At 58.5% G+C, this 55,837-nt stretch carries 58 protein-coding genes and 3 pseudogenes (1 of these 61 running past the window's edge); 44 read left to right on the plus strand and 17 right to left on the minus strand.

Annotated features, from left to right (window positions below; translation table 11 throughout):
* The 8 genes from KGA81_RS13815 to rpoS form a co-directional block, all read left to right on the plus strand.
* Positions 1–841 carry the 3' portion of an S-(hydroxymethyl)glutathione dehydrogenase/class III alcohol dehydrogenase gene (locus KGA81_RS13815; RefSeq protein ID WP_223546708.1) on the plus strand. 272 nt of this gene lie to the left of the window's left edge, so only the last 841 of its 1,113 coding nucleotides appear in the window; its start codon lies beyond the left edge, outside the window; its stop codon occupies positions 839–841.
* A gap of 8 nt (positions 842–849) precedes the next feature.
* The gene (fghA, locus tag KGA81_RS13820; protein ID WP_223546709.1) at positions 850–1,695 is read left to right on the plus strand and encodes an S-formylglutathione hydrolase; all 846 of its coding nucleotides are present in this window, start codon (positions 850–852) and stop codon (positions 1,693–1,695) included.
* 43 nt (positions 1,696–1,738) lie between these two features.
* Positions 1,739–2,212 (plus strand): 2-C-methyl-D-erythritol 2,4-cyclodiphosphate synthase, encoded by a 474-nt coding sequence (gene ispF / locus KGA81_RS13825; RefSeq protein ID WP_007970721.1) that lies wholly within the window; start codon positions 1,739–1,741, stop codon positions 2,210–2,212.
* Positions 2,209–3,267, plus strand: a complete 1,059-nt coding sequence (gene truD, locus KGA81_RS13830; RefSeq protein WP_223546710.1) for a tRNA pseudouridine(13) synthase TruD — start codon at positions 2,209–2,211, stop codon at positions 3,265–3,267. The genes ispF and truD overlap by 4 nt, the downstream gene beginning before the upstream one ends.
* The gene (gene surE, locus KGA81_RS13835; protein ID WP_108216677.1) at positions 3,255–4,004 is read left to right on the plus strand and encodes a 5'/3'-nucleotidase SurE; all 750 of its coding nucleotides are present in this window, start codon (positions 3,255–3,257) and stop codon (positions 4,002–4,004) included. The genes truD and surE overlap by 13 nt, the downstream gene beginning before the upstream one ends.
* Positions 4,005–4,045: 41 nt before the next feature.
* Entirely contained in the window at positions 4,046–4,681 is a 636-nt protein-coding gene (locus KGA81_RS13840) for a protein-L-isoaspartate(D-aspartate) O-methyltransferase (RefSeq protein ID WP_223546805.1), read from the plus strand.
* 212 nt (positions 4,682–4,893) lie between these two features.
* Positions 4,894–5,751, plus strand: coding sequence for a peptidoglycan DD-metalloendopeptidase family protein (locus KGA81_RS13845; RefSeq protein ID WP_223546711.1), 858 nt, complete (start codon positions 4,894–4,896; stop codon positions 5,749–5,751).
* 106 nt (positions 5,752–5,857) lie between these two features.
* Positions 5,858–6,865: an RNA polymerase sigma factor RpoS gene (gene rpoS, locus KGA81_RS13850; protein WP_223546712.1), complete on the plus strand. Its 1,008-nt coding sequence runs from the start codon at positions 5,858–5,860 to the stop codon at positions 6,863–6,865.
* Between the two features lie 471 nt (positions 6,866–7,336).
* Here rpoS and fdxA read toward each other — a convergent pair whose 3' ends face one another.
* Together fdxA and mutS are read right to left on the minus strand one after the other, a co-directional pair.
* Entirely contained in the window at positions 7,337–7,660 is a 324-nt protein-coding gene (fdxA, locus tag KGA81_RS13855) for a ferredoxin FdxA (RefSeq protein ID WP_223546713.1), read from the minus strand.
* A 142-nt stretch (positions 7,661–7,802) separates the two neighbouring features.
* Positions 7,803–10,370, minus strand: coding sequence for a DNA mismatch repair protein MutS (mutS, locus tag KGA81_RS13860; RefSeq protein WP_223546807.1), 2,568 nt, complete (start codon positions 10,368–10,370; stop codon positions 7,803–7,805).
* 194 nt (positions 10,371–10,564) lie between these two features.
* Here mutS and KGA81_RS13865 point away from each other — a divergent pair, with 194 nt between their 5' ends.
* On the plus strand, positions 10,565–11,866 hold the full coding sequence (locus KGA81_RS13865) for a PIN-like domain-containing protein (RefSeq protein ID WP_223546714.1): 1,302 nt from the start codon (positions 10,565–10,567) through the stop codon (positions 11,864–11,866).
* Here the strand turns inward: KGA81_RS13865 and KGA81_RS13870 are convergent.
* The 11 genes from KGA81_RS13870 to KGA81_RS13920 all read right to left on the minus strand — a co-directional run bounded on the left by KGA81_RS13870 (position 11,859) and on the right by KGA81_RS13920 (position 17,744).
* On the minus strand, positions 11,859–13,106 hold the full coding sequence (locus KGA81_RS13870) for an Arm DNA-binding domain-containing protein (protein ID WP_223546715.1): 1,248 nt from the start codon (positions 13,104–13,106) through the stop codon (positions 11,859–11,861). The genes KGA81_RS13865 and KGA81_RS13870 overlap by 8 nt on opposite strands.
* Complete coding sequence (locus tag KGA81_RS13875) at positions 13,073–13,270, minus strand: hypothetical protein (RefSeq protein ID WP_056856218.1); 198 nt, start codon at positions 13,268–13,270, stop codon at positions 13,073–13,075. Before KGA81_RS13875 ends, KGA81_RS13870 begins: the two co-directional genes overlap by 34 nt.
* Positions 13,267–13,440, minus strand: a complete 174-nt coding sequence (locus KGA81_RS13880) for a hypothetical protein (protein ID WP_223546716.1) — start codon at positions 13,438–13,440, stop codon at positions 13,267–13,269. Before KGA81_RS13880 ends, KGA81_RS13875 begins: the two co-directional genes overlap by 4 nt.
* A complete protein-coding gene (locus tag KGA81_RS13885; protein WP_223546717.1) occupies positions 13,437–13,856 on the minus strand; it encodes a hypothetical protein in 420 nt (139 codons plus the stop codon). Before KGA81_RS13885 ends, KGA81_RS13880 begins: the two co-directional genes overlap by 4 nt.
* Positions 13,857–13,939: 83 nt before the next feature.
* On the minus strand, positions 13,940–14,749 hold the full coding sequence (locus KGA81_RS13890; RefSeq protein ID WP_223546718.1) for a DUF2303 family protein: 810 nt from the start codon (positions 14,747–14,749) through the stop codon (positions 13,940–13,942).
* Between the two features lie 52 nt (positions 14,750–14,801).
* On the minus strand, positions 14,802–15,143 hold the full coding sequence (locus tag KGA81_RS13895; RefSeq protein ID WP_008048880.1) for a hypothetical protein: 342 nt from the start codon (positions 15,141–15,143) through the stop codon (positions 14,802–14,804).
* Positions 15,144–15,201: 58 nt separating this feature from the next.
* The gene (locus tag KGA81_RS13900; protein ID WP_223546719.1) at positions 15,202–15,444 is read right to left on the minus strand and encodes a pyocin activator PrtN family protein; all 243 of its coding nucleotides are present in this window, start codon (positions 15,442–15,444) and stop codon (positions 15,202–15,204) included.
* Positions 15,441–15,815: a hypothetical protein gene (locus KGA81_RS13905; protein WP_154947123.1), complete on the minus strand. Its 375-nt coding sequence runs from the start codon at positions 15,813–15,815 to the stop codon at positions 15,441–15,443. The genes KGA81_RS13900 and KGA81_RS13905 overlap by 4 nt, the downstream gene beginning before the upstream one ends.
* Entirely contained in the window at positions 15,812–16,087 is a 276-nt protein-coding gene (locus tag KGA81_RS13910; protein ID WP_223546720.1) for a hypothetical protein, read from the minus strand. Before KGA81_RS13910 ends, KGA81_RS13905 begins: the two co-directional genes overlap by 4 nt.
* A 10-nt stretch (positions 16,088–16,097) precedes the next feature.
* The gene (locus KGA81_RS13915; RefSeq protein WP_223546721.1) at positions 16,098–16,670 is read right to left on the minus strand and encodes a deoxynucleotide monophosphate kinase; all 573 of its coding nucleotides are present in this window, start codon (positions 16,668–16,670) and stop codon (positions 16,098–16,100) included.
* Positions 16,671–16,997: 327 nt separating this feature from the next.
* Entirely contained in the window at positions 16,998–17,744 is a 747-nt protein-coding gene (locus KGA81_RS13920) for a helix-turn-helix transcriptional regulator (RefSeq protein WP_223546722.1), read from the minus strand.
* A gap of 99 nt (positions 17,745–17,843) precedes the next feature.
* Here KGA81_RS13920 and KGA81_RS13925 point away from each other — a divergent pair, with 99 nt between their 5' ends.
* The 34 genes and pseudogenes from KGA81_RS13925 to KGA81_RS14090 all read left to right on the plus strand — a co-directional run bounded on the left by KGA81_RS13925 (position 17,844) and on the right by KGA81_RS14090 (position 47,151).
* Entirely contained in the window at positions 17,844–18,071 is a 228-nt protein-coding gene (locus KGA81_RS13925) for a transcriptional regulator (RefSeq protein ID WP_223546723.1), read from the plus strand.
* Between the two features lie 138 nt (positions 18,072–18,209).
* Entirely contained in the window at positions 18,210–18,698 is a 489-nt protein-coding gene (locus KGA81_RS13930; protein WP_223546724.1) for a phage regulatory CII family protein, read from the plus strand.
* Complete coding sequence (locus tag KGA81_RS13935) at positions 18,691–18,897, plus strand: TraR/DksA family transcriptional regulator (RefSeq protein ID WP_223546725.1); 207 nt, start codon at positions 18,691–18,693, stop codon at positions 18,895–18,897. Before KGA81_RS13930 ends, KGA81_RS13935 begins: the two co-directional genes overlap by 8 nt.
* A complete protein-coding gene (locus KGA81_RS13940) occupies positions 18,894–21,590 on the plus strand; it encodes a DUF5906 domain-containing protein (RefSeq protein WP_223546726.1) in 2,697 nt (898 codons plus the stop codon). The genes KGA81_RS13935 and KGA81_RS13940 overlap by 4 nt, the downstream gene beginning before the upstream one ends.
* A 328-nt stretch (positions 21,591–21,918) precedes the next feature.
* Positions 21,919–22,401, plus strand: coding sequence for a hypothetical protein (locus KGA81_RS13945; protein WP_223546727.1), 483 nt, complete (start codon positions 21,919–21,921; stop codon positions 22,399–22,401).
* 234 nt (positions 22,402–22,635) lie between these two features.
* Positions 22,636–22,983: a phage holin family protein gene (locus KGA81_RS13950; protein ID WP_090453432.1), complete on the plus strand. Its 348-nt coding sequence runs from the start codon at positions 22,636–22,638 to the stop codon at positions 22,981–22,983.
* 148 nt (positions 22,984–23,131) lie between these two features.
* Positions 23,132–23,734, plus strand: a complete 603-nt coding sequence (locus KGA81_RS13955; protein ID WP_223546728.1) for a terminase small subunit — start codon at positions 23,132–23,134, stop codon at positions 23,732–23,734.
* Between the two features lie 3 nt (positions 23,735–23,737).
* Complete coding sequence (locus tag KGA81_RS13960) at positions 23,738–25,759, plus strand: phage terminase large subunit family protein (RefSeq protein ID WP_223546729.1); 2,022 nt, start codon at positions 23,738–23,740, stop codon at positions 25,757–25,759.
* 1 nt (position 25,760) lies between these two features.
* Positions 25,761–25,967, plus strand: coding sequence for a phage head-tail joining protein (locus tag KGA81_RS13965; RefSeq protein ID WP_008048905.1), 207 nt, complete (start codon positions 25,761–25,763; stop codon positions 25,965–25,967).
* The gene (locus KGA81_RS13970) at positions 25,967–27,445 is read left to right on the plus strand and encodes a phage portal protein (RefSeq protein ID WP_223546730.1); all 1,479 of its coding nucleotides are present in this window, start codon (positions 25,967–25,969) and stop codon (positions 27,443–27,445) included. Before KGA81_RS13965 ends, KGA81_RS13970 begins: the two co-directional genes overlap by 1 nt.
* Positions 27,442–28,596 (plus strand): head maturation protease, ClpP-related, encoded by a 1,155-nt coding sequence (locus KGA81_RS13975; protein ID WP_223546731.1) that lies wholly within the window; start codon positions 27,442–27,444, stop codon positions 28,594–28,596. The genes KGA81_RS13970 and KGA81_RS13975 overlap by 4 nt, the downstream gene beginning before the upstream one ends.
* On the plus strand, positions 28,593–28,937 hold the full coding sequence (locus KGA81_RS13980) for a head decoration protein (RefSeq protein ID WP_223546732.1): 345 nt from the start codon (positions 28,593–28,595) through the stop codon (positions 28,935–28,937). The genes KGA81_RS13975 and KGA81_RS13980 overlap by 4 nt, the downstream gene beginning before the upstream one ends.
* A 62-nt stretch (positions 28,938–28,999) precedes the next feature.
* A complete protein-coding gene (locus KGA81_RS13985) occupies positions 29,000–29,995 on the plus strand; it encodes a major capsid protein (protein WP_223546733.1) in 996 nt (331 codons plus the stop codon).
* Between the two features lie 2 nt (positions 29,996–29,997).
* Positions 29,998–30,318, plus strand: coding sequence for a hypothetical protein (locus KGA81_RS13990; protein ID WP_223546734.1), 321 nt, complete (start codon positions 29,998–30,000; stop codon positions 30,316–30,318).
* Positions 30,315–30,968, plus strand: a complete 654-nt coding sequence (locus tag KGA81_RS13995; protein ID WP_223546735.1) for a hypothetical protein — start codon at positions 30,315–30,317, stop codon at positions 30,966–30,968. Before KGA81_RS13990 ends, KGA81_RS13995 begins: the two co-directional genes overlap by 4 nt.
* 4 nt (positions 30,969–30,972) lie before the next feature.
* Positions 30,973–31,491: a hypothetical protein gene (locus KGA81_RS14000; protein WP_223546736.1), complete on the plus strand. Its 519-nt coding sequence runs from the start codon at positions 30,973–30,975 to the stop codon at positions 31,489–31,491.
* Entirely contained in the window at positions 31,488–32,045 is a 558-nt protein-coding gene (locus tag KGA81_RS14005; protein ID WP_223546737.1) for a phage baseplate assembly protein V, read from the plus strand. Before KGA81_RS14000 ends, KGA81_RS14005 begins: the two co-directional genes overlap by 4 nt.
* A 55-nt stretch (positions 32,046–32,100) precedes the next feature.
* Entirely contained in the window at positions 32,101–32,349 is a 249-nt protein-coding gene (locus KGA81_RS14010) for a hypothetical protein (RefSeq protein WP_115947633.1), read from the plus strand.
* A gap of 5 nt (positions 32,350–32,354) precedes the next feature.
* Positions 32,355–32,681: a GPW/gp25 family protein gene (locus KGA81_RS14015; RefSeq protein WP_223546739.1), complete on the plus strand. Its 327-nt coding sequence runs from the start codon at positions 32,355–32,357 to the stop codon at positions 32,679–32,681.
* Positions 32,678–33,559: a baseplate J/gp47 family protein gene (locus tag KGA81_RS14020; protein ID WP_223546741.1), complete on the plus strand. Its 882-nt coding sequence runs from the start codon at positions 32,678–32,680 to the stop codon at positions 33,557–33,559. Before KGA81_RS14015 ends, KGA81_RS14020 begins: the two co-directional genes overlap by 4 nt.
* 1 nt (position 33,560) lies before the next feature.
* Complete coding sequence (locus KGA81_RS14025) at positions 33,561–34,166, plus strand: phage tail protein I (protein ID WP_223546743.1); 606 nt, start codon at positions 33,561–33,563, stop codon at positions 34,164–34,166.
* Positions 34,163–35,029, plus strand: a pseudogene (locus tag KGA81_RS14030) (phage tail protein); the annotation flags it as partial. The gene KGA81_RS14025 and the pseudogene KGA81_RS14030, both read left to right, overlap by 4 nt.
* 1,980 nt (positions 35,030–37,009) lie before the next feature.
* Entirely contained in the window at positions 37,010–37,435 is a 426-nt protein-coding gene (locus tag KGA81_RS14035; protein ID WP_223546746.1) for a phage tail assembly chaperone, read from the plus strand.
* A 102-nt stretch (positions 37,436–37,537) separates the two neighbouring features.
* The gene (locus KGA81_RS14040) at positions 37,538–38,704 is read left to right on the plus strand and encodes a phage tail sheath family protein (RefSeq protein WP_223546748.1); all 1,167 of its coding nucleotides are present in this window, start codon (positions 37,538–37,540) and stop codon (positions 38,702–38,704) included.
* 10 nt (positions 38,705–38,714) lie between these two features.
* A complete protein-coding gene (locus KGA81_RS14045) occupies positions 38,715–39,218 on the plus strand; it encodes a phage major tail tube protein (RefSeq protein ID WP_115947639.1) in 504 nt (167 codons plus the stop codon).
* Positions 39,219–39,238: 20 nt separating this feature from the next.
* A pseudogene (locus KGA81_RS14050) lies at positions 39,239–39,523 on the plus strand (phage tail assembly protein); the annotation flags it as partial.
* Positions 39,524–39,559: 36 nt separating this feature from the next.
* A complete protein-coding gene (locus KGA81_RS14055; protein WP_411736555.1) occupies positions 39,560–39,832 on the plus strand; it encodes a phage tail assembly protein in 273 nt (90 codons plus the stop codon).
* Positions 39,833–39,982: 150 nt separating this feature from the next.
* Positions 39,983–42,916, plus strand: a complete 2,934-nt coding sequence (locus tag KGA81_RS14060; RefSeq protein ID WP_223546750.1) for a phage tail tape measure protein — start codon at positions 39,983–39,985, stop codon at positions 42,914–42,916.
* Positions 42,917–42,925: 9 nt separating this feature from the next.
* Positions 42,926–43,771 (plus strand): phage tail protein, encoded by an 846-nt coding sequence (locus KGA81_RS14065; RefSeq protein WP_223546752.1) that lies wholly within the window; start codon positions 42,926–42,928, stop codon positions 43,769–43,771.
* Complete coding sequence (locus KGA81_RS14070) at positions 43,746–43,952, plus strand: tail protein X (RefSeq protein WP_223546755.1); 207 nt, start codon at positions 43,746–43,748, stop codon at positions 43,950–43,952. Before KGA81_RS14065 ends, KGA81_RS14070 begins: the two co-directional genes overlap by 26 nt.
* An 82-nt stretch (positions 43,953–44,034) precedes the next feature.
* Entirely contained in the window at positions 44,035–45,084 is a 1,050-nt protein-coding gene (locus KGA81_RS14075) for a phage late control D family protein (protein ID WP_223546757.1), read from the plus strand.
* A gap of 34 nt (positions 45,085–45,118) precedes the next feature.
* A complete protein-coding gene (locus KGA81_RS14080) occupies positions 45,119–45,682 on the plus strand; it encodes a glycoside hydrolase family 19 protein (RefSeq protein ID WP_223546759.1) in 564 nt (187 codons plus the stop codon).
* Positions 45,664–46,206, plus strand: coding sequence for a lysis protein (locus KGA81_RS14085; protein ID WP_223546761.1), 543 nt, complete (start codon positions 45,664–45,666; stop codon positions 46,204–46,206). The genes KGA81_RS14080 and KGA81_RS14085 overlap by 19 nt, the downstream gene beginning before the upstream one ends.
* Positions 46,207–46,356: 150 nt before the next feature.
* Positions 46,357–47,151, plus strand: coding sequence for a DNA adenine methylase (locus tag KGA81_RS14090; RefSeq protein ID WP_223546763.1), 795 nt, complete (start codon positions 46,357–46,359; stop codon positions 47,149–47,151).
* An 886-nt stretch (positions 47,152–48,037) separates the two neighbouring features.
* Here KGA81_RS14090 and KGA81_RS14095 read toward each other — a convergent pair.
* Positions 48,038–48,189 (minus strand): annotated as a pseudogene (locus KGA81_RS14095) (SOS response-associated peptidase family protein); the annotation flags it as partial.
* A 156-nt stretch (positions 48,190–48,345) separates the two neighbouring features.
* Here KGA81_RS14095 and KGA81_RS14100 point away from each other — a divergent pair.
* Positions 48,346–52,413 carry a helix-turn-helix domain-containing protein gene (locus KGA81_RS14100; RefSeq protein WP_223546765.1) on the plus strand — a complete coding sequence of 1,356 codons (4,068 nt, stop codon included), beginning with the start codon at positions 48,346–48,348 and terminating at the stop codon, positions 52,411–52,413.
* Positions 52,414–52,767: 354 nt separating this feature from the next.
* On the opposite strand, the gene KGA81_RS14105 is transcribed toward KGA81_RS14100, so the two are convergent.
* From KGA81_RS14105 to KGA81_RS14115, 3 genes are all read right to left on the minus strand, one after another.
* Positions 52,768–54,888 carry a hypothetical protein gene (locus tag KGA81_RS14105; RefSeq protein WP_223546767.1) on the minus strand — a complete coding sequence of 707 codons (2,121 nt, stop codon included), beginning with the start codon at positions 54,886–54,888 and terminating at the stop codon, positions 52,768–52,770.
* A gap of 156 nt (positions 54,889–55,044) precedes the next feature.
* Positions 55,045–55,254 carry a hypothetical protein gene (locus KGA81_RS14110; protein WP_223546769.1) on the minus strand — a complete coding sequence of 70 codons (210 nt, stop codon included), beginning with the start codon at positions 55,252–55,254 and terminating at the stop codon, positions 55,045–55,047.
* Between the two features lie 257 nt (positions 55,255–55,511).
* Entirely contained in the window at positions 55,512–55,745 is a 234-nt protein-coding gene (locus KGA81_RS14115; RefSeq protein ID WP_223546771.1) for a hypothetical protein, read from the minus strand.
* Between the last annotated feature and the right edge of the window lie 92 nt (positions 55,746–55,837).

Below are 55,837 nucleotides of genomic sequence, written 5' to 3' on the forward strand. Positions count from 1 at the left end.
GGAATGCGGCAAGTGCAAATTCTGTCTGTCGGGCAAAACCAACCTCTGCCAGGCGATTCGTGCGACCCAGGGTAAAGGCCTGATGCCGGATGGCACTTCGCGTTTTTCCTACAAAGGCGAAACGATTTTCCACTACATGGGTACCTCGACTTTTTCCGAATACACCGTGCTGCCAGAAATCTCCGTCGCCAGGATTCCTAAAGAAGCACCACTGGAAAAAGTCTGCCTGCTGGGCTGCGGCGTCACCACCGGTATCGGCGCGGTACTCAACACGGCCAAGGTGAAACCGGGTGATACCGTGGCTATTTTCGGCCTTGGCGGCATCGGTCTGTCGGCTGTCATCGGCGCCGTAAAAGCCAAGGCAGCTCGCATCATCGCCATCGACATCAACCCGGCCAAGTTCGAGATCGCCAAGCAATTGGGCGCTACCGATTGTGTAAATCCGAAAGACTTCGATCGCCCGATCCAGGAAGTCATCGTCGACATGACCGATGGCGGCGTCGACTTTTCCTTCGAGTGCATCGGCAATGTGCAGCTGATGCGCGCGGCGCTGGAGTGCTGCCACAAGGGCTGGGGCGAATCGATCATCATCGGCGTCGCCGGTGCCGGGCAGGAAATCTCGACCCGTCCGTTCCAGCTGGTCACCGGCCGCGTCTGGCGCGGTTCGGCGTTCGGCGGCGTGCGCGGCCGTACCGAGTTGCCAAGCTATGTGGAAATGGCCGAGTCCGGGGAGATTCCGCTGGATACCTTCATTACCCACACCATGGGCCTGGAAGATATCAACAAGGCGTTTGACCTGATGCATGAAGGAAAAAGCATCCGCTCCGTCATCCATTTCTGAGGTCTGCCATGAGCCTGGAAAACATCTCTTGTCAGAAAAGCTTCGGCGGCTGGCACAAACGCTATCGCCATCGCTCGGAAGTGCTCGGCTGCGACATGGTGTTCGCCGTCTACCTGCCGCCGCAGGCGGAGCAGGGCGGCAAGCTGCCGGTGTTGTACTGGTTGTCCGGTCTGACCTGCACCGACGAGAATTTCATGCAAAAGGCCGGTGCCATGCGCATGGCCGCCGAGTTGGGGCTGATCATCGTCGCACCGGACACCAGCCCTCGCGGTCCTGATGTGCCGGGCGATCCGGATGGCGCCTGGGACTTCGGCATCGGCGCCGGGTTTTATGTCAATGCCACCCAGGAACCCTGGTCGCGCCACTATCGGATGCATGACTATGTCGTGCAGGAATTGCCGGCTTTGGTCGAAGCCCATTTCCCGGCGTCGGACAAGCGCGGTATCAGTGGTCACTCCATGGGTGGCCACGGCGCGCTGGTCTGCGCATTGCGCAATCCGGGGCGTTATCTGTCGGTGTCGGCGTTCTCGCCCATCAACAATCCGATGGATTGCCCGTGGGGGCACAAAGCCTTCTCTCGCTATCTGGGAGAGGACCGTTCGAAATGGCGCGAATGGGATGCCTGCGCGTTGATTGCCGAGGCCGATGAAAAGCTGCCACTGCTGGTCGACCAAGGCGATCGCGACGATTTCCTCGCCAATCAGCTCAAGCCGGATGCCTTGCAACAGGCGGCCAAACTGGCCGGTCATCCGCTGACGTTGCGTCTGCAGCCGGGCTATGACCACAGCTATTTCTTCATCGCCAGTTTTATCGACGACCACTTGCAGCATCACGGACGCGCTCTAGGCGTCTAATGCAGGTAGAATCACGCCCTGACAAAAATCGGGGCGTTTTTTTATGCGTATTGGCCACGGCTATGATGTGCACCGTTTCGCTGAAGGCGATTTCATCACTCTGGGCGGCGTGCGTATTGCACACAGCTTCGGACTGCTCGCTCACTCTGACGGTGACGTCCTCTTGCACGCCTTGAGCGATGCTTTGCTCGGCGCCGCGGCGCTGGGCGACATCGGCAAGCATTTCCCGGATACCGACCCGCAATTCAAGGGCGCCGACAGCCGTGCATTGTTGCGTCACGTCGTCGCGCTGGTCCATGCCAAAGGCTGGAAAGTCGGCAACGTCGATAACACCATCGTCGCCCAGGCGCCGAAAATGGCCCCGCATATCGAATCGATGCGCGCGCTGATTGCCGCGGATCTTCAAGTAGAGTTGGATCAAGTGAACGTGAAAGCTACCACCACCGAAAAGCTCGGCTTTGTCGGTCGCGAAGAAGGCATTGCCGTGCACTCCGTTGCCTTGTTGCTGCGCGCATGAACGAGTCGCAACTGCTCGGCCCGCGGGCCTATGGTGAGCCCCTCGGCACCGCGGTACTGAAAGCCATAGCCGAAGATTTCCAGGTCGACGAAGTCCTCGACATCCCCCTGAGTGGCGAAGGCGAACACCTGTGGATCTGGGTGGAAAAGCGCGGTCTGAATACAGAGGAAGCGGCACGGCGGATTGCCAAGGCAGCCGGTGTGCCATTGCGCACCGTCAGCTATGCCGGGCTCAAGGATCGTCAGGCGTTGACTCGCCAGTGGTTCAGCGTGCAACTGCCGGGCAAGGCCGACCCTGATCTGTCGGCTGCGCAAAACGATACGCTGAAAATCCTCAAGACTGCCCGCCACAAGCGCAAGTTGCAACGCGGTGCGCACTCGGCCAACGGCTTCACATTGCGCCTGACGCAATTTGCCGGTGACAAGACTGCGATTGAAGAGCGCCTGCAACTGATCGCCAAACAAGGCATCCCCAATTATTTCGGCGCCCAGCGGTTCGGCCATGACGGCGGCAACGTCGTCGACGCACGCGCCTGGGCCGCGCGCAAGGCCTTGCCGGAGCAGCGCAACGTACGCTCACGGCTGCTTTCCACGGCGCGCAGTTTTCTGTTCAATCAGGTGCTGGCTGCACGTGTCGCCGATGGCACCTGGCAGCGTGCCCAGGTGGGCGATCTGCTTGCGTTCACCGACAGCCGCAGCTTTTTCCCGGCAGGCGAAGCCGAGTGCAGCGACCCGCGCCTGGCGATTCTCGATCTGCACCCGACCGGTCCGCAGTGGGGCGAAGGTGACTCGCCGGCCTCGGGCGTTGTCCATGAACTGGAGCAGGCCATCGCTGCACGCGAAGCGGATTTGCGTGATTGGTTGATCAACGCCGGTATGAGCCACGAACGTCGCATCCTGCGGCTGCCCATTGGCGGGTTGACGTGGCATTATCCCGAGCCTGACATTCTGCAACTGGAATTCATCCTGCCGGCCGGATGCTTCGCCACCGTATTGGTGCGTGAGCTTGTTGATCTGGTGCCGGTGGGGCAGACGGACAGCCCATGCGTATTCTGATTTCTAACGACGATGGGGTAACCGCACCCGGTCTCGCCGCGCTTTATGCTGCGCTGGCGGATTACACCGAATGCGTGGTTATCGCCCCGGACCAGGACAAAAGCGGCGCCAGCAGTTCGCTGACGCTCGACCGTCCGTTGCACCCGCAAACCCTGGCCAACGGCTTTATCAGCCTCAACGGCACACCCACCGATTGCGTGCACCTGGGCCTCAACGGCCTGCTGGAACGCGAAGCGGACATGGTGGTATCCGGTATCAACCTGGGGGCGAACCTGGGGGACGATGTCCTGTATTCCGGTACGGTGGCGGCGGCCCTTGAGGGGCGTTTCCTGAAACACCCTTCGTTTGCCTTTTCGCTGGTCTCACGCCAGGTAGAGAACCTTCCCACAGCTGCCTATTTCGCGCGCAAACTGGTCGAAGCCCATGCTGACCTGGATCTGCCACCGCGTACGGTACTGAACGTGAACATTCCCAATTTGCCGCTGGACCATATCCGCGGTATCCAGCTTACCCGCTTGGGTCATCGCGCCCGTGCCGCGGCACCGATGAAAGTGGTGGATCCGCGGGGCAAGTCCGGTTACTGGATCGCGGCGGCCGGGGATGCCGAAGACGGTGGCCCGGGTACCGATTTCCATGCAGTGATGCAGGGTTATGTTTCGATCACGCCGTTGCAGCTGGATCGCACCTTCAATGATGCCTTCAGAAGTCTGGACGGCTGGCTGGAGGGGCTGCGCTGATGGGTCGCGAACAAGACGATATGCTGCGTCGCGGCATTGGCATGACATCCCAGCGAACCCGGGAGCGGCTCATCCAGCGCCTGTACGAAGAGGGCATCTGCAACGCCAGGGTGCTGGAGGTCATTCGCCGGACCCCTCGCCACCTGTTCGTCGACGAAGCGTTGGCGCATCGTGCTTATGAAGACACGGCGCTGCCGATCGGCAATAACCAGACTATCTCCCAGCCATATATGGTGGCACGCATGAGCGAGCTGCTGCTGGAGGCCGGTCCCCTCGACAAGGTGCTGGAGATCGGCACCGGCTCGGGTTATCAGACGGCGGTGCTGTCGCAACTCGTCGAGCGTGTGTTCTCGGTCGAGCGCATCAAGGTTTTGCAGGATCGTGCGAAGGAACGTCTGGTCGAGCTGAACCTGCGCAACGTGGTGTTCCGCTGGGGCGATGGCTGGGAGGGCTGGCCGGCACTGGCGCCGTACAACGGGATTATCGTCACCGCCGTGGCGACCGATGTGCCCCAGGCATTGCTTGACCAGTTGGCGCCGGGAGGCCGCATGGTGATCCCTGTCGGGTCCGGAGAAGTCCAGCAATTGATGCTGATCATTCGCGAGGAACAGGGGTTTTCCAGGCATGTTCTGGGGGCTGTACGCTTCGTGCCATTGCTCAATGGGCCACTGGCCTGAGCATTTGTTTCGGCACGCTGAATTCTCTGCGATTGCCTTTGTCTTACAGCGGCATCGTGTGGTTAAACGGGATTCATCGTCAGGCAGCAAACGTGTGCGCGACACCGACTCATCACATTAAAGGTAAAGCGTGCACGGCCCGTTATACTTGCGACAGTTTATCGCCGGACTCCGGCATTTCACATTTTCAGCCACCACAGAGGGAGCGGCGGGTGAGTCTCACAGTCATTGCGCAGCGAATGAGTAAAACGAGCTTTCAGCGCCTGGTGACTGGCCTTGTCTTGAGCACCTTGCTGGTCGGTTGTTCCAGCAACAAGTCCAGCGATGTTCGTGTCGTGGATCGCAACAATGCCGCGCCTCAGCGCCCGGTCGTGACCACCGGACAATACGTCGTTCGGCCCAAGGACACCCTGTTCTCCATTGCCTTCCGTTATGGTTGGGACTACAAGGCCCTGGCGGCGCGCAACAACATTCCTGCGCCTTACACCATTCGTCCGGGTCAGACGATTCGCTTTGATGGTCGTACCGATTCAACGTCGACGGCTGTGGTCAGTTCGTCCAGTTCAACACCTTCGTCGTCGAGTAAAACCACGGTCATCCGTCGTTCGGCAAACGGTACGACCACCAGCACGACGACGGCTGTACCGTCCGTCGCGAGCAAGCCTGCCCCCGCGCCATTGCCCCCTCCCGGGCCAGCCCCGACCGGCTGGGGATGGCCATCTAATGGCATTCTTATCGGGAAATTCTCTTCAAACGGTAGTTTGAATAAAGGAATTGATATCGCCGGAGATTTGGGACAGCCTGTTTTAGCTGCGTCTGATGGGACGGTGGTATATGCCGGGAGTGGCTTAAGGGGCTACGGCGAATTAGTGATCATCAAACACAGTGAAACCTACGTAAGCGCCTACGGACATAACCGCAGGCTGTTGGTTCGGGAGGGGCAGCAGGTCAAGGTCGGACAGACAATTGCCGAAATGGGGTCAACGGGTACAGACCGGGTGAAACTGCATTTTGAGATTCGCCGCCAGGGTAAACCTGTAGATCCGCTGCAATTCCTGCCACGTCGTTGATCGCTTACCAGCCTGTTCCGTCGCGTAGAGGGGAACAGGCTCCAGCGTTGCCAGGGAGAAAGGCGCCGCTTGAGCTTGAGGTCGAACTCACCAAAGGACTATAACAATGGCTCTCAGTAAAGAAGTGCCGGAGTTTGACATCGACGATGAGGTTCTCCTGATGGAGAGCAGCATCGATATGGATTCGATGTCGAATGATGAAGGGGCGACTCCACCTTCCGTTCGTGCCAAATCCAAACACTCCGCATCGTTGAAACAACACAAGTACATTGACTACACGCGGGCACTTGATGCCACGCAGCTGTATCTCAATGAAATTGGTTTCTCTCCCCTGCTGTCACCCGAAGAAGAAGTTCATTTTGCGCGCCTGTCGCAAAGTGGCGATCCGGCCGGGCGCAAGCGCATGATTGAAAGCAACCTGCGACTGGTGGTGAAAATCGCCCGACGCTACGTCAATCGTGGGCTGTCGCTGCTGGACCTGATCGAAGAGGGCAACCTCGGCTTGATCCGGGCGGTGGAGAAGTTCGATCCGGAACGCGGTTTCCGCTTCTCGACCTACGCGACCTGGTGGATTCGCCAGACCATCGAACGCGCAATCATGAATCAGACCCGGACCATCCGGTTGCCGATCCATGTGGTCAAAGAGCTGAACGTGTACCTGCGGGCGGCGCGGGAGCTGACACAAAAACTCGACCATGAACCCTCACCCGAAGAAATCGCCAACCTGCTGGAAAAGCCGGTGGGAGAGGTCAAGCGTATGCTCGGCCTGAACGAACGGGTTTCTTCGGTCGACGTCTCGCTGGGTCCGGACTCGGATAAAACCCTGCTCGATACCCTGACTGACGACCGTCCAACCGATCCATGCGAACTGTTGCAGGACGACGACCTGTCCCAGAGCATCGATCAATGGCTCTCGGAGCTGACCGACAAGCAACGCGAAGTGGTGGTACGCCGCTTCGGCCTGCGCGGTCATGAAAGCAGCACCCTTGAAGACGTAGGCCTGGAAATCGGCCTGACCCGTGAGCGGGTCAGACAGATTCAGGTGGAAGGCTTGAAGCGGCTGCGCGAGATCCTGGAAAAAAATGGTCTGTCGAGCGAGTCGCTGTTCCAATAAGACGCTCACTGCGATGGCATGAAAAACCCCGACTGGTTCGGGGTTTTTTATTGGTGCGCAGGAGATCGAGTCCACTCGGGATTTTGGTTTCGTGCTGTAAGTCCAGGCTTACACTTGCGTAAGTGTTCGTTATTTTTACACCCTGGCAATCGTCCATACTGAACTCTACCGTCATTTATCTTTATGATTTATATGGCTATTTTTTATTGTTGATGAAGTGTGACAGCTGGAATTCGCGCCAAGGGGCGGTTGATCTCCGGGGGAAAAACTCTAATATTCAGGTTGTGTCGACGGATAGACACGTCCTTCATGGATGAGGGAAATGGACATCGCAGGACGCGATTCATCAGGACGATGAAAAGGAACACAGGGAATAGGGAAAAAATGTGGGCGGGTCAAACCGCCCCTTTTTTTGCCTGCAGAAAAGCAAAAAGGCCCTTTTGGGGCCTTTTACAGGAACGCGGGGGGTAATCAGCGTTCGAGGTCTGCGATCTTGCCTGGCTTGCCGTCCCACTCTTCAGCGTCGGGCAGCGGATCTTTACGTTCGGTGATGTTCGGCCAGATTTCAGCCAACTCAGCGTTCAGCGCGATGAAATTCTCCATGCCGGCCGGAACTTCATCTTCGGAGAAGATAGCCGTGGCAGGGCATTCAGGTTCGCACAGTGCGCAATCGATGCACTCATCCGGGTGGATCACCAGGAAATTCGGGCCTTCGTAAAAGCAGTCCACCGGACAGACTTCTACGCAGTCGGTGTACTTGCACTTGATGCAGTTGTCGGTGACGACGAAGGTCATTTCTAATTTTCTCCTCAGGCGCGGCTTGCTGCGCCCCTTTTCGTAGGGGTCGCCAGGTTCGGGAGCGATAGTCTGCTGGCCAGGCTATTAGCCAGCAGCATCCCAAACCGCGCGAGATTCTAACAGCTTGCAGGCCGCTGTGTTAGATCCGTGTCTTTAGTGTATAGAGCATTTCGAGAGCACGACGTGGCGTCATGTCGTCCAGATCCAGTTTGGCCAGGTCATCCAGTACCGGGTGCGGCAAGCTGGCAAACAGATCGCTTTGCAGCGGCGCAGCCGGTTTGCCTTTGGCCGGTGCGGGTGTTTCATGGGGTAGGGCGGTGTCTTCCAGGCGGCTCAAATGCTCACGAGCACGGGTGATGACTTCACTCGGTACGCCCGCCAGCTGCGCAACGGCCAGGCCATAACTCTGGCTGGCAGGTCCAGGCAGCACGTGGTGCAGGAACACGATGCGTTCGTTGTGCTCGGTGGCATTGAGGTGCACGTTGGCCACCAGCGGCTGGGCTTCCGGCAGGACGGTCAGCTCAAAATAGTGGGTGGCGAACAGTGTGTAGGCACGCAGATGCGCGAGGCGCTCGGCTGCCGCCCATGCCAGGGACAGACCGTCGAAGGTGCTGGTGCCGCGCCCGACTTCGTCCATCAGCACCAGGCTGCGCTCGGTGGCATTGTGCAGAATGTTTGCGGTTTCGCTCATTTCAACCATGAAGGTCGAACGCCCACCGGCCAGGTCATCGCTGGAACCGATCCGGGTGAAGATGCGGTCGACCAGCGACAATTGGCAACTGGCCGCAGGCACGAAGCTGCCGATGTGCGCCAGCAGCACAATCAATGCGGTCTGACGCATGTAGGTGGATTTACCGCCCATGTTCGGACCGGTGATCACCAGCATGCGGGTGTTGTCGTCCAGGCTCAGGTCGTTGGCCACGAACGGCGTGGTCAGCACTTGTTCGACCACCGGGTGACGACCCTGGCTGATGCGCATGCACGGTTCGCTGACGAACTGCGGGCAGTTCAGGTCGAGGTTCAGCGCACGTTCGGCCAGGTTGCTCAAGACGTCCAGTTCGGCCAGGGCGCCGGCGGTGTCCTGCAAGGGTGGCAATTGGGCGATCAGATCTTCGAGCAGCGCTTCGTAAAGCATCTTCTCGCGGGCCAGGGCACGGCTCTTGGCCGACAATGCCTTGTCTTCGAACGCTTTGAGTTCCGGTGTAATGAAGCGCTCGGCACCTTTGAGCGTCTGGCGGCGAATGTAGTCGGCCGGTGCCGATTCCGCCTGCTTGCTTGGCAGTTCGATGAAGTAGCCGTGGATGCGGTTGTAACCAACCTTCAGGTGCGACAGGCCGGTGCGAGCCTTTTCCCGCGCCTCGAGGTCGATCAGGAACTGTCCGGCGTTTTCGCTCAGCGACTGCAGTTCGTCTAGTTCACTGTCGTAGCCGGTTTTCAGTACGCCGCCGTCACGAATGACCGCGGGCGGGTTGTCGATGATGGCTTTTTCCAGGAGTGCCGCCAGTTCCGGGTAGGTGCTGGTGATGGTGGCGAGTTGCTGGAGATGCGGGGCTTCGAGCTCCGTCATCGCCACTTGCAGTTCCGGCAGTGCGCCGAGGGCGTCACGCAAGCGGGCGAGGTCGCGCGGGCGGGCATTGCGCAGGCCGATCCGCGCAAGAATCCGCTCGATGTCGCCGATTTCCTTGAGCTGCGGTTGCAGTCTTTCGAAACGGTAACCGTCGAGCAGGCAAGTGATCGAGGTCTGACGCGCCAACAGCACCGTCAAATCGCGCAACGGGCGATTCAGCCAGCGGGTCAGCAGGCGGCTGCCCATGGCGGTCTGGCAACGGTCCACCACCGATTGCAGGGTGTTGTCGCGCCCCCCGGCCAGGTTGGTGTCGAGTTCCAGGTTGCGACGGCTGGCGCCATCGAGCACCACGGTGTCGTCCAGGCGTTCATGCCGCAGGCTGCGCAAATGGGGCAGGGCGGTGCGTTGGGTTTCCTTGGCATAGGCCAGCAGGCAACCGGCAGCGCCGATCGCCAGGGTCAGGTTCTCGCAGCCAAAGCCCTTGAGATCCTGGGTCGAGAATTGCTGGCACAGGCTTTTGAGCGCCGAGTCGCGCTCGAAATCCCACGGTGCACGGCGACGCACACCGCGACGTTTTTCCGCCGGCAAGTCCTTGGGCCAGTCATCCGGGATCAGCAGTTCCACCGGGTTGACCCGCTCCAGCTCCGCCAGCAGATTTTCCCAACCCTTGATTTCCAGCACGCTGAAGTTGCCGCTGGTGATGTCCAGCACCGCCAGGCCGAACAGGCGCTCATCGCCCAGGACGGCGGCGATCAGGTTGTCGCGGCGTTCGTCGAGCAGCGCCTCGTCACTCACCGTACCCGGCGTGATGATGCGCACCACTTGTCGCTCCACCGGCCCTTTGCTGGTGGCCGGGTCGCCGACCTGCTCGCAGATCACTACCGACTCGCCCAGCTTCACCAGTTTTGCCAGATAACCCTCGGCGGCATGGTAAGGAATCCCGCACATCGGAATCGCCTGTCCAGCCGACTGCCCGCGAGCGGTCAGGGTGATGTCCAGCAACTTGGCGGCCTTCTTCGCGTCTTCATAGAAGATCTCGTAGAAGTCGCCCATGCGGTAGAACATCAGCTGGTCCGGGTGCTGGTTTTTCAGGCGCCAGTACTGCTGCATCATCGGGGTGTGGGTGGATAAATCAGAAATTGCTTTATTCATCAGTGGCTTAGCGATATTCGATAAAAGGTGTGGGGCAAAAATGGGGCATTTCACAGCGGGATGGATTGGCTGTTAGAAAGCCGCACAGCTGCAACGCTATTCTGTGCGAGTGAGGGTAACATGGGAGACGATCCAGTGGCTCTGCGGGAGCGAGGGACGATCACTCATCGGAAGGGTAGAAAATGAAAAAAATGTTTCCGGGGTATTTTTCGAATGATCCCGATATTTTGAATGATATTTGGGGACGTTGCCTTTTTGTTTTAGATGCCAATGTGTTGCTAAGTCTATATCGGTATTCGAACGAAACTCGCTCCGAGCTTTTTGAAATATTCAAACTTCTAAATGATAGGCTGTGGGTTCCACATCAGGTTGCAAGTGAATACTTGGTGAATAGAGTAAGTGTTATTGGTCAGCAAGTTAAGGTTTATGATGATGCTGTTAAAAGTGTAGAGGATCTTAGGCGCTCATTTGAAAACCCTAAGCAGCATCCGTTTGTGCAGGACGAAACTTTAAAGGCGGCAATAGTTTCGTTTGAAAAAGTAGTAGAAGACTTGGGTTCAAACAAGAAAGTGTACTTGCAAAAGATAGAGGTTGATGATGTAAAAGCTGGGCTTGAGAAATTGCTTGATGGGCGTGTCGGTGAAAGTTTGACAGAGGAAGAAGTGGCTGACGTTCTGCTAACTGGGCCTTTGAGGTATTTGCAGAAAACTCCCCCTGGTTATAAGGATGCGAAGAAAGGCGGTGACTCTGATCTCGCTGCGGATAAGCTAAAGCCTTACGGGGATTATATCGTTTGGAGGCAAACTTTAGCGAAGGCTAAAGCAGATGGCTTGCCTGTTATTTTCGTAACCGGTGATAGTAAAGAGGATTGGTGGAGTATCTATAGCGGTAAGCCATTGGAGCCACACCCGCAGTTGGTGGATGAGTTTGTTAAGGAAGTAGGTCAGAATTTTTATATGTATCTTCCTGAGAAATTCATGGAGCGTGCTAACGAATATCTTGATAGGGCAACATCTCAAAGTGCTATTGATGAAATTGTAGATGTTCGTGCTGAGGACTTGGCAGCTATTCAGTGGCTGACAAATCAGGGGGGCAAGCAGAACTTTCTCATGGATTTCGCTTATTCAGAAGGCGACAGGCAGGACTTGTTAGCAAAGCTCGATATTTTAGAAAAGCAGATCAGTGCGCAGCAGGTACAAATAGAGCTGCTGGACTTTGCTGTTGAACGAAAGACGCACGAGCGTCAGGAAACGCTCGTGCGATACACGAATTCATTGGCTGCTAATAATGGTGTTGAATCGCCTCACACCATCAGGCTATCTTCTACGATAAATCAATTGGGTTCTGAGGTTGAAAGTTCATCTTCTGATCGTGAGTTGATGCATCGTGTTTTGCAGGATTTAACGCTTCAACATACGGCAGTCAGATATCAGTTGAGGGCGATCGAATTTCTTATTCCGGGCAGTTCATATAAGACTAACTAGTTTTTGTTCTGTTGATGCTCTCCCAGATATTTTGTAGTTCTCTGGGGGACTCATCATCCATCCACTTCGCATAGACTTCCACCAACATGGTGAAGTCTTTGTGACCCATCTGTTTTGCAATGAAAGCAAGGTTTCCCCTTGCTGTTAGACACCAGCAGGCGTAAGTGTGTCGGGTTTGGTATGGGCGGCGCGGGCGAATGCAGGACCGCTTCTGGATGGCTGCCCACTTCGTATTCCATGAAGTGGGAATAAACCAATGATTAATGATCTTCTTTCTGGCTTGTGTTGTCGGGGACAGCATTGGGGTGACCGTTTCGATACGGCTTTCATGACGGTTCATGTACACCTCGATCTTCCTCGGTTCGTGGCCAGCCACCAACTCCATTAACGTTTTGCAGGCTTCGACAGCGGGTGGCATCAGAAGCACTGCCCGAGGTTTTCCAGTCTTAGGTACTTTGAATGTGCCGTCTGCTGTGATTGCCCTGGTGATGTTGATCTGGCCTGCGATTAGGTCGATATCTTCGACAGCCAGCGCGCACAACTCGCCTGGGCGAAGGCCAGTGTAGACCGCGAGGGTTACCGCCGCGGAGTCCTGCACGTGAAGGCAGCCCTTGTTAATTAGCTGTTCGAACTCATCTTTGGTCAACGGGTCCGGCTCGCGGTCCGTCATCGCGAATCTTACGCAGGCAGCGGACAGTCCTTTGCGGCAGTAGTTGTTGTTTTCGCACCATGCCAAAAAGCCAGCGAACGTGGCCAGATAATGGTTCGCTGTTGATGGCGCCCGATTGGCTATCAATTGCGAGCGGAGTCGTTGAACGTCTTCAGGTAGGAGGATTCCAGCCAAACGTTCTGGTCCAAGCAGTTCGGTGCAGATGTCCAACGCATAGCCGTACTTTTCTTCGGTCATCGGGGTGAGATCGACAGCCTTCAGTGGTTTGTACCGGGTCATCAGCGCTACCAGGCGCTCGTCCTTTACATTGCTGTAGGTGGTCGCGTTCTTCGAATCGGGAAAGTGGCGACTGTAATCAAAACGACCCGTCTTGATTTCGTGAGTGATTGCCGCCCGGAGTAGGGCGGCGTGTTTGATATTGGCTTTGGTGACAGGGAGACCAAGGGATTCACGGCAGCGGATTCGCCGCCACATGAACACGATGCGTATGTAGCCGCCGTGTATTTCGATCCCTTTGTGTTTGGCCAACTCTGCTTCTAGGCCGCTTCCTGCGGTGCGCTCTCGGCCCACTTGTCATACTCCGTCATATTGATTGCAATGCGGCCGTCTGGCGTTTTGCGCCAGATGCGGCCTTGGGCCCAAGTGCCGTTCTTCACTTTGTGACGAATGGCGTCTTCGCTATAGCCGGTCAGTTCGGATGCGCGATTGATCATTACCCAGCGTGGAAGGCTCATGGCGCTTGCTCCCCCGCGCGCCGGGCGATGCCTTCGGCCTGGCGCTGTTTGCTGAATTTTTGGTGGTTGCCGTGTGCGCGCGACTTGTTGCATTTGTCGCAGATCGTGGCCAGGTCCAAGGGCGGCATTTGCCCGGCGCGTAGTCGAACTATCCGGCGCAGGGCTGTCATGCCACCTCCTCCTGCGCGGGTGGTTTCAAATTTACTGCAATGGCCGCCGCCTTATCTTTCAGACGAAGAGAGTCCCTTTCCAGTTTCTTACCTGTCTTAAACGCGCTGAAGGTTTCCGCTGCAATTCGAAGGATTTCGGCGATTTCAAGCAGCGTCTGGTGATGTTCTTCGCGGAGAGCTTCATTGCTCTGGAGCTTTTTGCAATGCTGGGCAAGGTTTTGGTGATCGGCGCGAATGAACCTAAGGGATGCTTCGAGCTCGCGGATGTTTTTTGCACTTTCAGCACGCTGAATGTTGGCGCCTTCGTCGATACCTTCGATGCGGCCATCGATCAGGCCGCCGCGATAGCCTGCCCAATAGGTAAGGCCAACAAGTACGATCAGAGCGATCAGTGCGCAAATCTGAATTGCGGTCATATGCTGTGTACCTCGGTATAGCCCGCCGTCGGGATCGTTTGGTGAGAGGCCGGCGACGGGGTGTTGCTACTTGGGTTGACTGATTACGCGCTGAAGGTGCCCAGGGTCAGCGTGGCGGCGCCGCCGACTTCTTTGGCGAGTGTCGTTTTGAACTCCTGTGCGATTTCTTCGACCTGCTGTTCTTCGCCTGCCCAGCGGAGTTTGAGGGTTGGTTTGTCATCGCCGGTTAGGATGCTGAGCTTCAGGTTGAATACTCGGGTGCCCAGGCCTTCGTACGGGACCAGCTCGAAGAACAGCGCTTCGATACGGCTCTCGGCGCTGGCGGCTTCGATGCTATCCATTGCGCTGCGGGAGGCACCGAAGTTGTGTTCGCTGCTGGTGGCCGAGCTGCGGGCTTCGATGGTGATGTTGCGCACGCTGGCGATGGCTGCACTGATGGGCATGGTGCCACCACCTTCCTTGCTTGCGACAAGGCTGAGGTGCCAGTCTTCGATCCACTCTGCCAGGTCGCGCTGGCTGAGTTTCTTACCGGCGATTTGCTGGAGTGCTTTGTAGGCTGCGGTCGGCTTAAGCTTCAGTGTTGCCACGTCATCTGCATGGCCCGGTGCAGTGTCATCGCCTAGGTTGAAAAAGATCTTGCAGCTCATGTCGTCCTGATCGACGAAACCTTTGGCGGTAGGGCCGGTGCGCGAGATCGTGTACTCAGCAAAGTCGCGCAAGCTATTGGTGTGCAGCGCACCGCGGAAACGAGAGCGCAGCGCCTGGTACTTTTCAAGGTTATGGATTTGAACATTGTCCGGCAGCGCGGTTACAGGAATGAGCGTTGCGGGAAGGGCGCTAGCGGCATGTGCTTGGGCGACGATCAGTTCGAGTGTGTCTTTAGCGAGTGGCATTGATGCTTCCTTTTTGGTGAGAGGACTTTGGTGCGGCGTCTTGGTGATGCTTTTAGCGAGGGACTACTGGGGTGTCTTCGCTCTTGAAGAGCTGCGAAGTCGGGTCGTTCTGGAATAGGGTCAACCCTTGAGGCGTGAGGTACAGCGGAGTGTCCAGTGTTGAGTCTTCACGCAACTTGCCGCGTTTGGTGGGCTGGGCGAAGTCCAGGGTATGGCTGATTGCGACCTGATTGCTCTGGCCGATCTGCTTCATCTTCAGCGTGATTTTCACTTCGCCCGCTTTGCCATAGTCGATGACCCCGGCGGCGACGTTTGAAAGGGCTTGGCCAATTTGCTGAGCGAAGACGCCTGCATTGAGCGAGTTAAAGAAGTCGTTCGTGTCCGTGGCTTTCATGTGCTGTGCCTTCTTGAGTACGAGTTGTTTGCCCCTGGACGGTAGGGACCACCGTGAATCAGGCTGCTTGCTTCGCTGCTTGCGCGTCGAGAAAGTCAGCCAGGTCGTGCAGGTACACCACCCGCTGCGCGCGAGCGGACCCGTGTAGCCGATTCACAACCAGCGCGATTCGGCCGGCTTTGATCTCGGCCAGCAGGTAGCGATCGGTGCGGATGTGCGAGAAGTAGTGCTCGCGAACGACTGCGAGTGTCGGGCAAGGTGTCGCGAACTGGCGCCGAAGTTGGTCGAGGGTGTTGCTCATGCCGCGTCCTCCCCGAACCCCTCCGATGGGGGCAGCAACTTGAGGCGGATCAGTTCGGCGAGGCCTTCTTTGCTTTTGCCCATTGCTGCCGCGCACACGTTGCCGCGTTGGTCGGCGACGACGGCGCCGTAGGGGTACTCCGGCGATTTAGTCGGCGTGACGTAAGCGATTTGCCCCTCGCCAATGACTGCGTCGACACAGCGGAATACCTCAGCCAGCTCAGCGCTGACCGGTGGCAGCGACTCCAAAAGCTGTACCGCTTCGGCTGACGCGCCTATTAGCGTGGCGCGGCTGATGACGGTCGGATGGTTGAGAAACATCGGAACCAGCTTCAGTGCGCCGATGGCTTGGGTAATGGCGTTCTGGCTCATGCTGCGGCGTCCTTGTGCGTAATGGTGATGTTCAGTTTCTTGGCGACCCACTCAACGCCTGCTTCTTTCACCATCACCACCGCGTAGTGGCGGTGCTGCTTGATGGCACGGACCCAGGTACTGCGTGGGTCGGAGAACAGGTAACCGCGATCGCGGTGTTTGCTAGCGAGCTCGCCGTTGTTGGTGAGGATTCCCAGCTCCCGCAACCTGGTGCGGAAGGCGCGGGGCTTGAGGCCGAGTACGGCTGCCGTCTCGTCCAGGGTGCGATTCATGGCGCGGTCCTCAGGCTGCGGCGTTGTCAGGGCGGGCCGTCAGAGCGCCGAAGAACTCGTCGAGCTGTCCGAAAAGGTCGTCGAGCGCGCCTTCGTTGTGCAGCACCAGGTCGTTGTCCTGAATGCCGATGCCCGTTTCGCTGACGTGCGGATTGACCTCTGTCGCGTCAGGTCGAAGGACGTGGATCACGATGCCGCCACGCTTGCGGACAAAGTCGGCTTCGTTCTCAAAACGCAGATCACTGATGACGAAACCGGTCGCAGTGTCGTGCGCTTGGCCTAGGAATTCGAGGTTCTGTTCGGCCAGTAGCAGCCACAGCTCTGGGTGGACCATGTTGCGGCCCCATTCGGTGCCCATGGACTGCATCAGCTCGCGAGCTGAGCGACCGAGCCAGCCGATGGGCTGCTCTTTGCGATCGTCGTCAAAGTCGCACGGACTCAGGTTGAAGATGTTCATCAGACCTTCGCGGAGTGGGTCTGCGAATGCGTAGGTCTGGAAGCCGTGAACGTTGGCCAGGTGATTGGCGGCAGTGGATTTGCCGGTGCGTGCGCGGCCGGCAAGCCCAATCAATAGTTGCTTCATGCTGCGTCACCTCCCCATGGGGAAGTGTCGGCGCTAGCGATGAGCTGTGCTGCGGCCTTGCTGCGTACATTGGTGATGACGAGCAGGCCAGTCGTTTGCTGAATGGCGATTACGACAGCGCGGTTGGTCGCTGCTGTCGGGTGTAGATAAACGGGGCAGCGGGTGTTGCTGTGCTGTGTGGTTTGCATGGCTCGTACTCTTTGGTGAGAGGTAGATACGAGTGCAAAATTAGCAATGGCTAAATAAACATGCAATAGCAGATGCTAATTTAGTTTTGCGATGTGCAAAAAAAACCCGCACGTGGCGGGTTCTTTAAGAGGCGATCGGTTACAGCAGTACGGAATACCAGAAGACTTTGCCGATCACGATGATTTCGTTTTTGAGCAGATCGGTCGCACTGTACTCTTCATCTGGATGCTCTTCCCGGTTATAGCTACGCATCCTGATGCCTCCACCAGGTAGCCGGTACAACGTTTTCACTCGCAACTGGCCTCCGTGATTCAGCGCGTACATTTTTCCATCGGTGATGGTTGTGCAGCCCTGGTCAACTCCTACGGTGCTTCCGTGAGGTAGAACGGGTTCCATGCTGTTGCCGTTAACAGTTACGCAGACCGCTTCATTTGCCTGGACGTTTTGTCGCCTTAGGGTCATTTTACCGAAGCGAAGTTTTTGCTTGTGCGACTGATGTACAGCGGTTCGGCCGCTCCCCGCGGATAGTTCGACTTCCTTAAGAAACGGCACGTAGACCTCGTCATCATCCAAGGGGGTAGCATCGTCCCAAACATCAATGGGGCCGAGATACTCGGCATTGCTTTGGACGATTTCATTCTCTGGTGTTTGAGGCGCTCTAGATGTGGGAGCACGCATCGAGACGGACGGCGCTGTTAGCGTGCCCTCGACAAGACCAATTTTCGCTTCAAGATTTGCAGCCGCTTTCTCGCCAAGCGATCTATGCCCGTTGAGCAATTGCGACAGGTATGAGGCGTCTAGGTTGTATTGGTCGGCGAACTCTTTCTGGGTTTTTTCGCCCATCAAGTCACGCAGCACCTGAATTCGCATCTTCTTTATATCCATTCCCCAATCATCGCTTTCCGTTAGCAAACAGTAAATTACTGTTTGCTATTGCTGAAAGCATTAGCAATTGCTAATCTCTGCGTTCAGAAGGAGGTGCATATGACCTTGCACGAGTATTTGAAGAGTCTTGATAAAGCCGCGCTGGATGCATTCGCGGGCCGTTGCGGTACGTCAGTCGGCCAATTGAAGCAGGTCGCTTACGGCAACCGTCGGGCTGGCGCTGCTTTGGCGGTCGCTATCGAGCGAGAGTCGGCAGGTTCAGTCACTTGCGAGCAACTCCGTGCAGACATTGACTGGGCTTACCTTCGCGGTTCCAAAGCTGCTTAAAGGGTGCCGGGTTGGGGCCTCTCACCAAAGATCCCCCAACCCAGCTACGACGACACACAGCAAATGTACATCGGTCGTGGTCGTAGGATAGGGATTACCCCGTCTTATGGCTACACCGTAAACGGGGGATTTACGGTTATGAGTCGCACAGATCTATTGCCGGACGCAGGTCCGGTCCTTCCTTTGCGCCAGGCGATTTATCGCGCTGGTCGTGACTACAAGGGCGGAATCACCGCCCTTGCGTTTGACATGGTGTTGGACAACGACACCCTGCAGAAGAAGCTCAAGCTCGATGAGGAGCGCCGCTGGCTGAACCCTGATGAGCTTGAAGAGTTGATCAGACTCACTGGCGATTCGCGCTTGCTCGATGCGCTGATGCGTCCAGCAGGTGCTGTCTGGTATCGCCCGGTACCAGTACCAGCAACGCGGGATGCCCTGAAGGCCGTCGGTAAGTTGCTCGGTGAAACCGGTGAATTCGTGGCCGCGATGCACGATGGTGCTGCCGACAATGTCTGGGAGTTTCACGAAGTCCTCGATCTTGAAAAGCAGGGTATGGACGTGATCCGCGAAGTCCTCGGCATCATGGCGGGTGCTCGTCAGGCGATGGAGGATCGTGTCCATGGCTGACGAAATCGATCGCGCCAACGACCAGGCACAATACCTGCTCGATGTTGCCCTTCAGCGCAGTCGCCTTGCGCCATCAAACCGCGTCAGCGCCCAGTTTTGCGCGGATTGTGACGAACCCATCCCGTTACGCCGACAACAGTCGATTGCGGGTTGCCAAACCTGTGTTGACTGTCAGGGGTTGCGGGAGGCTCGGCGATGACTGAACCGGCCAAAGGAATAGCCATCGCCAATTGGGCAAAACGTTACATCAACACTTTTGATCTCGCCCTGGTATCCATTGAACCTGGTGAGAAGGCCCCGAAGGGTCTGGGGTGGAACAAGCCGGGCGGCTACTTTACCGATGCCGCCACGGCTGAAGCATTCTGGCAACGAAACCCTAATCACAACCTCGGCGTCGTACTTGGGCCGAGTCGTGTCTGTTCGCTGGATGTCGACGACGTTCGGTGGACGCGGCATGTGTTGTATGAGCTGCTGGGTGTCGATCTGGATGCCATGGCGTTGGTGTACCCGACCATCGTGGGGAACCCTGCGCGCTTCCGGGTGCTGTTCAAGCTGCCGGAAGGTATTGAGCTGACCCGGCATTCTCTCTCATGGCCGAATGAAAAAGACCCTGACGGTTCGATTCACAAAGGCCTGATGGACAATGCCAAGGCTGCGAAAGAGCAGGGCGATGGCGTCGGGGAAGCTGCGGCGCGCACGGAGGCCGAAGAGTACAAGCGCTTCACGGTGTTCGAACTGCGTGCTGGCCTGGTACAGGACGTGTTCCCGCCTTCGATTCATCCGGGTACCGGCAAGCCTTACACCTGGCGGACGCCGCCCAACGCCACGGACGGTTTGCCGACGCTGACTGTCGACCTGCTGGCTATCTGGCAAAACTGGGACATCTTCAAGCGTGACGCAGAGGCAGCGTGTCCGTGGGCGATCAAGGCAACCGCGCCGCCGGCGAAGGTCAATAAGCGTTCAGCGCCGGCTGCGGGTAAGCAGCCGTCGGTGATCGATGAGTTCAACCGCTGCCACGACATCGAGGAGCTGCTGCGTACCCACGGTTACATCAAGCGGGGCAGCAAGTGGCTTTACCCGCAGAGCAGCACTGGGCTGCCCGGCGTGACGATCAGTGAGGGCAAGGTCTATTCGCACCACGGTGCCGATCCGCTCGCGAACGGGCATCAGAATGACGCCTTCGAGGTGTTCTGTTTACTCGAGCACGGCGGCGACCAGTCGAAGGCGGTGAAGGATGCCGCGCGTATGTTGGGTATGCAGCGTTCATCTCGGCCTGATCCGCGGGATCTTCCCCCGTCCCCATCCGATGAGATGAGCGAGCCGAGCTGTGCGAACGACGACATCAGCGAGGCCGCTCCAGCTCCTGACGGGGGCGCGGGGGAGTCGCTGACGCTTGACCAGTTGTTGCGGCGTTTTGCGCTGGTCGAGGGCACCACGCAAGTGTGGGACTGCGATCAGTCGCGGGTGATGAAGAAGGCCGCATTTGAAGCTCGGGTGGGCAAGCCACTTGCGAAGGCGTGGCTGGATGACATGGGCAAACGGTTGATTGCGGATGATCACGTCCGCGACATCGAGCAAACGCGGCGCATGGCGGGCAAGAAGGGCGGTGCGTTCGGCATGCCACCGACTGACCGATACGTGTACATCGACGGCACCAAGGACGTCTGGGATCGGGAGAAGAAGCGGCGTATTGCCGAGGGCGCGGTGAAGATGGCGCTGGGCGACACTTATCCGCTGTGGCTGAACAGCAGTGAGCGGCGCACTGTGGATGTCGAACATATAGTGTTTGATCCGACCATGAGCAAGGATCCTGCGGTGTACATCAATACCTTTGATGGCCTACCGCTCGAACCGGTCAGGGATGACGAAGCCTGCGCCAATCTGCGTTGGCTGATTTCGTTTTTGTGCAACCACGATGAAGCGGCGCACCAATGGTTGACCCGCTGGCTGGCGTACCCGTTGCAACACCTGGGCGCCAAGATGGACACCGCCGTGCTGATGCACTCGATCATGGAGGGCTCAGGCAAAAGCCTGCTGTTCGCGGATGCACTGGGTATGTTGTACGGCCAGTACGCGGCCACGGTCGGTCAGACGCAGCTGGAGAGCAACTTCAACGCCTGGCAAAGCCGAAAATTGTGGTCGGTGTTTGAAGAGGTAGTGAGTCGCGATCAGCGATATAACCAAGTGGGCAAGATCAAGCACCTGATCACCGGCAAGACGGTGCGGATGGAATCGAAGTTCATCAACGGTTGGGAGGAAGCCAACCATATGAACGCGGTGTTCCTGAGCAACGAAATTTTGCCGTGGCCGATCAGCGACAGTGACCGGCGGATGTTGGTGATGTGGCCTATGGAAACCTTGCCGGTCGAGCGGCAAAAGGCAATTGGGTGGGAGCTGGAACAGGGTGGCGTCGCGGCGCTGTACGGTTGGTTGTTGTCGGTCGATCTGGGCGACTTCAACCAGCGGACGCGACCGCCATCGACGGACGCACGTGAGCGCCTGGTGGCCTTGAGTCGGGCTGGATGGCAGACGTTCTTGCATCTGTGGAGGTACAGCGAGTTGGGTCAGGGGCTTTGGGGGCCGTGTTTGTCGACTGACCTCTATTCGCTGTTCCTCGAATGGTGCCAGCGCAACAAAGAGCATGTGATGAGTCAGACGAAGTTCTCGCTGTTCATCAGTTCTGAGGTCGATAAAACCCGCGCCATTCCCTGGACTGACGGTAACAACCGGCGCTTTGGCGCGTTCTTCTTTCCCGTCGATCCGGACGCTTCCCCACCCCCATCACTGAAGGCGGCCGAGCTGGGCAAGCAGGTCGAACACTGGCGGGCCAAAGCGAAGTTGGCAGGCTGGCATGTGGACAGTTGGGACCACATCAAGGCGGCTGCCGCATGACTACAGCTAAAAGTGTGTCGGGTGTGTCGGGTATGTGTTGGGTTGATTTCGGATACCTCACACAGATTGGAGCCTTCTATTTCGGCAGTTTGCGGGCTTTGTGTTGGGTGTGTTGGGTTTCGCTACGCATGCGCGCATGCGTGACGTTAGATGTTCGGTTTCTGATGGCTGATTATTTTCTTCATGCGAGAACGGAAATACTCAACAAACCCAACACACTAAACACAACTCGATTAAAGCTATTGATTTTAAAGGGTTTTGTTTGTGTTGGGTTTGTGTCGGGGTGGGTGCTTTTTGTGTCGGGTTCGGTTTTCGGGGGAGTAGGGCGATGATCGAGGCAATGGAAGTACTACTGAAGCACTGGGGCGAGCAACTTCGGCTCAATGGCGAAAGCGGCGGCATGGGCAGCCCAATGGCAACGATCATAGAGTGGGGTGGCTGCGCACCACGCGGCACGCCCGGGTCCCGAGTCATCCTCGGCGCTGGAGCAGGGCCTGATGCAGTTGCACAGGAGATCGCCGCTGCTCTATCGGAGATTGGGCGTCAGGGTGAGCAGGGTGATCGGCTTATGCGGTTGGCGGGCCTGCGTTACGGCGATGATCCGGCGCCGACCTGGCTGATGCAGTTACATCTGCTGGGGATGGAGTCGAGAGCGAAACAGACTTACTACGACCAGGTGCACCGTCTGCATGAACGGTTGCTGGAAGTGCTGGCCGAGCGCGCTGACGCCCGTAAGTGGCTTACCGCTGGTCGGGGTGTTTTGCCTCAAAGTCTCCTCAAAGTTGCGTCAAAGTTGCGTCGAGTCGGATAACCGAAAATGACCTCTTTTCGGTTCCGTACTCAGGGGGTAAAAAGTCCCCACGATATGGAATTTGCGCCTTGGCGCTGACCTCGCACGTGCTGTGCAGCTTCACCCGGCCCTCCCTGCGCCGGTCACCTAACCCCGCTTCGGCGGGGTTTTTCATTCTTGCTGCCGGCCCTGGCTTGGGCCGCCAGCTACGCCCGAGACATAGGTTTATTTCTTCCATTGCCGAGGAGGCAACGAATGTCGACTGAACAGGAGATGCAGCAGTCGCTGGCCAATCTTCCAACCTGGCTACTGATTCTGGTGGCGCTCGCCGGTTTAACAGGGGAGATGTGGCGCGCTGATGCGGCAGGGATGGCGGTGCCGGTGTTGATCAAGCGGGTGCTATTGCGCTTCGGTGCTTCGGCGGTATTTGGTCTGGCAACGGTGTTGCTCGCCACGGCGCTGGGTTGCAGTCTGATGACCGCTGCAGCGATTGGGAGTGTGGTGGCTTGTCTCGGTGCCGATGTGGCCAGCGGGTTGTACGCTCGGTGGTTGGCGAAACGGGCTGGGATCTGCGAGGTCCCTCCGAGCGGTGGCGGGCAGTGATGAAATCACCGGGGACCCTGGGGTTATTCGACGGGTACGGGGTCGCAAACCCGCGGGAAAGTGTTAGCAGCAGGGTTGCCAGCTTACTGAAATTCAATCCATTGAAATTGAAAGGTTTGCATTGAAAAGCCGTTGAAAAGGAGGGCTTATGACAGAACCAATGTACCTGTCAAAGAGCGCCTTCGCGGCTCGGATCGGCAGGGCACCCAGTTACATCACCTGGTTGAAAAACAACAACCGTCTGGTACTCAGCGCCGATGGTAGACAGGTCGATGTCACAGCCAGCGAAGCGTTGATTCGCGACACCGCTGACCCGAGCAAGGCCGCTGTTGCTGATCGGCATCACCAGGATCGGCTGCAGCGTGACGTGTACAGCCAGCTGTCCAGCCAGGTCGAACCGACTTCAATGGCTGCGCCGCCGCCAGCGATTACCCCTGCCGGGCAATTGCCGGACTTCCAGAAAGCGCGTGCCCTGCGCGAACACAACCTGGCACAGCTCGCCGAGATCGAGTTGCACAAGGCCAAAGGCTCGCTGGTGTTCGCCACGGCGGTCCAGACCGGCGCTTACAACGCTGGCCGCATGTTGCGCGATCAATTGCTGGGCATGCCGCCGCAGCTGGCGCCCGAACTGGCCTCCATGACCGACCCATGGGAAATCGAAAAACACCTGACGGCGGCGATCCGTCGCTCGTTGGAGGATGCCGAGCGCATGTCCTCAGCGGATCTTGAACACGCACTGACTACGAGTTGACCTATGCCCACGGATATTCCTGACGGTGCAGAGGTGTACCGCGAGGCGTATTTCCGTGGGCTGCGACCCGACCCGGATGTCTGGATCGATCAGTGGGCCGATGAGTACATGCGGATCCCGCGTGACACCGGCGCCGCGGAGCCCGGCCAGTACCGGACCTCGCGTACACCGTATGCCCGCGAGCCCATGCGTTGCCTGTCGCCGGCTCACCCCTGCAAGCGCGTGATCACCATGGTCGCGTCGCAGCTGATGAAAACCCAGATCGGTCTGAACTGGATCGGTGGCCTGATGCACATGGCGCCGTCGAACATCCTGGCGCTGCTGCCCAGCCTGGGCCTGGCCAAGCGGGTGTCGTCGCGGATCGGCAAAACCATCAAGGCGACACCTGTATTGCGCGAGCGTGTCGCGGCCAACCGCTCCCGCGACTCGCGCAATACCATGGACACCAAGGAGTTCGAGGGTGGGACGTTGTACGTCACCACCGCCGGCTCGGCGGCCAACCTGTCGGAGTTGTCGGCGCGCTACGTGTACGGCGACGAGATCGACCGCTGGGAGGTGGACATCGGCGAGGAGGGCGACCCTATAGAGCTGGCGGAAACCCGGGGCAGTACCTTCGGCCGCAACGCCAAGTTCTACTTTTCCAGCTCGCCCACGATCAAGGGCGCCTCGCGGATTTCCGACCTGTTCGACGGCAGTGACCAGCGTCACTACTACGTGCCGTGTCCGAGCTGTGGTCACATGCAAACCCTGGAATGGGAGCGCCTGCACTACTCGAAGGATTTCAGCGTGGTGCATTACCAGTGCGCCGGTCCTGATTGCGACGTGCTGATCGAGGAATTCCACAAGGGCGAAATGCTCGCCAACGGCGAGTGGCGTGGCCATGCCGAAGGCGACGGCGAGACGGTAGGCTTCCACCTCAACGCGCTGTATTCGCCCCTCGGTTGGATGGACTGGAAGTCGCTGGCCAAGCAGTTTGAAAAGGCGAAAAAGGCCCAGGCCAAAGGCGATCTGGAACCCATGCAGGTGTTCTACAACACCCGTCTGGCCAAAGTGTGGGACAGCGCGCAGGAGCAAACCAAGGCCGACACCTTGCGCAAACGGGCACGGTTGGAGCTCTTCGGACTGGGGTCGATGCCGGCGGCGGTGCTGATGATCACCGGTGCCGTCGACGTTCAGGCCAACCGCCTGGAGTTCATGGCCATGGGCTGGGGCGTCGGCATGGAGCGCTGGGTCATCGACTACCAGATCGTCTCAGGCGACCCCGCCGATGAGCGCACCTGGGCCGCACTGGACGAATTGCTCAAGGCCAAGTACCGCCATCCGTGCGGTGTCGGTCTCGGCATTCTCGCCGTGGCGGTCGACTCCGGTGGCCACCACACTGACGAGGTGTACCAGTTCTGCCGCGTGCGCCGCTGGCGCAACGTGTTCGCCATCAAGGGGGCCAGCAAACCCGGAAAACCGGTCATTGCTCAGCGCCCGTCCATGGTTGACGTGACCTGGAAAGGCCAGACCGAACGCAACGGCGCCGAACTGTGGTTCGTCGGTACCGATACGGCAAAAGACTGGATCTACAACCGCTATCCATTCGAAGCCGGCCCGGGTGCACTGCACTTCGCCAATGACCTGCCCGACGATTTCTTCGATCAGTGCGTCGCGGAGCGTAAGGTGGCGCGCTACATCCGGGGTCACAAGCGTATCGAATGGGTCAAGGGCAAAGCTGAGCGCAACGAAGCCCTCGACCTGATGGTGTACTGCCTGGCCATGGCGCATTACCTGGGCCTCAATCGCTACAAGGAACACGACTGGGAGCGGGTGCGTCAGTCTCTGGCGCAGTCAGGCTTGTTCGACGACGCGCTGGGTATCAAGCCCGTGCAAGGCGAGCGCCTCAGCAACACCGAGCAGGCTACCCCCGCTGCCGTACCACAACCGGCTCCACAACCCGCAGCTCCCGTCGTGCCATCACGACCCGCAGCACCGCCACCTCAACGCCGCAGTTCCAGCAGCGGTTACCTGAAGAGACGCTGATATGTCATTTACCCAGAAGCACCTCGACGCGGTTGAGGCGGCCATCGCGCGCGGTGAAAAAACCGTGCGCTACACCGACCGCACTGTGGAATACCGCTCTGTCGACGAGCTACTCAAAGCCCGCGACGAGATCCGCACCTCACTGGTGAACTCGGCCGGACCGCGCTCTCGCGTCGTTCGGCTTTGCCACGGAGGCAAGGGACTCTAATGGCCCGCTATCCGACGCTCACCCGTAACGGATTCGTGTTGCCGTCGAACATCAAGGCCAGTTACGAAGGCGCCGGCGAAGGCCGCCGATCCACTGGCTGGGATGCACCCGACAACGGGATCAACAGCATCAACACCCCGGCGCTGCGCAATTTGCGCTCACGGTCGCGGGCAGCGGTTCGCAATGACCCGTATGCCTACAACGTGATCGACAAGCGCGTCAGCAACCTGATCGGTACCGGCATCACACCGCGACCGAAAACCGACAACGAAGCCCTGCGCAAATTGCTGCAGGAACTCTGGGACGACTGGGCTGATGAATCGGACGCCGACGAGCGCACTGACTTCAATGGCCAGCAGGCGCTGGTGGCCCGCACGGTGGAAACCTCGGGCGAGTGTTTTGTGCGGTTGCGTCCGCGCGGTCTGGACGAAGGCCTCGCGGTGCCGTTGCAACTGCAAATCCTGGCCCCAGAGTTCGTGCCGCACGACAAGTTCGAGGCCACCCGCGACGGCAACTTCATCCGGGCCGGCATCGAGTTCACCCCCGGTGGTAAGCGTGTGGCGTACTGGATGTACCTGGCGCATCCGCGCGATGCCTCGTTGCTGAATGCCGGCTACAACCAGCTGGTGCGGGTACCGGCCGCGCAGGTGCTGCACATCTTCGAACCGGTCGAGCCGGGCCAGTTGCGTGGCGTACCACGTTTGTCGCCGGTGTTGAAGCGCCTGCGCAGTCTCGACAACTACGACGACGCGGTGCTGTTCCGGCAGGAAGTGGCCAACCTGTTTGCCGGCTTTATCAGCCGGCCAGCGCCGGACTCCGGCCCCGTGCCGAGGGATCCGGTTACCGGCCAACCGCTGAGCCTGGACCGCGACGGCTTCACGCCGATGGTCGCCCTGGAGCCCGGCACCATGCAGGAGTTGGGACCCGGTGAAGAGGTCGAGTTTTCCAAGCCACCGGATGCGGGCAACAACTATCCCGACTTCATGCGGCAGCAGCTGATGGCGGCTGCAGCAGGGACCGGGACGCCATACGAAATCCTCACTGGCGACATGCGCGAGGTCAACGACCGGGCGCTGCGGGTGGTACTCAACGAGTTTCGGCGCCGTCTGGAACAACTGCAGTTCAGCGTGTACGTGCACCAGTTGTGTCGCCCGGTCCGGGCGGCCTGGATGGACATGGCGGTGCTGTCAGGTGTCTTGCAGCTGGACGATTACGCCCAGCGACGTCGCGAGTACCTGCGCACCCGTTGGGTACCGCAAGGCTGGGCCTACATCCAGCCGGTGCAGGACGTACAGGCCCGTCGAATGGAAGTCCAGGCCGGCTTCGCCTCACGCAGTGAAATGGTCCTGCGCACCGGTTATGACGCTGAAACGGTCGACGCCGAAAACGCCGCCGATCTGGCCCGGGCCACCACCCTTGGCCTCAATTACACCACTCTTGAAACGTTCGTCCCCGTCGAGGACAAGGAGCAACCATGAGCAAGAAAACGCGACCTCGCGTTTACAACCGGGCGGGCAAGCGTGTGTCGGTGCAGGACAAGACCTGGTACACGCTGCAGGCCAGCGGCGAAGCCGCTGAGCGGGTTATCGAAGTGTTTGTCTATGGCGAGATCGGTACCTGGGGCATTACCGCCAATCAGTTTGTGCAGGACCTGCGTGTCTTGGACGATGGCGTCTCACCGGTGATTGCCGCGTTCAATAGCATTGGCGGCGATTTGTTCGATGGGCTGGCAATGCACAACGCATTGTCGCGTCTGGGCGAGCGCTGTACCGGACGTATTGACGCGTTGGCGGCCAGTGCGGCCAGCGTGGCCGTGTGCGGCGCGCACCGCGTCGTGATCGCCTCCAATGCCATGCTAATGATCCATAACCCTTACACCTACGTCAGTGGCGATGCGGAGGACTTCCGCCGAGTCGCTGATGTGTTGGATCAGACTCTGGAAGCGATTATCGCGGCGTACAAGGCCAAGGCCCCCGACATCGACGAAGTCGAGCTACGGCGGCTGGTAGCCAATGAAACCTGGTTGACCGCCGGTGAGGCGGTGGCACTGGGGCTGGCCGATGAAGTCGGTGATGGGGTTACGGTTAAAGCTTGCCTGGGGCAGGGGGCCGTGTTGCAGCGCTACCAACATGCACCGGCCGAATTGCTCGCCCAGCTCGACGAGCCGTCCGAGCCGGATCCCGAGTTAGAGCCCGACGATCCACCCCAGACACCACCCGTGGTCGACTCGACCAAGCTGGCCCTGATGATCACCCAGCGATGCGCCGAGGCGGGCATCAGCAACCTGGTCGAGCCGCTGCTCAGCTCTACCCGACTTGAAAGCGAAGAGATCGTCCAGGCCGGCCTGACGCGGGCCAAGGCCGTGAACGACCTGTGTGTGGCTGCGCGCTTGCCCGAGTTCAGCGTCGAGTATGTCGCGGCGGGACTGGACGTTGCGGCGGTTCGAGCGCGCCTGTTCGACAAGATCGTCAGCAGCGGCAAGGGCTTCGAAATCGACAACAGCTTGCCGCTGAACAATGACCCGGCACCGCCGGTGCAGGCCAAACAACCTGATCCCACTTCGATCTGGGCCGCTCGACAAGCCGCTCAATCTGGAACTGCGCATGGCGCGAAAGGAGCAAGAGCATGACCATCAAAAAAGAACCGATCCACGCCGGTGAGTTCCTGTTGTCCGAAGGGGCCGGGAACATCTCGCGGGAAGCGATCAACGTTGCCGCCGGTCCCGCCCTGGACCCGGGCCAGATCCTCGGCCTGGTAACGGCCACCGGTGAGTTCGCACCGTACGTTCCGGCCGCAGAAGACGGCAGCGAGACCGCCGTCGCCATTCTCTTCGGTCCATTGGGCGAGTCGGATGTGGTGCGCCGGGGGCGTGCAGTGGTGCGGTTGGCGGAAGTCAGCGAAGCGCATCTGACCGGGTTGGATCTGGACGCTGAAAAGGCGCTGGCCACTCATTTTCTGATCGTTCGCTAAGTCGATCACCCAACTTCATGCACCCCGCTTAGCGCGGGGTTTTTCATTTCTGGAGAGTACCCATGGCCGAGATCGCCATTTTTGACGACGAAGCGTTTACCGTTACCGCGCTGACCGCCGCACTCAACGACCAACCCTACCTGCCGGGCCGCATCAGTGCCCTGGGCCTGTTCCGTGAGGAAGGCATCACCACCCTGACCGTACAGATCGAAAAGGACGGCGACACCCTGGCGCTGGTGCCAGCTGGGGAGCGGGGTGGTTCTGGTCTGGTGGTTGCGGCCAGCAAACGCAACCTGATCCCGTTCAACACTGTGCACCTGCCGGAGCGCTTCACCATCAAGGCCGACGAGATCCAGGGCATTCGTGCCTTCGGTACTCGCACCGAGCTCCAGGCGGTGCAGGACGTGGTCAATGCCCGCCTGGCCAAAGCGCGCCGTCAGCTGGATGCGACGCATGAATTCCAGCGCATGGGTGCGCTCAACGGCCTGATTCTCGATGCCGATGGTTCGACGGTGCTGTTGGACCTCTATGATCGTTTCGGTGTGTCGCGTCAAACCTTGCCCATGGGCTTGGCGGATCAGAACACCGAGCTGCGGGTTAAGTGCGGCGAAGCGTTGGACATGCAGGAGGACGCGCTCGGCAGTGTGACCAGCACCAGTTCCCGTGCCTTCTGCGGCAAAAACTTCTGGAACAAGCTGATCGTTCATAAGTCGGTCAAGGAAACCTACCTCAACAGTCAGCAGGCGGCTGCGTTGCGTGGTGATGCCCGGGAAAGTTTCGAGTTCGGCGGCATTATCTGGGAGCGCTACCGTGGCAAGGTGGCCGGCGTGTCGTTTGTTCACGACGACAAGGCGCTGCTGGTCCCTGAAGGTGTTCCGGATCTGTACATCTCGGTGTTTGCGCCGGCGGACTACATGGAAACGGTCAACACCCAAGGCATTCCTTACTACAGCATGATCGAGCCACTGCCCTTCAACAAAGGCATGGCCGGTGAAGCCCAGTCCAACCCGTTGCACCTGTGCACGCGACCACGGGCGCAGATCCTTCTGGAGCTCTGACCATGGCCTTTCGTGACCTGGTCGCCGAGGTCGACGCGGTGGTGTTCGAAACGTTGGGCGACAGCGCACGGATCGAAGGCCGGGACGAGCCGGTCCTCGGCATGTTCGCGGCGCCTTGGCTGCAGCCGAAGTTCGGCAAGCTCAACACCGGGTTGCGCGAGCCTCGCTTTGAGATTCGGGTCAGCGATTCCCACGGCCTGGAGCCGGGCCTATTGGTCAGTATCGATCTACCTGCCCTGGACGGCGGTGGCGATTACGACCTGCTGCAGCTGGAGCCCAGCGGTGACGGTTTGGTCGCTTTGATCCTGAGGATGCGTGCATGAGCGTCGGTAGCTATTACAAGTCCTCGGCCAGCGGTGGGATGGTCACCATCCAGTCGTCGTCGGCGGATCTGCAAGCGTTCCAGGACTTCGCCAAGGTGGTGCCCAAGGCGGCCGCAGCCGCGCATCGTCGCGCGATCAATAAGACGCTGGGCTGGTTGCGCACTCACATCGCCCGGGCGGTCAGTCGGCAGGAGCGCATCGCCGTCGCGGCGGTGCGTCAACGGTTGCGCAGCTACCCGGTCACCGGCGGGGCCATGAGCGGCAAGCTGTGGTTTGGCTTGAACGCCATCGAGTCCAGCCGGATCGGCCGCGCGCGGCAGACTGGCAGCGGCGTGTCGGTGGCCGGGCGGCGTTACCAGGGTGCGTTCCTCAAACAGGTCTACGGCAACAAGCCCGATATCTGGATCCGCACGGCGAGCAAGCATTTCGATGCGGACGACTATCCCGACAGTACGGTGTCCTCAGGGCACGGGCCGAGTTCGGGTTGGGTCGCTGAAAACGGCAGCCGGTTTCCACTGGCCAAGGCCAAGGTGTCCTTGGAACAGGCGCGACCCCACTTCGACAGCTGGGTGCGTAAGGCGGACGAGCGTTTGCTGCAGATCCTGCAGCAGGAACTTAATTTCGAGCTGCAAAAGTACCTGAGGAGTTAGTGCCGTGTCGGAAGAGCCTTTTAGCCTGGATCAGCTTTACCGGGCCATTGAGCAACAACTGCTGGCGGAGTTGCCGGGTGTGTGTGCGGTGACGGCCTGGCCGAATATTAAAGATCGTGTGGCGCTGCCAGCGGTGTTTCTGGAGATGGCCGAGATTGAACCGGGCGTCGATATCGGCACCGGTGAAACGACCTTGGTGTGCAGGTTCGAGGCACGTATCGTCGTCGATCCGATCAAGCCGCACCATCATCAGCAGGCCGTGCAACTGGCCACCCAGCTCGCGGTGGTTCTGCGGGCGCAGACCTGGGGGCTGGCGGTTGAACCGGCGGTGTTCATTCAGGCCGGGCAGGATTGGACCCGGCCGGAGCTGGATGGCTACACCGTCTGGTTGGTGGAGTGGCATCAGCAGATTTACCTCGGCGCACAACAATGGCCATGGCCGGATGAGCAACCGGGCTCGCTGTGGTTCGGCTTCAACAACGACAGCAAAGAGCAGTTCTTTCCAGCGGATGACGTGCCATGAGCTACGCCCTTGCCGAGCATGACCGCATGATTGCCGCCATGCTGATGCCTTGCGTGGTGGTCGGTGTGGATTTGGCGGCCGCCACTGTTCGGGTGCAGGCCGGTGATTGGGTCAGCGCGTGGGTGCGCTGGCACAGCCTGGCGGCCGGCAAGGCCCGTCACTGGCGGGCGCCGAGCTTGAACGAACAGGGGGTGCTGTTCAATCCCAGCGGCCAGGCTGGCATGGGCACCTTTATCCCAGGGCTCTACGGGGATGCTGGTGGCCAGCCAGATAACCGCGATCACGTCGAAGTCTGGCGTTTCGAGGATGGCGGTTCGCTGGTGTACGACTGGCAGGCCAAGAGCTACGCCATCACGTTGCCAACAGGAACGGTGGCCATCAAGGTCGGCGGTACCGAAGCCATGGTCACCGACAGCGCCGTCAACGTGACGAGCGGGAACATCAACCTGGAAGGGGCGGTGACCATCGACGGTCCGTTACACGTCACGCAGGACATCACCAGTGCCGGTTCGATTCTCGACGTCGGCGGCAACAGCAACCACCACACGCATTAATTTCAATCCACGACAGCCCGCCCAGTGCGGGCTTTTTTACGCCTGGAGCAACCACATGGCCAAGAGCGATACGCCTGTCACCGATTTACCCGCGAGCCCTGATCCGTTGCCGCAGCCGGCATCAGTACCGGTTTCGACGCTGATGAAGTTTCGCGACAAGGTTTACACCTCTCGTCAATTGATCCTGCCGGAGAGCCAGCGCAGCCTGCCGGTGGCGAAGGGCCTGGTCGAGATCGCGGGCTCCGACATCGAGGCGGTCAAGTTTCTGAAAGCCCATGACGAATTCGAATTGCTGAAGGAGTAACCCAGATGATCGGAATGGATCGCCACACCGGCCAGCCCATTTCCGGCATCGAGCATTTGCGGCAGTCCATCGGGGACATTCTGGGTACGCCACTGGGCAGTCGTCGGCATCGGCCTGCCTACGGCAGCTCGCTGCGGCGCTTCGTCGACCTGCCGGTGAATGAGGGCTGGAAAAGTTCCGTGCAGGCCGAAGCCGCCAGGGCCTTGGGGCGCTGGGAGCCGCGTTTGAAGCTGGACCAGGTGCGGGTCATTTCGGTGATCGGCGGGCAAATCAATCTGAAGATCGCCGGCAAATACCAGGGCGACAGCGTGCTGTTGGAGGTGGGCGTATGAGCATCGTTGATCTGTCGTCGCTTCCTGCGCCGAGCGTGCTGGAGCCGTTGGATTTCGAAGCGGTGTACGAGGAAGGCTTGGGGGTCTTCCGCGGCTATATGGGCGACAACTGGAACGCCGCGCTGGAAAGCGATCCGGTCACCAAGGTGCTGGAGGTCGGCGCCTACATCAAGATCGGCAACCGTGCCCGGGTCAACGATGCCGGCAAGGCGCTGTTACTGGCACACGCCATCCGCGATGACCTCGATCACTTGGGGGCCAACGTCAATCTCAAGCGCCTGGTCATTCAGGCCGAGGATCTGCTGGCGGTGCCGCCGGTACCGGAGGTCAGGGAGGAAGACGATCCGTTCCGTGAACGCATTCAGTTGGCCTACGAAGGGCTGACCACGGCCGGGCCGCGTAACAGTTACATCCTGCACGCGCGCAATGCGTCGGGCCTGGTCGCGGATGCCACGGCAGAAAGCCCGGCACCGTGCAACGTTACAGTCACGGTACTGAGTTCCGAGGGCAATGGCGTGGCCAGTCCCGAGCTGTTGGCCACGGTCCAGGCGGGGCTGAATGACGAGGACGTCAGGCCGGTGGGTGATCGGGTGACCGTGCAAAGCGCGCAGATTATCGACTACCGCATTGATGCCATTTTGCACATGAGCAGTGTCGGGCCTGAGGCTGACGCCAGTCTGGCCGAGGCCAAAAACCGCATTAACGCCTGGATCAATCCACGCAAGCGGCTCGGGGTCGAAGTGGCGCGCTCGGCGGTGGATGCGCAACTGCACATCGCTGGCGTGTCTCGGGTTGAGCTGGTCGGCTGGGTGGACCTGGCCCCGACCAAGGCGCAGGCGGCGTTCTGCACTGAAGTCACCGTGAATCTGGCGGGCTGACATGAACAGCCTACTGCCACTCAACAGCACACAACTGGAGCGCGCCCTGGAGGCGTCGTTTTACGAAAAAACCATTATCCCGCTGCGCACGCTCTACAACGCCGACACCTGCCCGGTGCATTTGCTGCCACACCTGGCCTGGGCCTGGTCGGTCGATCGCTGGGATTACCGGTGGAGCGAGGCGACCAAGCGCGCAGCCATCAAGGCGTCGTATTACATCCATGCCCACAAGGGCACCATCGGCGCCTTGCGCCGGGTGGTCGAGCCCCTGGGCTACCTGATCGAGATTATCGAGTGGTTCAACACGGTGCCGGAGGGGGTGCCGGGCACCTTCGCGCTCAAGGTGGGCGTGCTGGACACCGGGATCACCGAGGAAATGTATCAGGAGCTGGAACGCCTGATCGACGACGCCAAACCGGTGACCCGGCACCTGACCGGGCTGGCGATCAGCCTGGAAAGCCAGGGCGCTTTGAGGCTCCATGCCGCTCTCTACGAGGGCGATGTAATCGACGTGTATCCGCCTGTCCAACGTGACATCGAAGTCAGCGGCGTTATCGGCCAAGGCGGTCGCGACCATACCATTGACACCCTGGATGTATTCTCATGATCGACCAGAATTCGCAGTTTTTAGCCATCCTGACCAATGTGGGCGTCGCCAAGCAGGCCAACGCTGACGCACTAGGCATCCCGTGGAAAATCACTCAGATGGGCGTCGGTGACGCCAATGGCACCGACCCTCAGCCGTCTGCGGCGCAGACGGCATTGATCAACGAGCGCCGTCGTGCGCCGCTGAATCAGCTCAAGGTCGATCCCGTCAACGCGGGGATCATCATCGCCGAGCAGGTCATTCCTGAGGATGTCGGCGGCTGGTGGATTCGCGAAATCGGCCTGTACGACGCGGACAACGATCTGGTGGCGGTGGCCAACTGCGCGCCGTCGTTTAAGCCCTTGCTCGCCCAGGGCTCCGGCCGCACGCAAGTCGTGCGCATGAACATGATTGTCAGCAGCTCCAGCAACGTCGAACTCAAGATCGATCCGAGCGTGGTGCTGGCCACCCGGGCCTATGTCGACGCCAAGGTGCTGGAGGAAGTCTCCAAGCTCGACAGCAAGCAATCGGTGCGGGTGGCCACCACGGCCAACATCGCGCTGACCGGGTTGCCGACTCTTGACGGTATCGCGCTGGTCGCCGGTGATCGGGTGTTGGTAAAAAACCAGACGGCGGCCAAGGAAAACGGCCTGTACGTCGCGGCCGCCGGTGCTTGGGCGCGCGCCGCCGATGCCGATGGCAGCCCCGAGGTCACGTCGGCGTTGCTGGTGTCGGTCGAGCAAGGCGCCACGCAAGCGGACACCAGTTGGCAGTTGGTCACCGATGGCGCGATTGTCCTGGGCACCACGGCCTTGACGTTCCAGAACAGCACTCAGGTATTTATACAGAATGCGTTGGCGGCGCTGGGGTTGGGGGCGAGCACCGGCACGCTGGTAACGGACCTTGATGCGCTTTCGGCGGGTGGGCTCTATTACACCGGAACCGGTGCGACTGGTAACCCGGCCTCCCCGGCAGTCGGCTACACCGTAATTCACGCTCAAGGAGGGGCAACCGACGGTTTCCAGCTCGCGACAACACGGTCTGTCGTGGCGGCCAACAAGCGCATGATGTTCTGGCGCCAGCGGTTCGGTGGGGTTTGGGGCCCTTGGGAAAGCTCGGCCCAACTGGACTCGCCAACCTTCACCGGCACGCCATTGGCGCCGACGGCTCCCGATACCAGCAACAGCACGCAGATTGCGACCACTGCGCATGTACTTGCGCGGCTGATCACCGCCGGTTTGTACACGCAGACGCCCGGTCAGGCCACCGGCAACGACGCAGATGCCATCGGCGTGAACATGATGGAGTCACGCAACACCATCAGCACTACGCTCAATGCCCCGATAACGCAGTGGACGAAAATTCTAGGGATGCCAACTGACGCGTCCAATGGTGCCCAGTTGTCCCTTGGTGTTCAGGCCGACCGGGCGTTTTATCGCCGTCGATCTGCCGGTGCATACCAACCATGGAAGGAATTTGCCTTTCTCGACTCGCCTACCTTCTCTGGCGATCCGAAGGTGCCAACAGCTACGGCAGGTGATAACGACACATCCGCCGCCAGCACGGCCTTCGTGCAGTACGCGGTCAAGGGCGTCGCCAGCATCGCCTTAAACGCCACCGGCGATACCGTGGTAACCGTGGCCCAGGCCGGGGCCGGCATCTTGAGCCTTACCGGCGCCCTGACGGGTAACGTCACGGTAACCCTGCCGGCCGGCGTCACCGGCAGGTGGTTGGTGTTCAACAGCACCACAGGCGCGTTCACCGTCACCGTGCGCAACCCGACCGGGGCTTCGGTGGTCGTGACCCAGTCGAAGACCGCCGAACTGTACGCCAACGGCTCGCTGGTGATGTTTGCCCACACCGAGCTGAGCAACGTGCTGTTGTCGGGTGTCCCCCTTGCGCCTACGGCCGCACTGGGCACCAACACCAACCAGGTGGCGACCATGGCCGCGCTGCAAGCGGCGCTCAACAACCTGATCAGCTCGGCGCCGGGTGCACTGGACACGCTGAATGAGCTGGCTGTGGCCTTGGGTAATGACCCGAACTTTGCCACCACCATGACCAACCTGTTGGCGACCAAGGCGCCGCTGGCCTCGCCAGCTTTGACCGGCACGCCGAGCGCGCCGACGCCGGCGAGGTTTGACGCGACCACCAAAATTGCGACCATGGCCGCCATTGATGCGGTGGGGGCTCAGTACAACGACATTGTGTTCATCAACGGCGCTGGGCTGACCGGTGTGCTGGCGCACGTCGGCGGGGCTGTGCATTTCTCTGGGGCGTCTGGTAACTCCTACAGCCTGCCCAACTCGGCGACGCTCGGCCTTCCGATTGGTGCAACGGTTCGCATCCATAACTGGGGCGGCAGCGCCATGAGTGTGGGTGCCCAGGGCACCGACAAGATGCAGGAGGCCACGGGCATTGTCGCATCGGCGACCGCCCGTTCGATCCCGTCCGATAGCTATGTCGACTGCATTTTCATCGGGTCGGGCACTTGGCTGATGTTCGGCACCGGCGTGATGAGCAAGACCGGTCTGTTCTCCGCTTCAATTGGAGCGAGCGGCAGCATGCGGCACCCTAGCGGCGTGATTATCCAGTGGGGCTGGACGGCGGCGGCGACATCCGGCGATGTGGTGACGGCGCTACCGGCCGCGTTCCCTAACGCATTCTTCGCGGTAACGATTACCCAAGGTTACACGGCGGGTTCGGGGTCGATTGGTTACGCCTCTGCTGGCGCGACATCGCTGGGCGCCTTCACCTGGAAGGGCAGCGCGGTGGGTAACGCTAGTATGTTCATCGCCATCGGCAACTAACCACGACAACCCATGGTGCCTGTCCTCGGGACAACTCACAGAGAGAATTTAAACATGGCTTTTTATTCCAGTGTGTCGCTGAAGTATTTTCTGGATGACACATTTGGCCCGCTGCCGCCGGACGCTTACCCGCTGACACCGGAAGAACATCAGGCTTACATGACAGGGCAACTCGCCGGGAAAATTATCGACTTTTCGACGGAGCCGCCGTCGCTGATCGACCCACCGCCACCGAGCTTTGAGGAACTGGCCACGGCCGAGCGCGCCTGGCGCGATGGCGAGCTGGTGGCGACTGATGGCGTCATCACCCGTCATCGCGATGAGCGCGATATGGGACGGCCCACAACGCTGACTGACGAGCGGTTCACCGGGCTGCTGAGCTACCGCCAGGCCTTACGCAATTGGCCGCAAGGCGGGGAGTTTCCCCAGGTGGATCACCGCCCGATCGCGCCGCCCTGGCTGGCCGAGCAAACCCTATAAACGCCCCGCACTGACGGGGCGTTTTCATTTCCACAGTGCGCAACACCCACACCCAACAGCCTCGCGATTGCGGGGCTTTTCCTTTTCTGGAGATAGACCTTTATGAGTGGTTTCTTTCATGGCGTCACGACCTCGCTGATCGACAACGGCGCGCGGACCATTGCGCTGCCGTCGTCGTCGATCATCGGCCTGTGCGACACCTTTACCCCGGGCGTGCTCGGCGGTGGCACGGCCAAGGCCGGCGAGCTGATGTTGATCACCACCGAGCGCGAAGCCATCGCGGCCTTCGGTGCCGACTCGGCCATCACTCGAGCGGCGCAGGCGATCTATGCGCGGGCCAAGGCGGTGATCGTCGCCGTCGGCGTACCCAAGCTGGAGGATCCGGCGCTGCAAACCTCGGCCATCATCGGTGGCGTGTTGGCCTCCGGACAGCGGACCGGTCTGCAGGCGTTGCTCGACGGCAAGAGCGTGCACAACGCCCAACCGAAACTGCTGATTGCTCCGGGGCACTCCGCGACCCAGGCCGTGGCCACTGCCATGGACAGCCTGGCCGGCAAGTTGCGTGCAATGGCCATCATCGATGGACCGAACACCACCGATGAAGCGGTGATGGAATACGCCGAGAACTTCGGCAGCAAGCGGATCTTCCTGGTCGATCCGGGGGTGCAGTTCTGGAGCACGGTGGAAAGCGCCACGGTCGACGCGCCGGGCTCGGCCTGGACCGCCGGTTTGTTTGCCTGGACCGATGCGAACTACGGCTACTGGGCGTCGCCGTCGAACAAGGAGTTTGTCGGCATCACCGGCACCACCCGCCCAATCGAATACCTGGACGGCGACGAGACCTGCCGGGCCAACCTGCTCAACGGCGCGAACATTGCCACGATCATCCGCGACGGCGGCTATCGCCTGTGGGGCAACCGTACCTGCTCCAGCGATCCGAAGTGGGCCTTCGTCACCCGGGTGCGGACCTGCGACATCCTCATGGATGCGATCCAGGCGGGGCACAAGTGGGCGGTCGACCGCTCGATCACCAAAACCTACGTCAAGGAAGTGACCGAAGGCCTGGACGCGTTCATGCGTGATCAGAAAAACGCCGGCGCGATCATCAACTTCGAAGTGTTTGCCGACACCGAGCTCAACACCGCCAGCCAGATCGAGCAGGGCAAGGTGTATTGGCGCATCCGCTTCACCGACGTGCCACCGGCGGAAAACCCGAACTTCCTGATCGAAGTCACCAACCAGTGGCTGACCGAAGTCCTCGACGCTTAAGGAGCGCTAGATGATTCCTCAAACCTTGTACAACACCAACCTGTTTGTCGACGGCGTGAACTTTGCCGGTGACGTGCCGAGCCTGACCCTGCCCAAGCTGACCACCAAAACCGACGAGTACCGAGGCGGCGGTATGGCCGGGGCTATCGAGATGGCCCAGGGCCTGGAAAAAATGGAAGCGTCTTTTGTCACCAAGGGCGTGCGTCGCGAGTCGCTCAAGCACTTCGGCCTGGCCGATGGCTCGGCGTTCAACGCATCGTTCCGCGGCGCCTTCCGGGGTCACAAGGGCACGGTCACGGCGGTCGTGGCCACCTTGCGCGGGCTGCTGAAAGAGGTCGACCTCGGTGACTGGAAAGCCGGTGATCCGGCGGAGATCAAACACGCTATCGCACCGGTGTACTACAAGCTCGAAATCGACGGCCGCGTGATGTACGAAATCGACATGATCGCCGGTGTTCAGGTGATCGATGGCAAAGACCAACTCGCCGAAGTGCGCTCCGCACTCGGCCTCTAAGGGAATAGAACCGGATGACCATGCAAACTGCAAATAAGCTGCCGGCCTGGCTGGCAATCAACACGGATCGCGCGGTGATTACCCTCTCGCGACCGAGCGAGGTCAATGGGGTCAAGGTCGATACGTTGGTGCTGCGTGCACCGCTGGTGCGCGAAGTCCGTGCCGCCGACCGCGCCGCCGGCGACGACGATGAGCAGCGCGAGCTGCAGCTGTTCGCCAGTCTGGCCGAGGCGGGCCTCAAGGATCTGGAAGGCCTGAAGGTGGTGGACTATCGCCGCCTGCAGACGGCTTATTCGAACCTGGTACCGCACGCCGACTATTCGAAATCGCTCCCGACCTGGTTGTCGGTCACCGCCGACAACGCCGTGGTCAGCCTGTCACGCCCGAGCGAGATCAACGGCGTGCAGATCGACACACTGACCCTGCGTTCGCCGACGGTGCGCGAGGTGCGCGCCGCGGATCGGGCGGCAGGCGGTGACGACGAGCAGCGCGAACTGGTGCTGTTCGCGGAGTTGGCCGGCGCGGCGATCGCCGACCTGGAGGGCCTGAAGGTGGTGGACTACAACCGCCTGCAGGCCGGCTATTTTCGCCTGGAGCAAGACGACGGGGTTTGATCCGGGGGTGATGAAGAGGGTGGCGAAACGTCTCGCGGCGGACACCGGATTTTCCGCCGCCGAGATTCAGTCGATGCCGTTTTCCGAGATGGTGTGGTGGCTCACGGATTGAGCCGCTTCCGGTAATGCTCTGCACAGGGGAGCCATGACATGGCGAACAAACTCTCCCTCGGGTTGGTGATCGGCGGGACCGTCAGTCCTACGGTCGGCGCCGCGTTCAATGAGGTCACCGGGCGCATCAAGCGCCTGGAAGCAGAAGGCAACAAGGCGCGGGTGCTGCAGCGCACCATTGGTGACACCATTCGCCTGCGCGATGAATGGAAAAAGGCCCACGACAGCGGCGCCGCTGGGGCGTCCAAACTGTTGGGGCGCCTGAATTCCAACCTCGACAGCCTGAAGAAACAGGGCATCGAGGTCGGTCGGCTGGAAAAGGCCTACCGCTCGTTGGGCCAGACCGCGAACAAGGCGGAACTCAAGGCCAAGGGTTACCAACAGATCGATGCTGGCAAGGCCGGGATGAGAAGCACGGTCGGTCAGGCCGTGGCCGGGGTGGCAACGGTGGGCATTGCGACCAAGGTCAGCGCCGACTTCGGGGCCATCGTTCGTGACATCGCGATCAAGGCCGGGATTGCCAACGATCCGAAAGAAAAGCAGATGTCGCAGAAGATCATCGAGACTTCGCGCGACACCGGCATGGCGCGCAATGACGTCGCCGATGTGGTCAACCAGCTGGTGGGGGCCGGGATGGACCTGGCCAAGGCGCTGGAGTATACCCCGGTCGCGGCCAAGTTTGCCGTGGGTCAGGGCTCCAACGGTGCCGACACGGCGAAGATGATCAACGCGCTCGGGCAAAACGCCAAGATCACCGATGCCAAACAGATGCAGCAGGCGCTCGAAGCCATCGCCTTTCAGGGGCAGGCCGGCAGTTTCGAGGCGGTCGACATGGCCCGCTGGTTCCCCGAGCTGTTGTCGAACATGGGCAACCTGAACATCACCGGCATGGACGCGGTGACGCAACTGGGCGCGATGCTGCAGGTGCAGATGAAAACCGCTGGTGGTGCTGACGAGGCGGCGAACAACCTCAAAAACTGGATCGGCAAGATCGGTTCGACCGACACCGTGGCGGCCTACAAAAAGGCCGGCATCGACTACAAGGGCTCGATGCAGACCGGTTTGCAGAACGGTATGTCGACGCTGGAATCGAGCATGGCGTTGGCGCAGAAGTACATCCAGGCCACTGACCCGAAACGGGCGGCACTGATGGCCGAAGCCACGTCGAAGATCAGCCAGGAGGCAGATCCGGAAAAGGCCAAGGCCATGATGGCGTCGCTGGAAGAAGCCTTGCGCACCGGCGACCTGTTCGCCGACATGCAGGTCAAGGCCGCGCTGTCGGCCTACCTGCAGAACAAGGCGCTGTACAGCCAGCTGAAAAACGATTCGCGCGAAGCCTCGGGCATCCTCGACAAAAACCTGGCCGAGCGGCGCGAGTCATCGTCGCAGAAGTGGGCGGAAATGGCGCAGTCGATGGACGACGCCATGCGCAGCGTGGGTGATGCCTTGCGGCCGGTGACGGATACCGTGGCGGAAGCGCTGACCAAAGTTACCAAGGGCATCACCGCGCTGGCGGACAGCTCGCCCGGCGTGGTCACCGGTATTGCGGCGGTCGGGGGTGGTTTGCTCGCGCTGCAGACGGCGGTCAGCTCGTTCAAGATCGGCAAGGGGTTGCTCAACCTGGCGCGCGGGACACTGGGCAAAGGCAAGTCCGGCGAGGTGCAGAAGGTCTTTGTCACCAACTCGTTGGAGGGGGGCAGTGTTGGCACGGGGGCAGAGCCCAAGGGCAAGACGGGTAAAGCCTTGGCCCTGGTCGAGGCTGGGCTGAAGACGGTCGCGACCCTCAAGGGCTCGCCCGAGGCCAGCGATACCGCTGACGGACAGGAGGGCAAAAAGGCCGGTGGTGTCGATCTGGTGGCGACTGGGCTCAAGGTGGTGTCGCTGGCCAAAGAGGCCACCGGCGACGGTGCTGTGCAAGCCGGTCTGGAAGACGGCAGCATCCGGAAGGTGTTTGTGGTGAACGCGGCAGATCTGGGCGGTGGCGCGGGGCCGTTTGAGAGTCGGCGCCGGGGTCGAGGGGCTCCTCGCAATGCCTCGCGACGGCGTCGGGTGGCCACGCCGCCACGGCCAAGAGGTCCGACACGCTCACCGGTGCCCACGCCTCGACCGGCAACACCGGTACCGCGACCGCCGATGTCCGTGCCACCGGCGCCAGTGCCATTGCCTCGGCCAGCTGTTCCCGTGCCGCGTCCTCCCGTCCCGCTGCCGCCAACCGGTGGCGTACTGGCCAAGGTCGCGACTGTAGCGGGAGCGGTGGGGAAGGTCGGTAAGGTGGGCAAAGTGCTCCCGGGCGGCTCGCTGTTGGAGGCCGGAAGCATGGCCGTTGACACCTACCTGAATGCCGAGACGAAAGATCAAAAAGCCGAGGGTTACGGTGCGGCAGCGGGTTCGCTGGCAGGCACCATGGCCGGTGCCGCTGCCGGCGCGGCCATTGGTTCGGTGGTGCCCATCATCGGTACCGCGATTGGCGGCATGGTCGGTGCGTACCTCGGCAGCATGGGCGGTACCGCACTGGGCGGAGTCGTGGGCAAGTCGTGGTTTGGTGGCGAGGAAGAACAGCCACCAGCCCCAGCGACACCGTTGCTGATGGCGCCTCGCCCCGGTCCGGTGGTGCCCAGCTTGGCCAGCATGGGGCGATCTTTCAACGGGCCGAACGAGTCTGGTGCGCTGCTGCTGGCGGCTCCGACGGCGCTCCCCAGCCCGGCCTTGGGTGATGTCGCCCGCGCACTGGCGACACCGGCACCGGTCAAACCGGCGGCAGTGGTGATCCCGCCCAAAGAGCCAGAGAAACCGGTACCGGCCAAAGTGGATCAGCAGTTCCAGTACTCCCTGAACATGCCGGTCACGGTGCAAGGCGACGTCAAAGATCCACAGCGCCTGGCTCAGGACCTGATGCCGTACATGCAGCGAATGATGGCCGACGCCGCGAAGCAGAACGCGTCGAGCCAGTTGTTCGATGAACCCCACTTGTAAGGAGAACCCATGGGTTACATGGAGCAATTGCAGGCTGGCCTCAAGTACCTGGTCGAAGCCGGAGAGTCCGGACGCCGCAGTGCGGACGGCATGCTCGGCCCGGTCAATGGTGCGATCCGGGAGATTACCGGCGCCGCGTCCGAGCTGGAAAACATCCCGTTCGTGGGGCCGGCAATCGGCGCCAAACTGCAGCGGGTGATGCGCGGCGTGGATGCGGCGCAAGCCAAAGTCGGGCAGGTGGTGGCCACCTACGGGCGGGCCACCCGGGCTGCCGCCGAAGTGCAGGAGCGCATGGGCACATTAAAGGAACAGGCGGGCAAGGCGACGACGGCGATCAACAAGATCGCCGGCCAGGTCAGCCCGTCGCTGGCCAACATCGTGCCCACCAGTGTGTTTGCTACCGATGCCACACCGGCGCCGGAAGCGGTGAAGCCGTTTCCGCACCTGCTGATCATTCAGCCACAGGATCCCAAGGCGCCACCGTACTACTTCAACCTGGACACGGCGGCCTTCGACGAACTGACGCGCTCGACCGAGTTTCGCTGGGCCTCGCAGGAGCGCCTGTCGCGTCGGCCGGCGCAGCAGGCGGTGGGCATCGGTGAGGAGAAAATCACCCTCAAGGGCACGATTTACCCGGGCTTCAAGGGCGGACTGAAGCAGCTCGACACCTTGCGCAGCATTGGCGCTCAACTGAAGCCGTTAACCCTGACCACGGGCTACGGCGATGTCATGGGCACCTGGTGCCTGAAGACCATCACGGAGGAGCAGGGCGCGCTGATGCACGGCGGGATTCCGCGTAAACAAGGGTTCACTCTGGAGTTTGTACGCTATGGCGACGACATGCAGAACGTCTGACGGGGATCTGCTGGACACCATCTGCCATGACTTTTATGGCCACCTGAACGGCAGTGTTGAGGCGGTGCTGGATGCCAATCAGGGTCTGGCCGATGAGCCACAACCCTATCGGGCCGGCGTGGTGATCACGCTGCCGGATCTGGCGACACCGGTACAGGAGCAGGTCACGCTCTGGGATTGATGGTCTACACTCGTGGCGCTTGATAACTCAAGCTCCTTACTTTCATACCCGCCTTGTGCGGGTTTTTTTTTGGAAAAATTCCATGACTCCCAGGTTTCGCATCGTTGCCGATGGCGCTGATATCACAGCCCTGATCGATGATCGGTTGTTGTTGCTGCGCACCCTGGACAAGCCCGGGATGGAGTCCGACGAGTTCGAATTACGCATCGATGACCGTGCCGGCCAGGTTGGGCTGCCTCGGCGTGGCGGCTCTATCGAAATCTACATGGGCTACGCCGAAACGTCGCTGGCCCGCCTGGGCCGTTACGTGGTCGACGAGGTCGAGGTCTCGGGACCGCCGGACACGTTGGTGATCAAGGGCAAGGCCAGTGACATGCGTGGTACCGGCAAGACCATCCGCAGTGGCAGTTGGGAAAACGTGCCGCTGTCGAGCATCGTGACCGACATTTCCGCACGCAATGGCTGGCAGCCGGGGTGTCCGGTGTCGACCAAGGTGGTCCGGGCGGATCAGCTCAACGAGTCCGATTTTAATTTCCTCACCCGCCTGGCCAGGCAGTACGACTGCACCGCCAAGGTGGCCGAGGGCAAGTTGCTGGTGATGCCACGCCAAGGCGGCCAGAGCTCAAGCGGCAAGGCTTTCGGCGCCATCACCCTGACGCGCAGCGATGTCAGCCGCTGGCAGTTTCGGTTGGGGGATCGCCATGCGCACAAATCGGTGGCGACCAAACATCAGGACAAGAAAAGCGGGAAGTTGGTGGTGGTCTCCCTGGACAACGACGACGTGCCCGATGGTCTGCCAGCGGTGCATACCGACCGGCATATCTACCCCAACAAAACCGCCGCCGAGGCGGCGGCCAAGGCTCGCTTGGCCGCGTTCAATCGCTCCGGTGCCGGCGTGCGTCTGGAGATGCCCGGGCGCACGGACATCTTTGCCGAGCGGTTGATCAATGCCCAGGGTTTCAAGGACGGGCTCGACGGTGAGTACCTGACGGATTCGGTCGAGCAGGTTTACACCCAATCCGGCTGGTCGACCGCTGTGGAGTGCAACGGCGGCAAGCAGGGCAAAGCCAAGGCCAAAGGCAAGAAGAAAAAACCACCACAAGACCTGAAGGTGGTGCAGCTGAAGCAATAGCAGCGTCCTCCGTCACAGCAATAGGAGCAAGCGAATGCCGTTAACTGAGCAACAACTCCAACGCATCATGCCCAACGCCCGCCGCCAAGCGGGCGTTTTTGTATCTGCGCTAAATGCCGCCATGGCCCATCGGCAAATCAACACGCCGAAACGCCAGGCGGCGTTCCTCGCGCAGGTCGGGCACGAATCCGGTCAACTGCAGTACGTGCGTGAGCTGGGCGGTGACCAGTACCTGAGTAAATACGACACCGGCAATCTGGCAGTGAAGCTGGGCAACACCTCGGAAGCGGATGGCGATGGCCAGCGCTATCGCGGTCGCGGCCTGATCCAGATTACCGGTCACAGCAACTACCTGCGCTGCAGCCTGGCGTTGTTCGGTGATGAACGCCTGCTGCGCACTCCTGAGCTGCTCGAGCTACCGCAATGGGCGAGCGAGTCAGCCGCGTGGTTCTGGTGGATACGAGAGTTGAACACGCTCGCGGATCGGGATGAGTTCGAGGCGATCACCCGCAAGATCAACGGCGGCCTCAATGGCCTGGCGGATCGACTGCAGCTGTGGGAGCGGGCGAGGGCGGTGTTATGCGTCTCGTCGACCTGATCCCTGCGCCGTATCGAGTGGTGGTAATCGGCAGCCTACTGGTTGCAGTCGCGGGTGGTGCTGCCGCGTTGGCTTGGCAGGTCCAGACTTGGCGCTACGGTAAGCAACTCGCCGAACAGGCCCGGCTGCACACCGAGACTCTCAATCAATTGACCTTGGCCGCGATTGCGCAACAGCGTGCCGAACAGGACAAACGTCTGACCCTGGAGCAGCGGCTGTCCGTCAGCGAACAAACCCATTACCGAGCCCTGAGCGATGCCCAACGTGATCAAGGTCGCCTGCGCGACCGTCTTGCCACTGCTGATCTGCGCCTGTCAGTCCTACTCGACGCCACCGATTCGGCCAGCGGCTGCGCAATGTCAGCCACCCCCGCCCCCGGCGGCGTGGTTCATGGCCCCACAAGAGCCCAACTTGACCCAGCGCATGCTCAACGAATTATCGGCATCACCGATGCCGGCGACCAAGGACTGATCGCCCTGGCGGCCTGTCAGGCCTACGCCAAAGAAGTCTCAACACCGAAGTGAAAAAGAGCGGCCGGTCTGGATGCGTCAACATCCAACCCGGCCGCCGTCCCTGCAGATGGTCCCTGCAAGTCCAGCCAAGGCTCTTACTCCGTGCACGAAGCGCGGCGAGCCTAGCACCTGTTTATCCATACAGTAAAGGTCTTGCTATTTATGTCTACTCCCATCATCCCGTGGATGGGCGGCAAACGCCGCCTGGCCGACCGCCTCATTCCGCTGTTTCCGCCACACGAATGCTACGTCGAAGTCTTTGCCGGCGGTGCCGCGTTGTACTTCATGCGACCGCAGGCCGCGCCCGTTGAAGTCCTCAACGACATCAATGGCGAGCTGGTGACGCTGTACCGTGTCGTGCAGAACCACCTCGAAGAGTTTGTGCGCCAATTCAAATGGGCGCTGAGCTCGCGCCAGGTGTTCGAGTGGCAGAAGATGACCCGCCCCGAAACCCTCACCGACATCCAGCGCGCCGCCCGATTTTTCTACCTACAGCACCATGCCTTCGCCGGCAAGGTCACCGGGCAAACCTTCGGCACCGCGACCACCGGCCCGGCCATCAATCTGTTGCGGATCGAGGAAAACCTCTCGGCCGCCTGGCAGCGCCTGTCCGGCACCTACGTCGAAAACCTACCCTGGTTGGAATGCGCCGAACGCTACGACCGTGCCCACACCTTCCATTACATGGACCCGCCTTACTGGCAGACCGCCGGTTATGGGGTGGACTTTCCGTTTGAGAACTACGAACGGATGGCCGACTTCATGCGCAGGTGTAAAGGCAAGGTGATGGTCAGCATCAACGATCACCCGGACATCCGCCGCGTGTTCGATGGCTTCCACTTCGAGACGCTGGACATCCGTTACAGCAACACCAATCAACGTCAAGGCAAGGCCGAGGTGAGTGGCGAACTAGTGATCATGAACTGGGAGCCAACATCGCTAGGCGGGCTGTTTTAATTACCATGGCTGCCCACCCGCATATAGGGTTAGCATCAAGTGTATAAGGCGAATGGTTTCAATGTAGGCAGTCACCAGTAGTGTGTTTAACATTATTTTTCTCGCGTGGGTACGGCTCCGCGTAAAGTGCGGTGCTGTGTTGATGAGGTTGGTGTTGCTGTTTAAAAACATACTGCTTGATGCCAGGAGACGTCAATAAGTTGAGGTGTGATTGGTGAAAAATATTTTGATTGGAATGCTGCGGTTTTTGTCGTTTTTGTTGCTTTGTATTGGCTGTAGGTCACGGTTTATAAGGCTTTCTTTGTTCTGGTGCTTTCTGTGGTAGAGGTTTTTTTGGAGGCGGAGAAAGTTAAAGTCCAAGCTTGGGAAGTGAGAGTTGAAAGCTACCGTAAAAAGGTAAGTTAAATCCAAGCTTAGGAAATGAGGGTTGAAAGCTACCGTAAAAAGGTAAGTTAAATCCAAGCTTAGGAAATGAGGGTTGAAAGCCACCGTAAAAAGGTAAGTTAAATCCAAGCTTAGGAAGTGAGAGTTGAAAGCTACCGTAAAAAGGTAAGTTAAATCCAAGCTTAGGAAGTGAGAGCTGAAAGCCACCGTAAAAAGGTAAGTTAAATCCAAGCTTGGGAAGTGAGAGTTGAAAGCTACCGTAAAAAGGTAAGTTAAATCCAAGCTTAGGAAGTGAGGGCTGAAAGCTACCGTAAAAAGGTAAGTTAAATCCAAGCTTAGGAAGTGAGAGCTGAAAGCCACCGTAAAAAGGTAAGTTAAATCCAAGCTTGGGGGCGTAGGGGTGAAGTATGGTGGCGCGCTACGTGCTAGGCATGCACCGGATGCAAACGAGTCAAATGGCCCCGATCAATTCGGGCCCCTGATTTCTTACATTGCCTACGGCTCAATCTATCTTGAACCATTCGAACGCTTCGGTCGGCTCACCCTGGAGTAATGCGATCTGTTAGGCGCGCTCATTGGGTGTGGCAGGGTTCAGCCATTCGCGCACCAAATCAGGGGCAGTGTCACCGGTCACCGGTCGTGAATGTCGGCCATGCTGCTGGCACCTTTCTTCTACTCATGGAGGTTTAGCTATTGAACTCTAACTGACAGTCTTCGAGGTGGCGATCTGCCGCAACCTTGAGGGCGTGACAAGCGGGCATCGATGTCGAGTTGCTAATATATTTTTGTGGTACACTTTTGTGTGTGTACATGAATTGGTACAAGAAAATGAAAGCAGCTCCTAAATCGATACCCTACGCAGAATTCGGCGAACTGCTGGCTCGGCTCCGCATGGCGGCGGGTTTCCCTAAGCAGCAAGAACTGGCCACAGCTCTCGGGAAAACCCAGCAATCAGTGAGTCGCTGGGAGAAAGGGGTTGCCCGCCCACGATCCAGTGATATTGCCTCGTTGGAGAGGCTGGTTGGAGCTAAGGAAAACGAACTCCTAATCGCTGCGGGATATAAGACAGCTAAGGTGGATCTTCGCATCGAAACGGCCACCTCATACGACCGTCCGTTGCCGCTCTCAGCTCTGCATCCGGACACATTTGAAAGCTTCTGCACTACCCTTTTGGATCGCCTATACCGTCCGAGTGGTGGAAAAGTACATCGTTATGGGGGCACCGGCCATAAGCAGCATGGGATCGACATCGTCGCTATCGGCTCATTTGGGACCTACTCATTTCAATGCAAACGCGTTAATGAGTTTGGCGCCCAAAAGGTCCACACCGCTGTGGCTGAGCAGACTTACGTCGCGGATCTCAAGGTGCTATTGCTGTCCAGCGTCGCGAGCCCAAGGGCGCGCGATGCAATCGCTGTGCATGTTGACTGGGAGTTGTGGGATCGAGAGGACATCACCCGAAAGTTTCATGATCTCGCGATGTCCGATCGCCTAGATCTGGTCGATCGTTACTTCAGCGGTCAACGACTAGAACTGTTAGGCGTTGATGAACCTGGACCCATCCAGACCGCAGAGGTCTTCTTCAAGCCGTTCCTAGTTTCCGACCGTTTCTTCAACCATTCTTGGGCACTTGTTGGTCGCGACGCAGAGGTTTCGCAGGTTGTGGGCTATGTGAAGGATGACTCTGTGCTCCTAACCTGCCTTGTTGGGGCGCCAGGGTTTGGAAAGAGTCGTGTTCTTCGCGAAGTCACCCGGCAAATAGCTGAGAGCACCACCCTGCTAGTTCGATTTGTGTCGCCGACTGAAGACGTCAAGGCTCACCATCTGGACAAGCTGCGCGACAGTCTCGGTGGGGTGACGCTACTTGTGATCGATGATGCTCACGATCGCGAAGATCTCGGTATCCTCCTTAGATACGCGGCTGTGCCGGAAAATAGAACGCGATTGCTTCTATCGCTTCGTCCCTACGGAAAGGAAAAATTACGCCTTCAAGCTGCTGACGTAAGCCTCTCAGGGCCTTTGGTTCAATTTATCGATATGCACCAGCAGACCCGAGATGAAGCGCAAGCATTAGCTGAATCAGTTCTCGCTGAGTGCAATGGGCCTCTGACGGCCGCTGCCGAAATCGCCCGTGCCACGTTCTCGACGCCGTTGGTCACAGTATTGGCGGCGCAATTGGTTGCGCGAGATGATGTTCCTGTGACATTGCTGGGCAATTCAGAAGAGTTTCAAACCTATGTGCTGGCCAGCCTTCAGGACGTTATTGCGCTCACCTTGGTCTCGGGGCAGGATGTTTCGAAGCTCAGGGGGGTGCTGCGGGTCATTGCGCTACTTCAGCCCATAATTCCGGACGACCCAGGTCTGCTTAACATTTTGTTAGGGGTCGAAGGGATTGAGGCGTCAGACGCCAGTCGGCTGATGCGGTTGTTAGGGGACGCAGGCGTTTTGTTCAAGCGTGGTGTCCGCTCGCGGCTGGCTCCAGACCTGTTAGCAGATGAAATCATTCGTTCTAACTATCTTGATGCGGATCACAAGGCTAACGAGCTCGTTTCATCGGTCTTCGATCTCGCGGGCGCGGAGCACCTGAAAAACTTGTTTGTTAACCTTGGTAGGCTGGACTGGCGCTTGCGCGAAGGAAAGACAGACGACAGCGCATTATTGACGAGTCTCAGCCCCAAGTTATGTTGGGGCTCGAATTACAACAACCCGCATGTAGAAGCAGTCGAAGCGGTTGCCTACTACCAGCCCAGGTTTGCGCTGGACTTTGCGAAACGCCTCATCGCCGAAAAACATGGTGAAAGCTCGGCTGTGTGCAACATGGTGCGTAATGCAGCCTATACGTACGATCATCTCGAAGAAGCATGTTCCCTACTTTGGACCGCAGGGCGCAGCGATGTCCGTGCGCTGAATCAGCAGCCGACTCACGGTATTCGCATTCTCACGGAATTGGCTACGTTTGAGTTGAACAAACCGGTCGAGTACGTGCGCGAAGTTATTCGCTTCGCATTTTCGCTCCTGGAAAGGCCTGTCTCACTCAGTTCGGTTCACACGCCTTTCACCATCCTTGAGGGAGCGCTGGGCACTGAGATTGAGTCGACGAGTTACAATCGCTTGACCTTAACTATCAGCCGTCATCAGCTTTCCCTGAGCGCAGCAAAAATCGTTAGGGATGAGGTAACGGAAGCGCTGCTCAAGTATTTGCGTGAAGGCCCACCTCGAAGAGCGTTTCTCGCCGCACAGACAATAGCTCAAGCCTTGCGCGGTCCAGTGCACGGTGATTCTTTCGACCAAGAATGGACGCGAGAGCACCAGGGTCTCTTGCAGAAGCTTCAAGTCGTACTGCAAGAGGTATATTTGCCGCCCGTAGTGTTGGTTCGACTCGCGCAGTCCATCTCTTGGCATGCGTTTTACGGTGGGTCTGAGACATCAGGCGATGCGCGCGCCATCATGGCTTTGTTAAACCGAGATTTGAAGACTCGACTCATGCGGGCGCTTATCGACGGCTGGGGCACGGAAACTTGGAGGCTCAGCCAGTCGCTTAACCGTGAGGAGCATGAGAGCGATCGCATAATCCTGACGACTGAATTAATGGCTGCGTTCCCTGATGTTGGGGGCTTGTTTGATGAGTTGAATGGCTGTTTGCAGGACATTAAGAGCGTAGCCCCCAATGGGTACGGCTCTCCCTTCCTGCTTGTGAATCATCTACTCAGTTCCGTACCAGGTCTTGCCGCCGAATTGCTTCGCAGAAACAACGAGGGCCAAGTCGGTCATCTTGCCCCATGTGTAGGCAAGGCTCTGAGTGTGGCTGTTGAAGCGGGGGACTCGGAATTAGTGATGGATTATGTAGGTCGCTCGGAGGGCTCCACTGAAGTATTAGCTCAGCTCGCCGAGGCATACGCCAGGTTTAACCCGTCACGGCCATACACTCCACAAGAGGTTACCCTGTTTAGGCGCATATTTGAGTCTGATGACGCGAACGTGCTGTACGCGGCGTCTAATCTGGCGCGTCAGGTGGCTGCTCGAAGCCCGGCTCTGGCAGTCGAGCTCATTTGCTCGGCAAGCTTTGAAGTGAGTACCGCGGCGACTCACGACATGTTCATGTTGATCGCCGGCGGGACACCTATTCCGAAGGTCGACATCGATAGCAGACGAGGCGAGCTTTTGAGTAAGCTTGTAGTGATGAAGGCGCTTGGTGACTACTGGGTTCAGTCCTTCCTCGCATCGTCAATCAAAGAGGATCCTTCGGCTGTCGTTGCGCTGGTCAAGGCACGTCTTATCGAGGCGACGCGTCGAAAAGATTGGTCTTATAAGCCTCTAAGCAAAGAGCGCAACGAAAACTGCCTTAGCCTCATGAGCATCGAGGCTGGGCCACGTCTAATAAGAGAGCTGCTTGACTGGGCGCTCAATGAGTCGGCAGATACTCGGGGAATGCGGTGTTTTGGCGACGCAATTGCCGGCCTTTGCGGTGACTATGACGAGCTACTGCTTGATCTACTCCTTGCGTGGATGTCATCGGGTTCGCAAGCACATGCCACGCTCGTAGCCAAAATACTGCGGGAAAGTCAGCCGACGTTTATCTATGATCATCCCAAGTTTATCCGTGACATCCTTAATGCGGCAGAGCTAATTGGCGAAGAAGCGCTATATGCTATTCGCTCATCAATCGAGGCGTCAGTATATTCTGGTGTTCGAGGAGGAGTGCCCGGTGAGCCGTTCCCAGAGGATGTCCGGCAAGAACAGCACTGCGTGAAGATGCTTGAGGCGCTCAGTCGCGTAGAGCCCGCATTTGAACTGTATGACAGGCTACTTCGGAGCGCGCGCGAAGGAATAGCGCGCCAACGAAAGTCAAAGGAGGCTATAGAGGATGAAAATGACTAGCCCGGGATCAAGGATGCGGAAAGATTTAGGGCAAAATTAGGGCAAACTCAGGGCCGCCATAGACCGCAATGCGCCTCAGGCTAGATCTGTAAACGCCCATTTTAATGGCTTGGAGCGGTCCATGACCCCACGAGAAGGGGTTCGAATCCCTATCCGCGCGTTTAAACCCCATTGTCCTATACAACGGCCGCCCGAAGCTGTGACTTCATCTATAAATCAAAAACATATTTTTACTAAAATTTGATCTTTGAGCGGCCTCAAATCCTTGGTGCTGAGTTGAGGAAACAAGCAAATTGGGCTGCTTCACAGAATTTAGGACAACGTGCAACCCGACTTGCCTCAGGCTAGTGCCGTTCAATTTTCCTTAAATTGTCGCTCTACGGCTGAAATGAAGTCTTTCTTTGTCAAGAAATTTCCTATATTCACAAGTGCCGTTGATATGACTGCATGAGCAAAGAAAATGCACATGTTAATTGCATTGCTTTCGCTACTTGAATAGATGGATTTATATTGATTTCTTAAGCCATAAGATTTTTGAATGAATCCGTGAATTTGCGTGCGTTCGTCGGCGTTGCTGGGTATTAAACTGCTAACACGCCGGGCGATACAAGATTCCACGGCTTCAACGCTATGCTGAAGAAAAATTTCTTCAAGTGCAGATAATGTATAGTGCAATCGATCGGCCAGATTTATCATGGTACAACCTTTGCTAAACATGATAATCCCGGTTTTCACCGATTGGGAGAAATCATCAAGCTTACTGGTGTCTAAAAGAGCGCCGGCCTTTAATAGTCCTTTTTCGCGCAGAGCGATGATTTCGTTGTCAGATAACTGCCAGTGGCCGAAAAATTCCGGCAGAAGGCCTTCATGCATTGAGAGGCCGTTTGCAGATAAAGTTAATATTTTTTTTTGCGGAAGATACTCTGCCCCACTCAATGCCATTGGGCATCGGGCGCTACCCATGGGGGCCTGGGGGGCAAAGAACCTTAGAAGGTCTACAGCATCAGTTGCCAAAGCAAAGGCATTTTTTGCGACAACAGATTCGTGTGCATCTATGGAAAGTTCAATTGCGCCAAGTCCTTGAAAATTTGATTTTAATTTATTTATTAGCCCTTGTGTCTGGCTTGAAGTTTCTTCAGATGCTGCGAATAGGTTGTTCGTAATGCTTTCGAAAAATTCTGGCTCTAACGATGTTATTTTTAGTGGGCCAAATTCGAACTCGCCTTCTATCTCGAAGTTTGCAATCGGGAAAAACACCTGGTGCGTAGTAATATTAGATAGAGCTTGATGTTGTAAGTATTCATAGAAAGACGTTTTTTCATTATTTCGAAATTCTGTTCGGGCCCAATCCGCGAATGTCTGAACTACGAATTCAATGTCAAATTTGTCTTTTGCCCATTTCTCTGCAGTCACGTGGTGGATTACGTCTTGCAGGATGTTTAAATCTGTCTCGATTAGCCCGTGTGATTTGCCTTTTTCATGTATGAAAGAGATTGTTTTTTGGCCTTTTGTGTTGTAATTGGTTATGACCGCTTCTTTCAGGATGTTCTCGTCTCTTATCTCTAATATATTAGCGCGTTTGCTTTTGAATCTGCTGCCCTGAAGTTTCTCATTCTCGATGATATGAAGTTTAGAAAAAACCCCTATACTGATGGAGTCGACCAACTCCTTTATCGTTTTTTTTTGTTCGCCTTGTTCAGGGGCAGGCAGCAGCACATCTTCTTTGTCGAGCGGCACGGATTTTGAGTTTGTTTCATTCGACTGGTTAGATGCCTCTTGTAATTGTGAAAGTTCAATAAGGTCCATGCTATGGTGCTCACTCAATGTTGCATCTAGCCAGTCATTAAATGTCCGGGTTTCATTAACATATTCTTGGGTAAAATCACCTATGTCGATATATTCGTTTGATTGATTAATGTATTTTTTCGCTGGCCCCGTCCATCCAGAGTAATTCCATAGAGACTCGGTTTTTATCCGGACGCCTGTCACGAAATGCATTCCTTCATCTGCTCCGTTGTTAGTAGCGTGTAGGTACATTTCGGAATTAGGGAGCCCTTTATGAACCATGTAATTACGAAGGTCGTGGACAAATTTACAAACAGGGTGAATGCCCACTGTTTCCGAAATTCTCCCGCTGATTTTCTTCAAGATATTGTCTTTGTCGTAGCGTTCTTCCAATAAAACCCTAGTGTGGTCCACCACAGTCTTTGCGGCTGTAACAAAATTATGGATGTGGCGATTTATTTCTCTGTGTGCCTGTTCTCCGGCATCACGGTTACCCTCAAACATTAAAGATACACCAATGTCTGGATCTTCCAGCTTGACTGTTTCCTCAATGAGTTTCGTTGCGTTCATGTATAGTATGTTTAGAGAAAAAGTACGCATTCTCTGGTCGTTGATGAAACGCATACCTTTACATTCATGTATTTTCTTCAAGTCGAGTGGAAGGTGGTCGATAATGTTATTATTTTTCATTATAAGTTTTCCTGACTCAATAGGTGGTAATAAAAAATTGTGTAAAGTGCGCTTTGAATTTTTGGCTGACTTGGAGAAAGAACGACGAGCGCCACTTTAATGGACTCTTCTTTTTTGTCGAACGTTTGCAGAGAGCAGCGGACATGTCCACTCTAGCTAGACTATACCCTTGAGCCGGGCTAGGCCCTGCTTAATATGGCCGGCGTTTTCACCAATTGTGTCCAGCGCCCCACGGACGTTGTTGCCAATATCGGCTAATCCCTGTTTCTCGGCATGGAGCGTTAGCTCCATCACGGCCGCCTCTAGAGCCAACTGGTTGTGGTAGATCCTCTCCAGCACATCCGACAGCGAATATTCACCTGACATGATTTCGACTCCTTTCCAGAAAAGCACAAGCATAGTACCGGTAGTGCCCCTGACGGGCAGTAATTGCAGCTTGCTTAGAAATTGCTACAAAGCAATGAGCATTCGGAGGGGGGAGCCAGTCTGGGCGGGGTGCAGGGAGGCTACTACGCCCAATCCATCATCGTTCGAACGTTCGATAGACCGCGTAGGAATGATCCGGATCGGCTCGTTCTTCAGCAGGCCGTGTCAGAGGGCGAGGCGACATTCGATTGCCTGCATCAATGCTGGGAAGGCTTGGAGCTCTGCTTCTTGATGAGGTGATCAAGGAAGGTCCTCATCTGCTCCAATTCATGCTCATTTTTTTCGCCAGCTCGATCATCCCATACGATCGAGTTTCTGACCAAAACCAGCACCTGGATATCTGTGAGAGAGTCGAGCTCGGCAGTAGTCATCCGAGGGTTATTCGCCAGGACCAGAGCGCGTAGCTCTTTCATTGCTTTATCGCTCTTCATCGACAAACTCCTTTTGCCAGTCCAAGGAGTATAGCCTGTCAGTAACCACCCGCCCCAGCGCCTTAGTATCAGCCAATGGCTCGGCTAATCGA

The organism is Pseudomonas sp. A-B-19, assembly GCF_019947515.1.
GTDB lineage: Bacteria > Pseudomonadota > Gammaproteobacteria > Pseudomonadales > Pseudomonadaceae > Aquipseudomonas.

What these genes read in the sequence shown, in the direction of transcription:
- KGA81_RS13900 (WP_223546719.1), bottom strand. Translation starts at nt 15,444, where the DNA reads ATGAGCAACACCCTCGACCAACTTCGGCGCCAGTTCGCGACACCTTGC.
- KGA81_RS14080 (WP_223546759.1), top strand. Translation starts at nt 45,119, where the DNA reads ATGCCGTTAACTGAGCAACAACTCCAACGCATCATGCCCAACGCCCGC.
- KGA81_RS14070 (WP_223546755.1), top strand. Translation starts at nt 43,746, where the DNA reads ATGGCGACGACATGCAGAACGTCTGACGGGGATCTGCTGGACACCATC.
- KGA81_RS13920 (WP_223546722.1), bottom strand. Translation starts at nt 17,744, where the DNA reads ATGGATATAAAGAAGATGCGAATTCAGGTGCTGCGTGACTTGATGGGC.
- KGA81_RS13930 (WP_223546724.1), top strand. Translation starts at nt 18,210, where the DNA reads ATGAGTCGCACAGATCTATTGCCGGACGCAGGTCCGGTCCTTCCTTTG.
- KGA81_RS14025 (WP_223546743.1), top strand. Translation starts at nt 33,561, where the DNA reads ATGAACAGCCTACTGCCACTCAACAGCACACAACTGGAGCGCGCCCTG.
- KGA81_RS13980 (WP_223546732.1), top strand. Translation starts at nt 28,593, where the DNA reads ATGACCATCAAAAAAGAACCGATCCACGCCGGTGAGTTCCTGTTGTCC.
- KGA81_RS13985 (WP_223546733.1), top strand. Translation starts at nt 29,000, where the DNA reads ATGGCCGAGATCGCCATTTTTGACGACGAAGCGTTTACCGTTACCGCG.
- KGA81_RS13895 (WP_008048880.1), bottom strand. Translation starts at nt 15,143, where the DNA reads ATGAAAGCCACGGACACGAACGACTTCTTTAACTCGCTCAATGCAGGC.
- fghA (WP_223546709.1), top strand. Translation starts at nt 850, where the DNA reads ATGAGCCTGGAAAACATCTCTTGTCAGAAAAGCTTCGGCGGCTGGCAC.
- KGA81_RS14015 (WP_223546739.1), top strand. Translation starts at nt 32,355, where the DNA reads ATGATCGGAATGGATCGCCACACCGGCCAGCCCATTTCCGGCATCGAG.
- KGA81_RS13955 (WP_223546728.1), top strand. Translation starts at nt 23,132, where the DNA reads ATGACAGAACCAATGTACCTGTCAAAGAGCGCCTTCGCGGCTCGGATC.
- KGA81_RS13875 (WP_056856218.1), bottom strand. Translation starts at nt 13,270, where the DNA reads ATGAGCCTTCCACGCTGGGTAATGATCAATCGCGCATCCGAACTGACC.
- truD (WP_223546710.1), top strand. Translation starts at nt 2,209, where the DNA reads ATGAACGAGTCGCAACTGCTCGGCCCGCGGGCCTATGGTGAGCCCCTC.
- KGA81_RS13975 (WP_223546731.1), top strand. Translation starts at nt 27,442, where the DNA reads ATGAGCAAGAAAACGCGACCTCGCGTTTACAACCGGGCGGGCAAGCGT.
- KGA81_RS13970 (WP_223546730.1), top strand. Translation starts at nt 25,967, where the DNA reads ATGGCCCGCTATCCGACGCTCACCCGTAACGGATTCGTGTTGCCGTCG.
- KGA81_RS13950 (WP_090453432.1), top strand. Translation starts at nt 22,636, where the DNA reads ATGTCGACTGAACAGGAGATGCAGCAGTCGCTGGCCAATCTTCCAACC.
- KGA81_RS14040 (WP_223546748.1), top strand. Translation starts at nt 37,538, where the DNA reads ATGAGTGGTTTCTTTCATGGCGTCACGACCTCGCTGATCGACAACGGC.
- KGA81_RS13885 (WP_223546717.1), bottom strand. Translation starts at nt 13,856, where the DNA reads ATGACCGCAATTCAGATTTGCGCACTGATCGCTCTGATCGTACTTGTT.
- KGA81_RS14045 (WP_115947639.1), top strand. Translation starts at nt 38,715, where the DNA reads ATGATTCCTCAAACCTTGTACAACACCAACCTGTTTGTCGACGGCGTG.
- KGA81_RS14100 (WP_223546765.1), top strand. Translation starts at nt 48,346, where the DNA reads ATGAATTGGTACAAGAAAATGAAAGCAGCTCCTAAATCGATACCCTAC.
- ispF (WP_007970721.1), top strand. Translation starts at nt 1,739, where the DNA reads ATGCGTATTGGCCACGGCTATGATGTGCACCGTTTCGCTGAAGGCGAT.
- KGA81_RS14115 (WP_223546771.1), bottom strand. Translation starts at nt 55,745, where the DNA reads ATGAAGAGCGATAAAGCAATGAAAGAGCTACGCGCTCTGGTCCTGGCG.
- KGA81_RS14065 (WP_223546752.1), top strand. Translation starts at nt 42,926, where the DNA reads ATGGGTTACATGGAGCAATTGCAGGCTGGCCTCAAGTACCTGGTCGAA.
- surE (WP_108216677.1), top strand. Translation starts at nt 3,255, where the DNA reads ATGCGTATTCTGATTTCTAACGACGATGGGGTAACCGCACCCGGTCTC.
- KGA81_RS13865 (WP_223546714.1), top strand. Translation starts at nt 10,565, where the DNA reads ATGAAAAAAATGTTTCCGGGGTATTTTTCGAATGATCCCGATATTTTG.
- KGA81_RS14010 (WP_115947633.1), top strand. Translation starts at nt 32,101, where the DNA reads ATGGCCAAGAGCGATACGCCTGTCACCGATTTACCCGCGAGCCCTGAT.
- KGA81_RS13965 (WP_008048905.1), top strand. Translation starts at nt 25,761, where the DNA reads ATGTCATTTACCCAGAAGCACCTCGACGCGGTTGAGGCGGCCATCGCG.
- KGA81_RS14085 (WP_223546761.1), top strand. Translation starts at nt 45,664, where the DNA reads ATGCGTCTCGTCGACCTGATCCCTGCGCCGTATCGAGTGGTGGTAATC.
- KGA81_RS14005 (WP_223546737.1), top strand. Translation starts at nt 31,488, where the DNA reads ATGAGCTACGCCCTTGCCGAGCATGACCGCATGATTGCCGCCATGCTG.
- fdxA (WP_223546713.1), bottom strand. Translation starts at nt 7,660, where the DNA reads ATGACCTTCGTCGTCACCGACAACTGCATCAAGTGCAAGTACACCGAC.
- KGA81_RS13890 (WP_223546718.1), bottom strand. Translation starts at nt 14,749, where the DNA reads ATGCCACTCGCTAAAGACACACTCGAACTGATCGTCGCCCAAGCACAT.
- KGA81_RS13925 (WP_223546723.1), top strand. Translation starts at nt 17,844, where the DNA reads ATGACCTTGCACGAGTATTTGAAGAGTCTTGATAAAGCCGCGCTGGAT.
- KGA81_RS13935 (WP_223546725.1), top strand. Translation starts at nt 18,691, where the DNA reads ATGGCTGACGAAATCGATCGCGCCAACGACCAGGCACAATACCTGCTC.
- KGA81_RS13905 (WP_154947123.1), bottom strand. Translation starts at nt 15,815, where the DNA reads ATGAGCCAGAACGCCATTACCCAAGCCATCGGCGCACTGAAGCTGGTT.
- KGA81_RS13915 (WP_223546721.1), bottom strand. Translation starts at nt 16,670, where the DNA reads ATGAAGCAACTATTGATTGGGCTTGCCGGCCGCGCACGCACCGGCAAA.
- KGA81_RS14060 (WP_223546750.1), top strand. Translation starts at nt 39,983, where the DNA reads ATGGCGAACAAACTCTCCCTCGGGTTGGTGATCGGCGGGACCGTCAGT.
- KGA81_RS13940 (WP_223546726.1), top strand. Translation starts at nt 18,894, where the DNA reads ATGACTGAACCGGCCAAAGGAATAGCCATCGCCAATTGGGCAAAACGT.
- rpoS (WP_223546712.1), top strand. Translation starts at nt 5,858, where the DNA reads ATGGCTCTCAGTAAAGAAGTGCCGGAGTTTGACATCGACGATGAGGTT.
- KGA81_RS13990 (WP_223546734.1), top strand. Translation starts at nt 29,998, where the DNA reads ATGGCCTTTCGTGACCTGGTCGCCGAGGTCGACGCGGTGGTGTTCGAA.
- KGA81_RS14105 (WP_223546767.1), bottom strand. Translation starts at nt 54,888, where the DNA reads ATGAAAAATAATAACATTATCGACCACCTTCCACTCGACTTGAAGAAA.
- KGA81_RS14020 (WP_223546741.1), top strand. Translation starts at nt 32,678, where the DNA reads ATGAGCATCGTTGATCTGTCGTCGCTTCCTGCGCCGAGCGTGCTGGAG.
- KGA81_RS13910 (WP_223546720.1), bottom strand. Translation starts at nt 16,087, where the DNA reads ATGAATCGCACCCTGGACGAGACGGCAGCCGTACTCGGCCTCAAGCCC.
- KGA81_RS14035 (WP_223546746.1), top strand. Translation starts at nt 37,010, where the DNA reads ATGGCTTTTTATTCCAGTGTGTCGCTGAAGTATTTTCTGGATGACACA.
- KGA81_RS13945 (WP_223546727.1), top strand. Translation starts at nt 21,919, where the DNA reads ATGATCGAGGCAATGGAAGTACTACTGAAGCACTGGGGCGAGCAACTT.
- KGA81_RS13960 (WP_223546729.1), top strand. Translation starts at nt 23,738, where the DNA reads ATGCCCACGGATATTCCTGACGGTGCAGAGGTGTACCGCGAGGCGTAT.
- KGA81_RS14110 (WP_223546769.1), bottom strand. Translation starts at nt 55,254, where the DNA reads ATGTCAGGTGAATATTCGCTGTCGGATGTGCTGGAGAGGATCTACCAC.
- KGA81_RS13880 (WP_223546716.1), bottom strand. Translation starts at nt 13,440, where the DNA reads ATGACAGCCCTGCGCCGGATAGTTCGACTACGCGCCGGGCAAATGCCG.
- KGA81_RS13840 (WP_223546805.1), top strand. Translation starts at nt 4,046, where the DNA reads ATGACATCCCAGCGAACCCGGGAGCGGCTCATCCAGCGCCTGTACGAA.
- KGA81_RS14090 (WP_223546763.1), top strand. Translation starts at nt 46,357, where the DNA reads ATGTCTACTCCCATCATCCCGTGGATGGGCGGCAAACGCCGCCTGGCC.
- KGA81_RS14075 (WP_223546757.1), top strand. Translation starts at nt 44,035, where the DNA reads ATGACTCCCAGGTTTCGCATCGTTGCCGATGGCGCTGATATCACAGCC.
- KGA81_RS13995 (WP_223546735.1), top strand. Translation starts at nt 30,315, where the DNA reads ATGAGCGTCGGTAGCTATTACAAGTCCTCGGCCAGCGGTGGGATGGTC.